General features: G+C 63.0%; 60 protein-coding genes, 1 tRNA gene and 1 riboswitch (2 of these 62 cut by a window edge). Of the genes, 54 read left to right on the top strand and 7 right to left on the bottom strand.

Annotated features, from left to right (window positions below; genetic code table 11):
- The 11 genes from HPY55_10820 to HPY55_10770 form a co-directional block, all read left to right on the top strand.
- Positions 1-624, top strand: the 3' portion of a protein-coding gene (locus HPY55_10820) for an N-acetyl-gamma-glutamyl-phosphate reductase (protein NPV71120.1). Its footprint begins 402 nt before the window's first position; 624 of the gene's 1,026 nt are visible here — the last part of the coding sequence; its start codon lies off the left edge, out of view; it ends in the stop codon at positions 622-624.
- A gap of 50 nt (positions 625-674) precedes the next feature.
- Entirely contained in the window at positions 675-1,505 is an 831-nt protein-coding gene (locus HPY55_10815) for a [LysW]-aminoadipate kinase (protein ID NPV71119.1), read from the top strand.
- The gene (locus HPY55_10810) at positions 1,502-2,674 is read left to right on the top strand and encodes an aspartate aminotransferase family protein (GenBank protein NPV71118.1); all 1,173 of its coding nucleotides are present in this window, start codon (positions 1,502-1,504) and stop codon (positions 2,672-2,674) included. The genes HPY55_10815 and HPY55_10810 overlap by 4 nt, the downstream gene beginning before the upstream one ends.
- Positions 2,675-2,699: 25 nt before the next feature.
- Complete coding sequence (locus HPY55_10805; protein NPV71117.1) at positions 2,700-3,713, top strand: [LysW]-lysine hydrolase; 1,014 nt, start codon at positions 2,700-2,702, stop codon at positions 3,711-3,713.
- A 191-nt stretch (positions 3,714-3,904) separates the two neighbouring features.
- A complete protein-coding gene (locus HPY55_10800) occupies positions 3,905-5,407 on the top strand; it encodes an aminotransferase class I/II-fold pyridoxal phosphate-dependent enzyme (GenBank protein NPV71116.1) in 1,503 nt (500 codons plus the stop codon).
- A 15-nt stretch (positions 5,408-5,422) separates the two neighbouring features.
- Complete coding sequence (locus HPY55_10795) at positions 5,423-6,061, top strand: dTMP kinase (protein NPV71115.1); 639 nt, start codon at positions 5,423-5,425, stop codon at positions 6,059-6,061.
- Positions 6,058-6,387: a hypothetical protein gene (locus HPY55_10790; GenBank protein NPV71114.1), complete on the top strand. Its 330-nt coding sequence runs from the start codon at positions 6,058-6,060 to the stop codon at positions 6,385-6,387. The genes HPY55_10795 and HPY55_10790 overlap by 4 nt, the downstream gene beginning before the upstream one ends.
- Before the next feature lie 4 nt (positions 6,388-6,391).
- On the top strand, positions 6,392-7,378 hold the full coding sequence (gene holB / locus HPY55_10785) for a DNA polymerase III subunit delta' (protein NPV71113.1): 987 nt from the start codon (positions 6,392-6,394) through the stop codon (positions 7,376-7,378).
- 42 nt (positions 7,379-7,420) lie between these two features.
- Positions 7,421-8,251, top strand: a complete 831-nt coding sequence (locus HPY55_10780) for a stage 0 sporulation family protein (protein ID NPV71112.1) — start codon at positions 7,421-7,423, stop codon at positions 8,249-8,251.
- Between the two features lie 118 nt (positions 8,252-8,369).
- Positions 8,370-9,287 carry a 16S rRNA (cytidine(1402)-2'-O)-methyltransferase gene (rsmI, locus tag HPY55_10775; GenBank protein NPV71111.1) on the top strand — a complete coding sequence of 306 codons (918 nt, stop codon included), beginning with the start codon at positions 8,370-8,372 and terminating at the stop codon, positions 9,285-9,287.
- A gap of 101 nt (positions 9,288-9,388) precedes the next feature.
- Entirely contained in the window at positions 9,389-10,987 is a 1,599-nt protein-coding gene (locus HPY55_10770; protein ID NPV71110.1) for a D-aminoacylase, read from the top strand.
- 146 nt (positions 10,988-11,133) lie between these two features.
- Here HPY55_10770 and HPY55_10765 read toward each other — a convergent pair whose 3' ends face one another.
- Positions 11,134-11,385, bottom strand: coding sequence for an AbrB/MazE/SpoVT family DNA-binding domain-containing protein (locus tag HPY55_10765; GenBank protein NPV71109.1), 252 nt, complete (start codon positions 11,383-11,385; stop codon positions 11,134-11,136).
- A gap of 481 nt (positions 11,386-11,866) precedes the next feature.
- Between HPY55_10765 and metG the strand changes: the two genes are divergently transcribed.
- The 11 genes from metG (at position 11,867) to HPY55_10710 (ending at position 24,219) form a co-directional block, all read left to right on the top strand.
- Positions 11,867-13,876 carry a methionine--tRNA ligase gene (metG, locus tag HPY55_10760; protein NPV71108.1) on the top strand — a complete coding sequence of 670 codons (2,010 nt, stop codon included), beginning with the start codon at positions 11,867-11,869 and terminating at the stop codon, positions 13,874-13,876.
- A gap of 25 nt (positions 13,877-13,901) precedes the next feature.
- Positions 13,902-14,675: a TatD family hydrolase gene (locus tag HPY55_10755; GenBank protein ID NPV71107.1), complete on the top strand. Its 774-nt coding sequence runs from the start codon at positions 13,902-13,904 to the stop codon at positions 14,673-14,675.
- Positions 14,676-14,738: 63 nt separating this feature from the next.
- Positions 14,739-15,824, top strand: a complete 1,086-nt coding sequence (locus tag HPY55_10750) for a DUF348 domain-containing protein (GenBank protein NPV71106.1) — start codon at positions 14,739-14,741, stop codon at positions 15,822-15,824.
- A 100-nt stretch (positions 15,825-15,924) separates the two neighbouring features.
- Positions 15,925-16,827, top strand: a complete 903-nt coding sequence (gene rsmA / locus HPY55_10745) for a 16S rRNA (adenine(1518)-N(6)/adenine(1519)-N(6))-dimethyltransferase RsmA (protein NPV71105.1) — start codon at positions 15,925-15,927, stop codon at positions 16,825-16,827.
- A 43-nt stretch (positions 16,828-16,870) separates the two neighbouring features.
- Entirely contained in the window at positions 16,871-17,341 is a 471-nt protein-coding gene (locus HPY55_10740) for a hypothetical protein (protein ID NPV71104.1), read from the top strand.
- Between the two features lie 95 nt (positions 17,342-17,436).
- Complete coding sequence (locus tag HPY55_10735) at positions 17,437-17,718, top strand: Veg protein (GenBank protein NPV71103.1); 282 nt, start codon at positions 17,437-17,439, stop codon at positions 17,716-17,718.
- A gap of 138 nt (positions 17,719-17,856) precedes the next feature.
- The gene (locus tag HPY55_10730) at positions 17,857-18,846 is read left to right on the top strand and encodes a hypothetical protein (GenBank protein NPV71102.1); all 990 of its coding nucleotides are present in this window, start codon (positions 17,857-17,859) and stop codon (positions 18,844-18,846) included.
- 112 nt (positions 18,847-18,958) lie between these two features.
- Positions 18,959-19,807, top strand: a complete 849-nt coding sequence (locus HPY55_10725; GenBank protein NPV71101.1) for a cyanophycinase — start codon at positions 18,959-18,961, stop codon at positions 19,805-19,807.
- Positions 19,808-19,859: 52 nt separating this feature from the next.
- Positions 19,860-22,523 (top strand): cyanophycin synthetase, encoded by a 2,664-nt coding sequence (gene cphA / locus HPY55_10720; GenBank protein ID NPV71100.1) that lies wholly within the window; start codon positions 19,860-19,862, stop codon positions 22,521-22,523.
- Between the two features lie 47 nt (positions 22,524-22,570).
- Positions 22,571-23,461 (top strand): 4-(cytidine 5'-diphospho)-2-C-methyl-D-erythritol kinase, encoded by an 891-nt coding sequence (gene ispE, locus HPY55_10715; GenBank protein ID NPV71099.1) that lies wholly within the window; start codon positions 22,571-22,573, stop codon positions 23,459-23,461.
- Positions 23,458-24,219 (top strand): NTP transferase domain-containing protein, encoded by a 762-nt coding sequence (locus HPY55_10710; protein NPV71098.1) that lies wholly within the window; start codon positions 23,458-23,460, stop codon positions 24,217-24,219. Before ispE ends, HPY55_10710 begins: the two co-directional genes overlap by 4 nt.
- A gap of 97 nt (positions 24,220-24,316) precedes the next feature.
- Here HPY55_10710 and HPY55_10705 read toward each other — a convergent pair whose 3' ends face one another.
- On the bottom strand, positions 24,317-25,204 hold the full coding sequence (locus HPY55_10705; GenBank protein NPV71097.1) for a hypothetical protein: 888 nt from the start codon (positions 25,202-25,204) through the stop codon (positions 24,317-24,319).
- A gap of 262 nt (positions 25,205-25,466) precedes the next feature.
- On the opposite strand from HPY55_10705, the gene purR reads away from it, so the two are divergent.
- The 15 genes from purR to yabQ all read left to right on the top strand — a co-directional run bounded on the left by purR (position 25,467) and on the right by yabQ (position 40,277).
- Positions 25,467-26,297 (top strand): pur operon repressor, encoded by an 831-nt coding sequence (gene purR, locus HPY55_10700; GenBank protein NPV71096.1) that lies wholly within the window; start codon positions 25,467-25,469, stop codon positions 26,295-26,297.
- An 89-nt stretch (positions 26,298-26,386) separates the two neighbouring features.
- Positions 26,387-27,760, top strand: a complete 1,374-nt coding sequence (gene glmU, locus HPY55_10695) for a bifunctional UDP-N-acetylglucosamine diphosphorylase/glucosamine-1-phosphate N-acetyltransferase GlmU (protein ID NPV71095.1) — start codon at positions 26,387-26,389, stop codon at positions 27,758-27,760.
- 17 nt (positions 27,761-27,777) lie between these two features.
- Entirely contained in the window at positions 27,778-28,728 is a 951-nt protein-coding gene (locus HPY55_10690; GenBank protein NPV71094.1) for a ribose-phosphate pyrophosphokinase, read from the top strand.
- Positions 28,697-29,425: a GNAT family N-acetyltransferase gene (locus tag HPY55_10685; protein ID NPV71093.1), complete on the top strand. Its 729-nt coding sequence runs from the start codon at positions 28,697-28,699 to the stop codon at positions 29,423-29,425. Before HPY55_10690 ends, HPY55_10685 begins: the two co-directional genes overlap by 32 nt.
- Positions 29,388-30,038, top strand: coding sequence for a 50S ribosomal protein L25 (locus HPY55_10680; GenBank protein ID NPV71092.1), 651 nt, complete (start codon positions 29,388-29,390; stop codon positions 30,036-30,038). Before HPY55_10685 ends, HPY55_10680 begins: the two co-directional genes overlap by 38 nt.
- Before the next feature lie 8 nt (positions 30,039-30,046).
- On the top strand, positions 30,047-30,604 hold the full coding sequence (locus HPY55_10675; GenBank protein NPV71091.1) for an aminoacyl-tRNA hydrolase: 558 nt from the start codon (positions 30,047-30,049) through the stop codon (positions 30,602-30,604).
- A gap of 62 nt (positions 30,605-30,666) precedes the next feature.
- A complete protein-coding gene (locus tag HPY55_10670) occupies positions 30,667-31,125 on the top strand; it encodes a hypothetical protein (GenBank protein NPV71090.1) in 459 nt (152 codons plus the stop codon).
- Positions 31,103-34,630: a transcription-repair coupling factor gene (gene mfd / locus HPY55_10665; GenBank protein NPV71089.1), complete on the top strand. Its 3,528-nt coding sequence runs from the start codon at positions 31,103-31,105 to the stop codon at positions 34,628-34,630. The genes HPY55_10670 and mfd overlap by 23 nt, the downstream gene beginning before the upstream one ends.
- A gap of 236 nt (positions 34,631-34,866) precedes the next feature.
- On the top strand, positions 34,867-35,430 hold the full coding sequence (gene spoVT, locus HPY55_10660; protein ID NPV71088.1) for a stage V sporulation protein T: 564 nt from the start codon (positions 34,867-34,869) through the stop codon (positions 35,428-35,430).
- A gap of 193 nt (positions 35,431-35,623) precedes the next feature.
- Positions 35,624-37,189 (top strand): polysaccharide biosynthesis protein, encoded by a 1,566-nt coding sequence (locus HPY55_10655; protein NPV71087.1) that lies wholly within the window; start codon positions 35,624-35,626, stop codon positions 37,187-37,189.
- Complete coding sequence (mazG, locus tag HPY55_10650; protein NPV71086.1) at positions 37,186-38,691, top strand: nucleoside triphosphate pyrophosphohydrolase; 1,506 nt, start codon at positions 37,186-37,188, stop codon at positions 38,689-38,691. The genes HPY55_10655 and mazG overlap by 4 nt, the downstream gene beginning before the upstream one ends.
- A gap of 74 nt (positions 38,692-38,765) precedes the next feature.
- Entirely contained in the window at positions 38,766-39,038 is a 273-nt protein-coding gene (locus HPY55_10645) for an HU family DNA-binding protein (protein NPV71085.1), read from the top strand.
- 112 nt (positions 39,039-39,150) lie between these two features.
- Positions 39,151-39,435, top strand: a complete 285-nt coding sequence (locus tag HPY55_10640; protein ID NPV71084.1) for an RNA-binding S4 domain-containing protein — start codon at positions 39,151-39,153, stop codon at positions 39,433-39,435.
- A 17-nt stretch (positions 39,436-39,452) separates the two neighbouring features.
- Positions 39,453-39,749 carry a sporulation protein YabP gene (yabP, locus tag HPY55_10635; GenBank protein NPV71083.1) on the top strand — a complete coding sequence of 99 codons (297 nt, stop codon included), beginning with the start codon at positions 39,453-39,455 and terminating at the stop codon, positions 39,747-39,749.
- Between the two features lie 15 nt (positions 39,750-39,764).
- Entirely contained in the window at positions 39,765-40,277 is a 513-nt protein-coding gene (gene yabQ, locus HPY55_10630) for a spore cortex biosynthesis protein YabQ (GenBank protein ID NPV71082.1), read from the top strand.
- 24 nt (positions 40,278-40,301) lie between these two features.
- Here the strand turns inward: yabQ and HPY55_10625 are convergent, their stop codons facing one another.
- Together HPY55_10625 and HPY55_10620 are read right to left on the bottom strand one after the other, a co-directional pair.
- Complete coding sequence (locus HPY55_10625; GenBank protein ID NPV71081.1) at positions 40,302-40,730, bottom strand: DUF86 domain-containing protein; 429 nt, start codon at positions 40,728-40,730, stop codon at positions 40,302-40,304.
- Positions 40,675-41,145 (bottom strand): nucleotidyltransferase domain-containing protein, encoded by a 471-nt coding sequence (locus tag HPY55_10620; protein ID NPV71080.1) that lies wholly within the window; start codon positions 41,143-41,145, stop codon positions 40,675-40,677. Before HPY55_10620 ends, HPY55_10625 begins: the two co-directional genes overlap by 56 nt.
- A gap of 420 nt (positions 41,146-41,565) precedes the next feature.
- A riboswitch (molybdenum cofactor riboswitch) is annotated at positions 41,566-41,700 on the top strand.
- Positions 41,701-41,814: 114 nt separating this feature from the next.
- On the opposite strand from HPY55_10620, the gene HPY55_10615 reads away from it, so the two are divergent.
- From HPY55_10615 to HPY55_10595, 5 genes are all read left to right on the top strand, one after another.
- Entirely contained in the window at positions 41,815-42,636 is an 822-nt protein-coding gene (locus HPY55_10615; GenBank protein NPV71079.1) for a solute-binding protein, read from the top strand.
- A 90-nt stretch (positions 42,637-42,726) separates the two neighbouring features.
- Positions 42,727-43,440, top strand: coding sequence for an ABC transporter permease (locus HPY55_10610; protein NPV71078.1), 714 nt, complete (start codon positions 42,727-42,729; stop codon positions 43,438-43,440).
- Positions 43,422-44,507: an ABC transporter ATP-binding protein gene (locus HPY55_10605; protein NPV71077.1), complete on the top strand. Its 1,086-nt coding sequence runs from the start codon at positions 43,422-43,424 to the stop codon at positions 44,505-44,507. The genes HPY55_10610 and HPY55_10605 overlap by 19 nt, the downstream gene beginning before the upstream one ends.
- Positions 44,508-44,740: 233 nt before the next feature.
- A complete protein-coding gene (locus HPY55_10600) occupies positions 44,741-44,992 on the top strand; it encodes a sigma-70 region 4 domain-containing protein (GenBank protein NPV71076.1) in 252 nt (83 codons plus the stop codon).
- A gap of 7 nt (positions 44,993-44,999) precedes the next feature.
- Positions 45,000-45,335, top strand: a complete 336-nt coding sequence (locus tag HPY55_10595) for a septum formation initiator family protein (protein ID NPV71075.1) — start codon at positions 45,000-45,002, stop codon at positions 45,333-45,335.
- Here the strand turns inward: HPY55_10595 and HPY55_10590 are convergent.
- Positions 45,232-46,569: a hypothetical protein gene (locus HPY55_10590; GenBank protein ID NPV71074.1), complete on the bottom strand. Its 1,338-nt coding sequence runs from the start codon at positions 46,567-46,569 to the stop codon at positions 45,232-45,234. The two genes, HPY55_10595 and HPY55_10590, sit on opposite strands and share 104 nt — an antisense overlap.
- 79 nt (positions 46,570-46,648) lie before the next feature.
- Positions 46,649-47,638 (bottom strand): tryptophan--tRNA ligase, encoded by a 990-nt coding sequence (gene trpS / locus HPY55_10585; protein ID NPV71073.1) that lies wholly within the window; start codon positions 47,636-47,638, stop codon positions 46,649-46,651.
- A 200-nt stretch (positions 47,639-47,838) separates the two neighbouring features.
- On the opposite strand from trpS, the gene HPY55_10580 reads away from it, so the two are divergent.
- The 12 genes from HPY55_10580 (at position 47,839) to HPY55_10525 (ending at position 55,752) form a co-directional block, all read left to right on the top strand.
- Positions 47,839-48,075 (top strand): hypothetical protein, encoded by a 237-nt coding sequence (locus HPY55_10580; GenBank protein ID NPV71072.1) that lies wholly within the window; start codon positions 47,839-47,841, stop codon positions 48,073-48,075.
- A gap of 114 nt (positions 48,076-48,189) precedes the next feature.
- The gene (locus tag HPY55_10575) at positions 48,190-48,897 is read left to right on the top strand and encodes a FadR family transcriptional regulator (protein NPV71071.1); all 708 of its coding nucleotides are present in this window, start codon (positions 48,190-48,192) and stop codon (positions 48,895-48,897) included.
- Between the two features lie 4 nt (positions 48,898-48,901).
- Complete coding sequence (locus HPY55_10570) at positions 48,902-49,228, top strand: (2Fe-2S)-binding protein (protein NPV71070.1); 327 nt, start codon at positions 48,902-48,904, stop codon at positions 49,226-49,228.
- Positions 49,225-50,307, top strand: a complete 1,083-nt coding sequence (locus HPY55_10565) for an FAD-dependent oxidoreductase (protein NPV71069.1) — start codon at positions 49,225-49,227, stop codon at positions 50,305-50,307. The genes HPY55_10570 and HPY55_10565 overlap by 4 nt, the downstream gene beginning before the upstream one ends.
- Positions 50,307-50,804: a 4Fe-4S binding protein gene (locus HPY55_10560; protein ID NPV71068.1), complete on the top strand. Its 498-nt coding sequence runs from the start codon at positions 50,307-50,309 to the stop codon at positions 50,802-50,804. Before HPY55_10565 ends, HPY55_10560 begins: the two co-directional genes overlap by 1 nt.
- Complete coding sequence (locus HPY55_10555; GenBank protein ID NPV71067.1) at positions 50,804-51,082, top strand: (2Fe-2S)-binding protein; 279 nt, start codon at positions 50,804-50,806, stop codon at positions 51,080-51,082. The genes HPY55_10560 and HPY55_10555 overlap by 1 nt, the downstream gene beginning before the upstream one ends.
- Positions 51,075-52,223: an FAD-binding oxidoreductase gene (locus HPY55_10550; protein NPV71066.1), complete on the top strand. Its 1,149-nt coding sequence runs from the start codon at positions 51,075-51,077 to the stop codon at positions 52,221-52,223. The genes HPY55_10555 and HPY55_10550 overlap by 8 nt, the downstream gene beginning before the upstream one ends.
- 124 nt (positions 52,224-52,347) lie before the next feature.
- Positions 52,348-52,749, top strand: coding sequence for a 4Fe-4S binding protein (locus tag HPY55_10545; GenBank protein ID NPV71065.1), 402 nt, complete (start codon positions 52,348-52,350; stop codon positions 52,747-52,749).
- Entirely contained in the window at positions 52,746-54,593 is a 1,848-nt protein-coding gene (locus HPY55_10540) for an aldehyde ferredoxin oxidoreductase family protein (GenBank protein ID NPV71064.1), read from the top strand. Before HPY55_10545 ends, HPY55_10540 begins: the two co-directional genes overlap by 4 nt.
- A gap of 82 nt (positions 54,594-54,675) precedes the next feature.
- Positions 54,676-54,918 (top strand): hypothetical protein, encoded by a 243-nt coding sequence (locus tag HPY55_10535; GenBank protein ID NPV71063.1) that lies wholly within the window; start codon positions 54,676-54,678, stop codon positions 54,916-54,918.
- 190 nt (positions 54,919-55,108) lie between these two features.
- On the top strand, positions 55,109-55,498 hold the full coding sequence (locus tag HPY55_10530) for a S1 RNA-binding domain-containing protein (GenBank protein NPV71062.1): 390 nt from the start codon (positions 55,109-55,111) through the stop codon (positions 55,496-55,498).
- Between the two features lie 166 nt (positions 55,499-55,664).
- Positions 55,665-55,752, top strand: a tRNA-Leu gene (locus HPY55_10525).
- Positions 55,753-55,818: 66 nt separating this feature from the next.
- Here HPY55_10525 and HPY55_10520 read toward each other — a convergent pair.
- Positions 55,819-56,821, bottom strand: the 3' portion of a protein-coding gene (locus tag HPY55_10520) for a HAMP domain-containing protein (protein ID NPV71061.1). It continues 857 nt past the right edge of the window; the window shows 1,003 of its 1,860 coding nt (coding positions 858-1,860); the start codon falls outside the window, past its right edge; its stop codon occupies positions 55,819-55,821.

Raw genomic sequence — 56,821 nt, 5'->3', positions numbered from 1 at the left:
ATCCGGGGAGCCACGCTGGTGTGTGGGGCAGGATGCTTCGCTACGGCGACCATCCTGGCGTTAAGGCCCATATTCAAGCATGGTCTCGCCAGGGACGACGCTGCGATCGTCGATGGGAAACTCGCGTCGTCCGGTGGCGGCAGGGAGCCGGGAATAACCTCGCACCATCCGGAGCGTTCGGGCGGGATCCGCCCTCACGAGCCCACGATGCACAGGCACACGGCCGAGGTCGTGCAGGAGGCCGGCGTGAACCGGGTCCACCTCACCACGACCTCGGTCGACGCAGTGCGCGGGATTCTGGTGACGTGCCACGTCTTCGTGAGGGATGGGGTGACCGAGAAGGACGTGTGGCGCGCTTACCGCCAGGAATACGGAGAGGAGCCGTTCGTCCGGATCGTCAAGGAGCGCCATGGCCCTTACAGGTACCCGGATCCGAGGATACTCGCCGGTTCGAACTTCTGCGACATCGGGTTCGAGCTCGATCCCGGCTCGAACCGGCTCGTAATAATGTCCGCCATCGACAACCTGGTGAAAGGGGCGGCGGGCAACGGTGTGCAGGCCATGAACCTGATGTTCGGGTTCGACGAGACGGAAGGGCTCGGGTTTCCCGGCCTGCATCCATAGGAATCGCGCTATCCGCGCGGACCCACACTTGGTTTGAAGAGGAGAACCCAATGTCACCCTCAGACGACCACGGCGTTGATCTCGTCGTGAAGATCGGTGGAGCGCGGGGCATCTCGTTCGAGGGCCTCGCGGAGGACATCGCCGCGATGCTCCGCGAAGGCCGGAGAATCGTGGTCGTGCACGGGGGCTCCAGCGAAGCCACGGACCTTGGGTCGCGTCTCGGGATGACCCCCGAGTTCATCACGTCACCCTCAGGCAACGTGAGCAGGCGCAGCGATCGCAGGACCATCGAGGTGCTGATGATGGCCTGCGCCGGCAAGATCAACAAGACGCTTGTCGAGGCGCTCCAGGCACGGGGTGTGAACGCCCTCGGTATCACGGGGCTTGACGGGCGCCTGCTGGCCGGTTCTCGGAAGAAGGCGGTCAGGAGCGTCCACGACGGAAAGGTCGTGGTGATAAGGGACGACTTCGGAGGCAAGGTCGAAGAGGTCAATGCGGGCCTTCTCCGGCTGCTCCTCGACGCCGGGTACGTTCCCGCGATCGGACCCCTCGCGTTGGGTCGAGAGGGCGAGGCTCTCAACGTGGACGCGGACCGCGTCGCGGCGGCGGTGGCCTCGGCCGCGCAGGCGAAGACCCTGATAATCCTGTCCAACGTGCCAGGCCTTCTCAAGGACCCCCGCGACCCGTCCACGCTCATACGCAGGATTCCCAGGGGATCAATCGGGGAGTACGGACAGTACGCCGCCGGCCGGATGAAGAAGAAGGTCCTGGCGGCGCGCGAGGCGTTGTCGGGTGGGGTCGAACGGGTCGTCATATCGGATGCGCGCTCGCGCGAACCACTTAAAGGGGCGCTTGCGGGCGAGGGGACGGTGATCGAATGAGCGAGGCGGTCATTGAAGCCGAGAACAAGTACGCGACGGGCCTTCACAAGAAGCGCGACCTCGTGCTGGTCCGGGGGTCGGGCGCCAGGGTGTGGGATTCAACGGGAAAGGAGTACGTCGACTGCAACGCCGGACACGGGGTCGCCCTGGTGGGCCACTGCAACAGGCGAGTGGTCGAAGCCATCCAGGCCCAGGCGGAGAGACTCGTGACTTGCCCCGAGACGTTCTACAACGACGCGCGCGCCGGCCTGCTCTCGACGCTGGCGGAGGCCGTCCCCGCGGGTCTTGCCAGGTTCTTCCTCTGCAATTCGGGGACGGAGGCGGTCGAGGCCGCCATCAAGTTCGCGAGGCTTTCCACGGGCAGGAAGGAAATCGTCGCCACGATGCGGGGATTCCACGGGCGCAGTATGGGCGCCCTGAGCGCCACGTGGGAACCCAAGTACCGCAAACCATTCGAGCCGCTCGTCCCGGGGTTCCACCACGTGCCGTTCGGTTTGCCAGAGACGATCGTGGAGGCAGTGACGGAGGACACCGCCGCGGTCATACTCGAGGTGGTCCAGGGGGAAGGCGGGGTACACGTCGCTCCACCGGGGTACCTCGAGGGCGTCGAGGAGGCCTGCCGCCGTAAGGGCGCGCTTCTCATCATCGACGAGGTACAGACCGGGTTCGGCAGGACGGGGCGGATGTTCGCGTGCGAACACTTCGACGTTGACCCCGATATCCTGTGTATGTCGAAGGCGATGGGAGGCGGGGTTCCGGTGGCCGCCGTCGCGCTGGGCTCCAGGGTTGGGCCTCTGCCCGTGGGGGTCCATGGGAATACCTTCGGGGGCAATCCCCTGGTATGCGCCGCCGCCAGCGCCGCCATTGAGTTCATCGAGGAGAACGACCTCCCCGGGAGGGCTATCGCGCTGGGCGCGCGGTTCAAGGCCAGGCTCGAATCCATCAAGTCGCCGCTGATACGAGAGGTGCGCGGCCTCGGCCTGATGGTCGGCGTCGAACTGAGGCAGAAGAACGGTCCTTACCTCGATGCGCTGGTCAAGGCCGGCGTGCTTGCGCTTCCCGCGGGGGGAACAGTCATCCGGTTCCTTCCGCCACTGGTAATAGAGCCGGAAGACCTCGAATTCGCCGCCCGCGCGCTCGAGGGGGTGCTATCGAATCCTCCCGAGTGATGAAGAGACAGGCCTTCTCAAGGCGATGTGCGAGACCTACAGCCCGTCGGGCTGCGAGGCCGCGGTCGCGGAATACCTTGTCGAAACGATGAAGTCATACGGCTGGAGATCTTACGTCGACGAGGCGGGCAACGCCGTCGGCGAAGCGGGTGAAGGCCCCAGGACTCTCTTGTTCCTCGGCCACATCGACACGGCGCCGGGGTTCATCCCCGTGAGGATCGAGGACGGCGTGCTCCACGGACGAGGGTCGGTCGATGCCAAGGGAAGTCTGGCGGCGTTCATATCGGCTCTCGCGCGCGTAACCGCTCGCGCCAGCCGGCTGCCGGGTCGCGTGGTGGTCGTCGGCGCCGTGGAGGAAGAGACCGATTCGTCCCGCGGCGCGCGGCACGCGCGGGCTGCCTTCTCGCCGGACTGGTGCGTAATCGGCGAGCCGAGCGGCGCTCACTCGGTTACGCTCGGGTACAAGGGGCGGCTTTCGGCCGCTGTCGTGGTGGACGGCTCCGTCTCGCACTCGGCGTCCGGCAGGTCGACTGCAGCGGAGAACGCGGTCGGCGTGTGGACCCGGATAAGGGAATATTGCCGCGCGCATTCGCCCGGGGACAGCGCATTCAGTAGATTCGACGTCAGCCTGAGGGACATACACTGCGAGACCGACGGGTTCCAGGAAACGTGCCGGTTGGCGCTGGTGTTCAGACTTCCTCCGGGCGCCGAGCCGTCCGCGTTTTCGACCGCGCTGTCCTCCGAATTCCCTGAAGCGCGATACTCGTTCTCCGGGGGAGTCCCCGCCTATCGCGCGGACAAGAATAATCCGCTGGCCAGGGCGTTTGTCGGCGCGGTCCGCGCCGTGGGAGGCACTCCGGCGTTCAAGCTCAAGACGGGGACGTCCGACATGAATGTCGTCGGGCATTCGTGGTCGTGCCCCATCGTGGCGTACGGTCCGGGTGACTCCTCGCTCGACCACACGCCATGCGAACGCCTTCCGCTGGAGGAATACGCGACCGCCATCGAAGTGTGCGCCAGGGTTATCGAATCCCTGTGATTCGCGCTCGCCCCTCGACGAACCAACGTCACGCCGGGCACCACCGCACGACTCACCCTGGGATACCCGTCGACATCCTGTTGACAATTCTGGGGATAAACGGAAGAAATGTGGATAACTTACTCCGGGTGCTTCCGTAGAACAAAGGAACGGCCTCCTGAACCGTCGAAATCGGCATCCGGGTGGTGCAGTTGAGGTTACCCCTTGATCAGAACAGGTCCCCTATCGTTGAAGCCTTACGTCACCACGTCCGCCGCGGGTACCAGCGTTTTCACGTACCCGGGCACAAGGGCTGGCGAAAAGCGCCGCCTGGTCTTCGCATGTTGTCGGGTGATGCTGTCGCCGCGATGGACCTCACCGAAGTAGGCGATCTCGATGACCTTCAACGACCCGAGGGTGTCATCGGGGAGGCGCAGGCGCTTGCGGCTGCCGCGTTCGGAGCGGATGAATCATTTTTCCTCGTCAACGGGGTCACCGCCGGTATTCACGCCTCGATCGCGGCGTGCGCATCCGGTGGGAGAGTGCTGGTACCCCGCAACGCCCACCGGTCTGTTGTCGGAGCCCTGATACTGGCCGGCGCGGAGCCCGTGTGGGTGATGCCGGAATACGACTCCTCCACGGGTGTGGCCGGCGGGGTCGCGGCCGCGGAAGTCGAGGCACGGATCGCCTCGGGTCCTCCGGTTTCGGCGGGTGTCCTCGTCCACCCCACGTACCACGGCATAACCGGCGATACCTCGGAGGTAGTCCAGTTACTACACGCGCGTGGTGTGCCCGTCATTGCCGACGAAGCCCACGGCGCGCACTTCTACTTCGGCAGGGGGTTCCCCGCGACGGCGCTCGCGTGCGGTTCGGACGCCGGTATCGCGGGGTGTCACAAGACCGCGGGGGCCTTCACGCAGGGGGCGGTGCTCAACGTGCGGGGCCGGCTTGTCGACGTCGAGAGGCTCCGCGCCTGGCTGCGGGTCGTGCAGACCACCAGCCCCTCGTACATCCTGATGGCGTCGATCGATTCGGCGCGGCAACTGATGGCCACGCGCGGGCGCGAACACCTGAGTGAGGCGCTGGACCTGGCTGAGGATGCCCGCAGGCGGATCTCCGAGAGGACGGCGTTCACGTGCCCGGGGGACGAGTGGACTGGGAGGCCCGGCTTCCGCGGGCTGGACCGGGCGAAACTCACGGTGATCACGGGCGGGGCCGGATTGGACGGGCGAACCGTCGCCCGCACGCTGCAGGACGAGCACGGGATAATGGTGGAGTTCGCGCAACCCCAGGGCATCCTGGCGATAGTCACGTACGCTGATGACCCGGCAGGGGTGCGACGGTTAGTGGCGGCCCTCGAGGTGATCTCGCGGCGCGCGCCGCGCGGGAACGGCGGGATCGTCCAACCGGAGTTGCCCCGGATTCCGGCGCAGGCGATGCCCCCGAGGCGGGCGTTCCTTTCCCGTTCGCAATGGACGGACCTGGAAACCGCCAGGGGGAGGGTGGCGGCGGATATCGTCGCCGTGTACCCGCCCGGCATTCCAGTGCTATGCCCCGGCGAAATAGTCGAGGACCGGGTTGTGGAGTACGTCAGGCAGTCGTGTCTTGGTGGCTACCACGTGCACGGGGTTGCGCGGTGCGGCGAAAGTGGGAGCGACGAGAACTGCGGGGGCCGCGGTTATAGGATAATGGTCAGGGTCGTGTGCGATTCCTGAAAGGAGCGGTTAAGGTTGAAGGGGCCCCTCTTCGTGACGTTCGAGGGAATAGACGGTTCGGGCAAGAGCAGCCAGATCAGGTGGCTCTGCAGGCGGCTCAGGGAGATGGGCGTGGAGGTTGTCGTGACGCGGGAGCCTGGCGGGACCAGGCTCGGCGAATCGATCCGGTCCATCTTGCTCGACCCGGCCAGCGGGGGGATGTCTCTCGAGACCGAGGTGCTCCTGTATTCGGCGTCCCGCGCGCAGCACGTCGCCGATGTCATAAGGCCGGCGCTGGGGGCGGGTAAAGTCGTAATATGCGAGCGCTACGTGGACTCGACAATCGCATACCAGTGCTTCGGGGGAGGGTGCGACCCGGAGGCGATAACCACCATCAACAGGTTCGCCACCGGGGGCCTGATGCCAGACCTGACCCTGCTCCTCGACGTTGACCCCGGAACCGGCACAAAAAGGCGGTCGTGCCGCGCGCCGGACAGGATCGAAGGAAGAGCAGGCGAATACCACCAGAAAGTCCGCGAGGGATACCTCGCCATTGCGAGGCGCGAGCCCGGCCGCGTCAAGGTCGTGGACGCCTCGCTCGACATCAGGGTCGTCGGGGAGGAGATACTGGGGATCGTCAGGCGCGTTCTCACTACGAAGGGGATGGGCGCATGAAACTGATAATCGCCGTCGTTCAGGACAAGGACGTGGGCCGGCTGGTCGAACAGCTGGTCAAGAGGGGATACCAGTCCACGAAACTTGCGAGCACCGGGGGGTTTCTAAAGGAAGGCAACACCACGCTGCTCATCGGCACCCAGGACGACAGGGTGGACGAGGCGATCCACGTCATCGAGGCCACCTGCCACTCGAGGAAGCAGCTCGTAAGCCCAGTGACGCCGCCGTCCGGCCCCGCGGAGGCGTACATCCCGTACCCGGTGGAAGTCCGCGTGGGCGGCGCGACCGTGTTCGTCCTGGACGTGGAGCAGTTCAAGAAGGTGTAACGAGGTGGCCCTCAACCGCGTTTGCGGCCAGGCCGTGGCCAGGTCGCTCTTGAATGGAATAGTGAGGTCGGGGAAGGTGGCGCACGCCTACCTTTTCTGCGGTCCCGACGGCACGGGAAAGAGCCTTGCGGCGCGGGAGTTCGTCAAGGCTGTGAACTGCGAAAAAGGCGAAAGCCCGGGTGACGCCTGCGACACGTGCAGCAGTTGCGCGAGGATCGAATCGGGCAACCACCCCGACTTGATAGTGATCGAGACGGACGGGCAGTCCATCAAGATAGACCAGGCGAGGGCGGCGCTGAAACACATCGCTTACAGGCCGCTCGAGGCGAGATCGAAGGCGGTCATTATCAAGCGGGCGGACCTGATGACCGCGGAGGCGGCGAACTGCCTGCTGAAAGGGCTCGAGGAGCCGCCTGGGTACTGCGTGTTCGTGCTGACCGCCCCGGGAGCGGCGTCAGTCTTGCCCACGGTGGCGTCTCGCTGCCAGGTCGTCCCGTTTTCGGCGTGCACGGTGGAAGAGGTGCGGTCGTACCTCGAGTACCGCCACCCGGGCGAGGAGTCGAGGTGCCGCGCCGCGGCGTTCTGGAGCGGAGGGGTACCGGGCAAGGGGGACCTGTTCTTCGACGAGGGGTTCCTCAAGGTGAGGGATGCCGCCCGCGCGGCGCTGGAGAATATGAAGACGCTCGACGTGATCGGGTTCGCCGGCGAGATCGGCAAGGACGGGGCGCCGTTATTCCTGGAATGCCTCGAATCGCTCATGCGTGACATGCTCGTGCTTGGTTGCGGAGCGCCGGAATCGCTCCTCGCCAACCCCGACCTTCGCGAGGATCTCGGCCGCACCCTGGAGACCTGGACACCCGGTGGGACGGCCCGGGCGTTCGACCAGGTCACGCGCACCCGGGCGGCGGTCGAGGCCAACGCCGCCAGGAGGCTCGCGCTGGAGGTCATGCTGCTGAAGTTGCAGGCGGACGTGCTTGGCGGCTATAATTGATGGATAGACTGCGTATGTATCCGCGGGTCCAGAGGTGGTCGTGTGGCGAGAGTTGTTGGGGTGAGATTCAAGAGAACCGGCAAGATATACTATTTTGACCCCGGCGACCTGCAGATTCAGCCGGGGTCGCACGTGATAGTCGAGACCGCCCGCGGCATCGAGTTCGGGGAGGTCGTCGTGGGCACCAAGGAAGTGGCCGACTCGCAGATCGTCGCCCCGTTGAAGAAGGTCGTCAGGCAGGCGACGGGCGCCGATGCCCAGCAGGTCAGGGAGAATGAAAAGAAGGAGAAGGAGGCGTTCGACGCCTGCAAGTCCAAAATCGCCGGCCACGGCCTCGACATGGACCTGGTCGACGTGGAGTACACCTTCGATACCTCCAAGATCATCTTCTACTTCACCGCCGACGGGAGAGTGGACTTCCGCGAGCTGGTGAAGGACCTGGCCGGACATTTCAAGACCAGGATAGAGCTGAGGCAGATCGGCGTAAGAGACGAGACCAAGCTCCTCGGCGGGATCGGTCCGTGCGGGCGGCCCGCCTGCTGCTGCACATTCCTCGGGGAATTCCAGCCGGTCTCGATCAAGATGGCCAAGGAGCAGAACCTCTCCTTGAACCCAACCAAGATATCGGGGCTGTGCGGCAGGTTGATGTGCTGCCTCCGGTTTGAGTGCGAGCATTACGAGGATGCGAAGGCCGGCCTTCCGGAGATAGGTTCCCGCGTCACCACCGTCGAGGGGGAGGGCAAGATCGTATCGGTCAACGTCCTCAAGAACTCGGTGACAGTCGAGATCGACTCGAAGGCCATGGAGTTTCCGGTGGAAGAGGTAGAGGTCAAGAAGCAGGATGCCGGATCAGGTGGTCCTCAAGCCGGGTGAACGCATGGACGATCTCGGGCGGGGCGGGCTGAAGATAATTCAGGACTGCTCCGCGTATTCGTTTGGGCTCGATGCGGTACTCCTCGCGAGTTCTCCCCCGAGATGAGGATGATCTACGATGAGCGTCGGTAGCGGTGTGCTGTACCTCGTGGGGACCCCGATAGGCAACCTCGAAGACATGACCCCCCGCGCCGTGCGGGTGCTCGGGGAGGTTGACGTCATCGCCGCCGAGGATACGCGCCGCACCATGGCCCTGTGCAACCATTTCGGCATCCGCAAGAGGGTCATATCCTATCACGAGCACAACAAGGAGACCTCGGGCGAGCGGATCGTGTCGATGATCCTGTCGGGCGCCGCGGTCGCGCTGGTATCCGACGCGGGAATGCCGGGGTTCTCCGACCCCGGATGCGAGCTCGTGGACCGGTGCCACGACGCCGGGATAAAGGTGGTCCCCGTACCGGGTCCCAACGCGGCGGTGACGGCGCTGGTCTGTTCGGGCTTCCGCGCGCAGGGATTCGTGTTCGAGGGGTTTCTCCCGCGCCAGAGACGGCGCAGGCTCGAGGCACTCGAGCGATACGGCCGGGACCCGCGGGCAGTCGTGGTGTACGAGTCGCCCCAGCGGGTCGCCGCGACATTAAACGACATAGCCACGGCGCTCGGCGACCGCCAGCTCGTCGTGGCGCGCGAACTCACGAAGCTGCACGAGGAGATAATCCGGGCCCGGGCCGGCGAGGCTGCGTCGAGGGTCGGAACATCCCCCATTGGGGAATTCGTCATCGTTATCGAGGGCTCGCGGGCGCTTTCCGCGCTGGACGGCGCCGTCAGGCGCCGGGGCCTTCGCAGCGGCGCGGTGGAACCCCCCGGCGACGCCGCGGGGGCTGGCGGTGACGGCATCGTGGTGGACCCCGCGCGGGCGGTGCGGGAGCTCGAGAAGGCCGGGGTTCCGAAGATGGAAGCGATCAAGGCCCTGGCGAAAGCCGCGGGGATCCCGAAGCGGGAGTTATACGCCATGCTGCAACGGGACACGGGTAAATAGCCCTGCCCCCGCGTGAGGGTGTCGCCGCGGTTGTAAGGTGCGGAGGAACAGGAGGAACGGAGTCGATGCCTGAACCGGACCTGGTGATATCCGGCGGGTTGGTGTATGACGGGACGGGCCGGCCCCCGTTTCGAGCCGACGTGTTGGTTGCCCGGGGCAAGATCGCCGCGATCAGACCTGCTCGCGTCGAGAGCTCCGCGGCCTCTGACTCCTGTGAGCCCGGCGGGTCGTACCCGGCCCCGGGCAGGATAAATGCAGCCGGGCTCGCCGTGTGCCCCGGATTCATCGATATTCACTCCCACTCGGACAAGAGCCTGCTCATTAACCCGCTCGCGGAGAGCAAGGTCAGACAGGGCGTAACCACCGAGGTGATCGGCAACTGCGGCTATTCCCTGGCCCCGCTGACAGACAGGAACCGCGGGGCAATGCTGGGTGAATTCGAAAGGCATTCGCTTGACGCGGGATGGGCGACTCCCGGGGAGTACCTCGCCGCGCTGGAGGTGGCCGGGATCTCCGTAAACGTCCTGGCGCTCGTGGGCCACGGCGCGGTGCGGTCGGCCGTCATGGGTTACGAAATGAGACGACCTTCGGAATCCGAGATGGAATCGATGAAAGCCCTTGTCCGCCAGGCGCTGGACGAGGGGTTTGTGGGGATATCCTCGGGGCTGATATACCCGCCGGGGGCGTACGCGACCACCGGCGAGCTGGTCGAACTCGCGCGAGAAGCGGCCCGCCACGGCGGGTTCTACGCTTCGCACATCAGGGGTGAGAGGGAGCAGGTCGTCGACGCGGTCGCCGAGGCGATCGAGATAGGGCGCTCGTCGGGGGCCGCCGTCCAGATTTCCCACCACAAGGCGGCGGGCAGACCGAACTGGGGGAAGGTCTCCGAAACGCTGGCGATGATCGAGAGGGCGAGGAACGAGGGGCTGGACGTCACCGCGGACCAGTACCCGTACACCGCATCGGCTACTTCGCTGTCGGCCGTGTTACCTGGCTGGGTTCACGCGGGCGGCCGCGAGGCAGCGCTCGCCCGGCTCCGTGACCCCGCGGTCAGGGCCAGGATCGAGGCCGAGGTCGAGGCCCGCGAGGGCGCGATGCGGGGCTGGGACGAGATCTGCATCACTGCGGTCTCGAGCGAGGGTAACAGAGACCTCGTCGGGCGGTTCATCACCGGGATAGCCGGGGAGAGAGGGCAGAGCCCGGCCGTCGCAGTCGTGTCCGTCCTTCTCGAGGAGCGCATGAGCGCCGACATGATCAGGTTCAGCATCAGCGAGGAAGGCGTCCGCGAGGTCATGAAGCGGCCGTTCGTGATGGTGGGGAGCGACGGGACGGCCCTCGCGCCGTACGGCCCCCTCAGCCGCGACCGCCCCCACCCGAGGAGCTACGGTACGTTCCCAAGGGTACTCGGGCGGTATGCCGTGCGCGAGCGCGTCATACCGCTGGAGGAGGCGATCCGAAAGATGACGTCTCTTCCGGCCGCCAGGTTGGGGCTGCGACACCGCGGCCTGATCCGCGAGGGGTACGCCGCCGACGTGGTTGTGTTCGACCCCGCGGCGGTGATCGACACCGCAACGTTCGAGCATCCCGCGTCATACCCGGAAGGCATTGAGTACGTGGTCGTCAACGGGAAGGTGACCGTTGCTCGAGGATCGCACCTCGGGGAGCGGAACGGGATGGTGCTAGGGCATTCCGGTAGGTGAAACGGGGTTACCGGTCGGGGCTCGGCTTCAAACAGCGTGACTGAGGATGGCGTGGCCGCGGGCGGCACGGCGGAAGACGCCTCGACAAACCGGAAGGGGAGGATTTCTCCTCCCCCTCTGCGTCCGGAGGCCGGAGCAACACTCGTTCAGACGACCTTGGACGACATTTGCGCCAGGCAGCCCTTGCAGACGTTCTTCCCCTTAAAATGCTCGACGTTCTGCGCGTTTCCACAAAACACGCAGGCGGGCTCGTACTTACGGAGGATAATCTTGTCGCCGTCCACGTAGATTTCGAGTGAATCTTTTTCCTCAATGTCCAGCGTCCGCCGAAGTTCGATGGGGATCACCACGCGCCCGAGCTCGTCTACTTTCCGCACGATCCCGGTGGACTTCATCATGAGATGTCACCTCTTTTCTACACGTTTCGACAACCTGACAAGAACATACCAGAAAACCCAATAACAGTCAACCAGATTGGCAGAAAATCTTGGAAAAACCGTTCGACAAATGGAGGGGCTTGTTCCGCCTGGTGGGACTCACCTGCTCAGCTTGACATCGCCAGTCGCGTTCGCTATATTCAGCATTAACTGGATTACTTCCAGCGATGAGGGGGAAGAGTAGGTCGCGAGCCACGCGGTAGAGAGCCGGATCAGGTGAAAGCCGGCGCGAGGGCGGACGGCCGAACATGGCCCCCGAGCTCCAACCTTAAAAGCGCCGGCGGCGCGCAGTAGGGTCGGACGGACGGCAGCCGTTAGAATGCCGGGGTGCCGGCGGGCACTCGCCGAGGCGGCGGTAGCGATACCGGCGCGAACAAGGGTGGTACCACGAGATCCCTCGTCCCTGTAGGACGGGGGCATTTCTTTTGAGGGGGAAATACTCATGAGTCCGGCAGGTAAGAACAAACCGTCGTTCTTCATCACAACTCCGATTTACTACCCGAGCGACAGGCTGCACATCGGCCACGCGTACACGACTGTCGCGGCCGACGCGATCGCGAGGTTCAAACGGCTCCAGGGGTATGATGTGTTCTTTTTGACCGGGACTGACGAACACGGCCAGAAAATCCAGAGGCGCGCGCAGGCGGCCGGGAAGACGCCCCAGGAATTCGTCGACAACATCGTGGCCGGCATCAGGGAGCTGTGGTCGACCCTGAAGATAAGCTACGACGATTTCATCAGGACGACCGAGAAGCGCCACGAACTCGCCGTTCAGGAAGTATTCAGGCGAATCGAAGCGAAGGGGGACATATACAAGTCGCAGTACGAGGGCTGGTATTGCGCCGACTGCGAGGCCTACTACACCGAAGCCCAGTACAAAGGGTCTGAGGGCGGCAAGTGCCCCGACCACGACAAGCCTCTCGAAAGGCTCCGCGAGGAAAGCTACTTCTTCCGCATGTCCAAGTACGCGGGGCGCCTGCTGAAGTACATCGAGGACAACCCCGATTTCATCCAGCCGGCTTCCCGCCGGAACGAAATGGTGAGCTTCATCAAGAGCGGGCTCGAGGACCTGTGTGTGAGCAGGACCACGTTCGACTGGGGCATACTGCTCCCGGACGACCCCAGGCACGTGGTCTACGTCTGGTTCGACGCGCTCACGAACTACATCACGGCGGCGGGATTCCCCGCCAGCCCTGAGAGGTTCGCGAAGTACTGGCCCGCCGACGTGCACCTGGTCGGCAAGGAGATAGTAAGGTTTCACACTATAATCTGGCCCATCATGCTGATGGCCCTGGACCTGCCGCTCCCGAAGAAGGTGTTCGGTCACGGCTGGCTCGTGCTCGAGGGAGGCAAGATGTCGAAGTCCAGGGGCAACGTCATCGACCCCGTGACCCTCGTAAACAAGTACGGCCTGGACGCGATAAGGCATTTCCTCCTGAGGGAGATACCGTTCGGCGCCGACGGCGTGTACTCCGAGGACGCGCTGGTCGCCAGGATAAACTCCGACCTCGCCAACGATCTGGGCAACCTTCTTTACAGGACCCTGGTCATGGCGGAGAAGTTCTTCGGGGGGAAGTTCCCCGGGCCAGGTGAGGAGACGCCGCTGGACGCCGAGCTCCGGACGCTCGCGGGCAGCGTCGTGCGGGATATGGAGCAATCAATGGAGCGGCTCGAGATCTCGGGAGCGATAGCAAACCTGTGGCGACTGGTATCCCGCGCAAACAAGTACATCGACGAGGTGGCGCCGTGGGCCTTGATGAGACAGGGCCAGACCGGCAGGGCTGCCACGGCCATTTACTACCTCGGCGAATGCCTGCGGATACTGGGCGTGGCGCTGACCCCGTATCTCGTCGACACGCCGGAGAGGATATGGACCCAGCTGGGAGTGGAGGGCTCGCCGAGGGAGGGCCTGTTCCGTGAGCTCACCGAGTGGGGAGGTCTCAAGCCAGGCACCGTGACGCGCCGGGGCAGCCCGCTATTCCCGAGGATCGACCCCGAGACCAGGGCGCCTGTAGACGCTACGAAGAAGAGCGCGGCCTCCATCACCTCCGCCGGTGGGAACGCCCCCGCGCAAGCGGCGGCGACAGGCTTCTCACCGCAGGCGGGCTCCGCCGGAGCCGCCAGCGCGGAGGAAGTCACTATTGACGCGTTCAAGAGGATGGACTTCCGGGTCGCGAGGGTGGTATCCGCCGAAAAGGTGCCCGGAGCCGACAAGCTCCTGAGGCTCTCGATAGACCTGGGCGATGCCACGCGGGAAATAGTATCCGGCATAGCCGCCCAGTACCGGCCCGAAGACCTGATAGGCAAACAAATAATTGTACTGGCGAACCTGAAACCGGCCAGGATAAGGGGTATCGAGTCGAAGGGGATGCTCCTGGCGGCCTCCAGCGACGAGGACCTCGTGCTGCTTACGACCGACTCAGACATTCCGCCCGGTAGCAGGATATCCTGACAGGAGAGGGGCCGGTGGTGTACCAGTGCTCATAGACTCGCACGCTCATCTCGATATGCCCGACTTCGACCGTGACAGGGATGAGGTCGTGGAACGCGCGGCTGCCGCGGGTGTGGCCATCATAGTGAACGTCGGGTTCAACAGGGCCTCGTCCCAGCGCGCCATGGACCTGGCGGGGCGGTACCCGGGCGTCTACTTCGCGGCGGGGGTACACCCGCACGATGCGAAGGAGTTCGTCCCGGCCGACCTGGCAAGATACCGCTCGATGCTCTCGGACCCGAAGGCGGTCGCAGTGGGGGAAATCGGCCTCGACTTCTACAGGGACCTGTCGCCACGGCCGGTACAGCGCGAGGTGTTCCGCGTATTTCTCCGGCTCGCGATAGATTTGGGAAAACCAATCATCGTCCACGACCGCGACGCGCACGACGAAGTGGTGGCCATCCTGAAGGAGGAGGGCGCGGCCAGGGTGGGTGGCGTGATGCACTGCTTCTCCGGAGACTGGCCTATGGCGAGAGAGTGCCTGAAGATGGGGTTCCTGGTATCATTCGCCGGACCTGTTACGTATCCTAACGCAAGACGGCTCGGCGAGGTGGCGAGGCTGGCCCCGAAGGACACGATCATGGTTGAGACGGACTGCCCCTACCTGACGCCCCAGGCGTTCAGGGGGAAGAGGAACGAGCCTTCGTTCGTGGTCAAGGTGGCCGAGGAACTCGGGAGACTCAGGGGCATTCCGTTCAATAGAATCGCGGAACTCACCTCATCGAATACGCGAAGGGTGTTCGGCATCCCCCCGTCGTGAATAGGCCGGCGACTGCTGGGTATAATAGCTGGCAAAAGCTGCATCTTTCCTCAGCAGGTGCCTGTGAAGGAAGGTGAAGCCGGCCTGTCGAATTCTCTCATCCCATACCTGGGGGGTGCTAATCTGTCTAAGGCTGGTATCAGGGTGAGGACGCTGGTTAAAAACATGGCTGACAAGAGAATCGGCGCCGCGATAGCGGCCGCCGCCGTTGTAGCGCTCATTTCGGGTGTCGCGCTGAATTCGCTGAACGCAGGCGCTTCCGTGACCGTTGTGGCCGACGGGCGCGCTGTGCAGGTCAACCGGCGCGGAGTGCCGGTCGCCGGGATACTTTCGGATGCTGGTGTCCGGCTCGAGCCGGGCGATGTGGTGTCGCCCGACCTCTCGTCCCTGGCGAGGCCAGGCTCGGTCATCATCGTGAACCGTTCGTTACCGGTGAAGGTGATGGTCGACGGGAATTCTGTTGACGTGCGCGTGGCGGGGACGCTGGTGAGGGATGCCCTCGCGGAATCCGGTGTTGAGTTGTCCCTCGGGGATCTCGTGAACCCGCCGCCCGACACCGAAGTGGTCTCCGGGATGACGATATCCGTGACGCGTCTGACCGAGGAGATCGTGACGAAGAAAGTAGCGATACCGTTCCAGACGGAGCGCCACGAGGACTCGAGCCTCGAAATAGGCATATCGAAAGTGGTTCAGCAGGGCCGCAACGGCCTGAAGGAGGTAGTCGTGCGGCTCCTGAAGCGGGGCGGCAAGGTGGTAAGTACGGCCACGATCAGCGAGAAGATGGTCCAGCGACCGGTCCCCCAGGTGATCGCCATGGGGTCGAGCGGCGTAGTCTCGCGCGGTGGCCACAGCATAAGGTTCAAGAAGGCGCTCGAGGTCGTGGCGACCGCGTACACACCGGGCCCCGAGAGCACCGGCGCCTCGGCGGACGGGTACACGTCCACCGGCCTGCGCGCCGGCTTCGGGATAGTGGCGGTCGACCCCCGCGTGATACCGCTCGGGTCGAGGCTTTACGTCGACGGCTACGGGTTCGCCGTGGCGGGCGACGTGGGAGGGGCAATCAAGGGTTCGAGGATCGATGTCTGCTTCGAATCGAAGATGGAAGCCCTGCGCTGGGGCAGGAAAAGAACCAAGGTCTACGTCCTCTGAGGACCGCAGTGTGAACTCGTCTCCGGCGACCGGCACGGGCGGGGGGGTTAATCCACCGCCCGTTTTGCTTTCCGGTGGGCCATCCGCCGGCGGAAGCCCGGTGAAGCTCACGTCACCGTCGGTCGTCGCGGAGGTGCTAAGGCGACACGGTCTCTCGCTCAAGCGTTCTCTCGGTCAGAACTTCCTGGTGGACGAGAACATCCTCGCAAAGGTCATCTCGGCCGTCGACCCTCGCGAGTCCGACTGTGTCGTCGAGTTCGGACCCGGGATAGGGACCCTCACTGTGGCGCTCGCCCCACTGTGCCGCCGCGTCGTCGCCATCGAGCTGGACAGGAGCCTCATACCCGTGGCCGAGGCGCACACGGCACACTTCGGCAACGTGACCGTGTTCCGCGCCGACGCCGCGAAGATCGACCTCAAGGCGGCCATGGAACGAGTTGAACCGGCCACGACTGCCGCCGCAGGCGGGGGCGCGGCCCGCCCGTGGAAGGTCGTCTCAAACCTGCCCTACTATGCCACGTCCCCGATAATCGTGAACGTCCTGTTCTCCGGGGCGCCGGTCAACCGCCTCGTGTTCATGGTCCAGAAGGAAGTCGCGAGGCGGATCGTCGCAGGGCCCGGCGACGAAGCGTACGGCGCGTTCTCGGTGGCCTGCCAGTACTGGACGACGCCCCGCGTGTACTCGAGCGTCCCGCGGGCCGCGTTCATGCCCGCCCCTGAGGTCGACTCGGCCATAGTGGTCATGGACGTGCGCGAGGAACCGCCCGCCGGCGTGGCCGACCAGGCATTTTTCTTCAAGGTGGTCAGAGCGTCGTTCGGCCAGCGTCGTAAGACGCTTGCCGCGGCGCTGCGCGGCCTGTTCGGGCGCGATTCCGTGCGGGGGGCACTGGAGAGCGCGGGGATCGAACCGGCGCGCAGGGCGGAGACGCTCTCGATTCCGGAGTTCGCCGAACTCGCACGGGCGCTGGGCGCGGAGTTTGCAAAAGGAAAAACACAGTGCTAGACTTGTTTAAGGTCAGATGTGGTCAAAAGGGGGTGAGGTCTCGATGATGTTCGTCAGTCCTACCAAGGGGAGCATGAGTTTCGACGCGATGTTCAAGGACATCGTCGGCTACGTGTCCGAGTCGCCGAAGGACAACTACAAGCTGATAATCGGGACCGACTCCCACAGCCGCGACGAGGTGTGTTTCGTCACTGCGGTAATAATCCACCGCATCGGCAAGGGCGGCCGTTACTACTACCACCGGTCCAAGGACCGGAAGATGGCATCGCTCAGGCAGCGCATATTCTACGAGGCCGCACTCAGCCTGGGCGTGGCGAGCCGGCTGTACGAGAAGATGGCGCAGAACGGCCACTCCAACCTGAATATCGAGATTCACCTCGACATAGGCAAGAACGGCGAGACCAAGGACCTGATCCGCGAGATCGTCGGCATGGTCGCGGGAAGCGGTTTCGACGCCAAGATCAAGCCGAACTCGTACGGGGCCTCGAAGGTAGCGGACAAGTACAGCAAGTAAGTCAAAATTCAGCCAATTGCCAAAAGTCCCCCGGCGTGGTATAATAGTTGACATAAGGGGGGCGTCTTTTTTGTCCCCTGAAAGGGCGTGAGCGTATGGCTTCAAAGGGTGTGCTGGGCGACATACGCAGTGGGCTCGAGGGCCACGTAGGCAAGCGCATCACTGTGAAGACGATGAAGAGCCGCCGCAGGGTCCAGATGGATGAGGGGATCCTGGAGCGCACGTACCCGAACATATTCGTCGTTAAGGTTAACGCTTCACCCGTCCCGAGGCGAGTGTCGTATACGTATTCGGACGTCCTCACGAGGACGGTCAGGATTCAGGTTGAAGGCGAGAATAACGAGTTCAGCGTTTCTGCCCTGAGCAAGACGGCATAAGGCTCCAAACCCGCGCCCCTCTCGCACAGCGAGGGGGCTTTTCTTTTTCCCGCTCCTTGCGGCGCAACGGCACTCCGGTTTGCATAACATGTTACCGGAGAAGTAGGGGAAGGGAGGAGAAGGCGGGTGCAGAGGCTGATGAGCGTACTGAAAAGCCGCAAATACGGTCTCCTCCATCTGGACAACGTGGTCGGCGTGGGAATCGGCAACAAGGAAGTCCGCGGGAACTCCACCGGAGAGACCTCTGTCACGGTCCTGGTCAAGAAGAAACTCCCCAGTTCGAATGTACCGGTGGCTCACTGCATCCCGAAGCAGATCAACAGGGTGGCGACGGACGTCATTGAGGTAGGTGAGATAATGCTGCTCGACCGGACCGAGAAGGTGCGGCCGGCCGTGCCGGGCAGCAGCATCGGCCACCCTAAGGTAACGGCGGGCACGTTCGGAGCCGTCGTCAGGGATAGAAAGACGGGAAAGCCCCTCATCCTGTCAAACAACCACGTGCTGGCCAACATCACGGACGGCAGGGACGGTCGCGCGCGCGTTGGAGACCCCATACTCCAGCCCGGGCGGTATGACGGCGGCCAGGCAGAGGATGTAGTCGCTTACCTCGAGAGATTCGTGCCGATATGCAGGGTCTCGAGCAGGGCAACGTGCCCTCTGGCGCTGGCGGCGGAGGGTGTCGCAAACATGATGCTTCGCGCGGTCCAACCGTCGTACGAGATGCAATTCGTCCGGAAGTCCAGCAGGGAGAACCTTGTTGACGCGGCAGTTGCCCGCCCGGTCTCCGAGGACATGATCAAGGCGGACATAATGGAAGTGGGGGCGGTCAGCGCATATCGTGACGTCGAGATCGGCATGAAGGTGAAGAAAAGCGGCCGGACCACCGGATTGACCACGGGGGTCGTCAAGGTCATAAGTACGACGCTCAAAATCTCCCTTGGAGAGGTTGGCGAGGCTTACTTCGTGGATCAGATAGTCACCTCGGCCATGGGGCAACCCGGCGACAGCGGCTCGCTGGTAGTCACCGAGGACGGCGCGGCGGTGGGCCTCCTGGGGGCCGGTTCAGACCGCGCGACGATCTGCAGCCGCATAACGAACGTCATGGAGCTGCTCGACATCGTGATTTAGCCAGGCATATCGCGGACCTCACGCCACACGTGGCTGGAAGCGGGCTGTCGCTTCCAGTTTGCTTTTCCGCACGTCGGGGACACTCATTGAAGGCCGATATGTGGAGGGAGTTATGGGTCGTAAGGTCCGGGGGAATCTGGTGATCATCGGTGGTGCGGAGGACAAGGACGACGATATGGAGATACTGCGTCTCGTGGTGCGGCTGGCGGGAGGAAACGAGGCAAGGATGGCGATCATGACTGTCGCGTCCGTGGATCAGGAGGCCACCGGCCGGGAGTATCGGGAGATATTCCTCAGGCTGGGGGTAAAGTCAGTCGAAGTCCTGCACGTAGAGACGCGGAGCGATGCGGCGAGGCCGGGGAACGCCGCCACGCTGGCGGAATCGACGGGCGTGTTTTTTACCGGGGGCGACCAGCTGCGGATAACGAGCCTTCTCGGCGGGACCCGAGTGTATGAAGCATTGCAGCGCGCGTACGAGCAGGGCGTAGTCATAGCGGGGACGAGCGCTGGCGCGTCCGCCATGAGTGACACCATGATAATCGAGGGCGAGGGCGATGAAACCCCACTGAACTTCGCCGTACGCATGGCCCCGGGCATGGGCCTCCTGGAAGAGGTTGTCGTGGACCAGCATTTCGCCCAGCGCGGCCGCACAGGCAGGCTCATGCTCGCGGTGGCGCAGAACCCGTACATACTTGGCGTCGGGATAGACGAGGACACGGCTATCATCGTCGACCCCGAAGCCAGGTTCAGGGTTGCCGGGTCAGGCACCGTAACCGTAATCGACGGGAAGCGCCTGGCCCACTCCAGTGTGTCCGAGCAAGACCTGTATAAACCGGTGGCAGTGCTGGGCGCCGTGGTACACACCCTGGCGCCCGGATACGGATTCGACCTTTCGCGTCGCGAGCCGCTTTTCCCCCGCGAGGTCGAGGAAACGCCTTCCAGTGACGGGGGCGTTCGATGAATACGGACGGCCGGGTTTGCACAGCCTAGTCTTCGATTGTGGGGGATTGTCGATGAGGTTGGTGGACATCAGGGTCGTGGAAGGGCCCAACGTCCACAGCAGGAGCCCCGTGGTCGAGATGCTGATAGACCTCGGGAAGTTCGACGACGTTCTGACGAGCGAGATTCTGGAGTTCACCGCCAGGATCCTCAGACTGGTCCCAGGCCTTGCGGAGCACTACTGTTCGGTGGGACGCCCGGGCGGTTTCGTCGAGAGGCTTAGAGAGGGCACTTTACTGGGCCACGTGATCGAGCATGTGGCCCTCGAACTTCAAGCGCTTGCGGGTGCGTCCGTGTTCTACGGGAAAACCCGGGCGACCTCTCGCAAGGGCGTCTACAGGATAGTGTTCGAGTCAAGCGAGGCCGGCGCCGCAATCCAGGCGGGGCGGGCTGCTGTCAGGCTGGTACAGTGCGTGGCGTCCGGCGCCCCTTGCGACGCGTCACGGACGGTCGAAAGGATAAGGCGCCTCATACTCTCGGGGGGTCTCGGGCCGAGCACCCGCGCGATAGCCGACGCCGCCAGGCGCAGCGGCATCCCCGTCATGAGGCTCGACAACTCCAGCCTGGTGCAGCTCGGCTACGGAGTGCACCAGAGGCGCGTCGAGGCCACCGTCACGGACCTCACGTCCTGCGTCGCCGTGGACGTTGCCAAGGACAAGAACCTCGCCAACAGCATCCTCCGTTCCAGCGGAATTCCGGTGCCTGCGGGGGATGTGGCGGTCACCGAGGCGGAGGCGCGAAGGCTTGCGTCCGATCTCGGCTACCCGGTCGTCGTCAAACCGGTCGACGGCAATCAGGGCAAGGGGGTATCGCTGAATCTTACGAGCGAGCGCGAGCTGCTCGACGCGTACCGGTTTGCGAAGAAGTACAGCAAGAGGGTGCTGATCGAGAAGTTCGTGACGGGGCGGCACTACCGTGTTCTCGTGGTGGGCGGCAGGGTGGTCGCCGCGTCGGAGAGGATACCCGCGCACGTCGTGGGGGACGGGATTCACAGTGTCCGCCGGCTCGTCGAGATCGCCAACTCCGACCCCCGCAGGGGCGAGTCACACGAGAAACCCCTGACCAAGATCAGGGTCGATCGCATAGTGGTGAACACGCTGGCCCGCCGGGGGCTGAGCCTCGAGCACGTCCCCGAGCCGGGGGAGATAGTATACCTCCGCGACAACTCCAATCTCAGCACGGGCGGGATAGCCATCGACGTCACCGACGAGGTCCACCCCGACACCGCGAGGACCGTCGCCCGCGCGGCCGCCATAATCGGCCTGGACGTGGCCGGCATCGACGTGGTCATGAACTCGATCTACGAGCCCCTGGGCCACGAAAACGGGGCGGTCATCGAGGTCAACGCGGGGCCCGGTATCCGGATGCACCACTACCCCTCGCATGGGCGCGCGCGTGACGCCGGCGAGGCGATCGTGCGCCACCTCTTCCCGCCCGGCAGCAGGTCCCGCATCCCGCTGGCGGCAGTCACCGGCACGAACGGTAAGACCACGGTGACGCGGATGATATCGCACGTCCTGACGCAGCACGGCCTGGTCACCGGCATGACGACGACGGACGGCGTGTTCATCGCCGGGTATAAGGTCCTGGGAGGCGATACGGCCGGACCGCGGAGCGCGCGGGCAGTGCTGATGGACCCGCGCGTCGAGGCGGCCGTGTTCGAGACCGCGCGGGGTGGGATCCTGAAGTGGGGGCTCGGCTTCGACCAGTGCGACGTGGCCGTAGTGACCAACGTCACGGACGATCACCTTGGACAGGGCGGGATCGACAACCTTGAGGATCTGAGCCGCGTGAAGTCGGTGGTGCTGGACGCGGTGAAGCCGGATGGCTTCGCCGTGCTGAACGCGGACGATCCCGTCGTGCTGAACATGATCGAGCGCTGCAGGCGGAGGATCATATTTTTCACCCTCTCCAACGACAACCTGCTTGTAAAGAGGCACCTGTCCGCCGGGGGAAGCGCGGTAATACTGAAACGCGGGATGATATGCGTAGTCACCGGCGATTCGGAGCGGAAGGTCGTCCAGGCACGGTGCGTGCCCGTGTGTCTCCGCGGTAGAGCCAGGCACAACATAGAGAACACCCTGGCCGCGACCGCCGCCTGTGTGGCGCTGGGGGTCCCCCTCGCAACCATACGCGATGCCCTCAAGTACTTCGGGAGCGACTCCGAGAACCCGGGGCGCCTCGACTTCTTCAGCGTCGGCGACGTCAGGGTGCTGGTCGATTACGGCCACAACGCGGCGGCGCTTCAGCGGACGATCGAGACCCTGAAGGCGATAAGGCAGCGGGGCAGATTGATCGGCGTGGTGACTTCGCCCGGCGACAGGCGGGATGAGGCCGTAATCAACCTCGGCCGGGTGGCCGCGAGGGGATTCGATTTCATCGTCCTGAAAGAGGACTCCGACCTGCGGGGCCGGAAGCCCGGGGAGATCGCGTCGCTCCTCGGGAGGGGTATCGTCGAAGCAGGGCGGAACCTCGATGATGTGGAAATCGTCCTGGACGAGGGGGAGGCGGTACGGCACGCGATCAGAATGGCCCGCCCGGGGGATCTTGTCGCGGTCTTCTACGAGAAGTACAATGTTGTACTGGGCGCCCTCGAAGACTTGCGCGCTGAAGCGATATCCATTCAGGGAGTAGAGGGCCAGGCCCTGCCCACCGGAACCGTGCCTGAGCAGGTATAGGGAGGTGTTGGTGGGGCCGCGTGGAATAGTCCCCCAGGGGTGCCGCAGTGGATCAGATAACCGTCAAGGGGCACGCTAAAATCAATTTGACTCTCAGGATTCTCTCCCTGAGAGGTGACGGCTACCACGAGGTTCGAAGCATCATGCAAAAGATCGACCTCTGCGACGATGTCGTCCTCACAGACCGCCTGGACGGTCTGATCACCGTCACCTGCGACAACCCCGACATCCCCCAGAACCCCAAGAACGGTTCCTACAACATCGCCGCAAGGGCGGCGGAACTCCTCAAGCAACGGTTCGCCCCGGACAGGGGCGCGGACATCTTCATCAGGAAGCGCATCCCCGTGGCCGCGGGACTCGGCGGGGGTAGCTCGGACGCGGCGGCGTGCATCACCGGCCTCGCGAGGTTGTGGGGCCTCGACATTACGACGGAGGAAATGCTCCAGGTAGGGGCCGAGATCGGCTCGGATGTCCCATTCGCGCTTTCGCCCCAGACGGCATTCGTGCACGGAAGGGGCGAGAAGGTCCGCGTGATCACACCCGCGCCGCCGTTCTGGATGACGCTCGTCAAGCCGGCGCCGTCCCTCCTTGCCGCCGAGGCGTACGCGGAGTTCGACAACGGCGGCGGCAGTGACGGCGGCGACGAGCGGCTGGTGCTCGACGGTATCATAAGCCAGGACGTGGAGAGGATGGCCTTCGGAATGGGCAATGCCCTGCAGGGGCCGGTCGAACGGCTGGTGCCTGAGGTCGGGAGCATCATCGACAGGCTGAAGAGGTTTTCGCCGCTATGCGCTATCGTTTCGGGGAGCGGGCCCACGGTTGTTGCCATTACCAGGGACAGGGAGCACGCTGCCGAGATGCTCTCGGGATTCGAGGGCGAGCGCGGCATAGAACATACGATGGTCGTCCGGTCGCTTCACGGGGGGGCGAGCATATGAGCCTCGACGCGGTGGTACTCGCCGGCAGGGTAAACGAGGGGAGGCTGAAAGGCGCGTCTGCCGAAGAGTGGGAGGCGCTCATTGACATCGCCGGGGAGCCGATGTTGCAGTACGTGATCGACGCCCTCGAGGGGGCCTCTTCTGTCAGCGGCATCGTGGTCGTCGGTCCCGGGGACGTCCTCGGCAAGCGGATTCGCAGCAGCCGAACACGGTATGTGCAGCAGGGCGGGGGTATGCTCGACAACCTGTCGAGGGGCTTTGAAGCCCTTCCCGGCCGGGACAAGGCGCTTGTGTGCACGTGCGACATCCCGCTAATCACCCCGCAAGTCGTCGACGGCTTCATTTCCGAGTGCTCGGTGGAGGACGCCGACTTCTACTACCCGATTGTGAGCCAGGAGGTGGCCGAGGAGCGATTCCCGGGCGTCAAGCGCACGTACGCGGCCACGGCGGATGGGACGTTCACCGGGGGCAACATGTTCGTAGCCAGGCTCGGCTCCGCCGGGAAACTCAGGAACACCCTCGAGTTCCTTGTCGAGAACAGGAAGAAGCCGCTCAGGATGGCCGCCGTTCTCGGCGTCTCGTTCACAATTAAGCTCCTGTTCAAGAGGCTTACCGTCCGCGAGGCCGAGGACAAGGTGCTGAAGCTGTACGGCATAAGGGCAAAGGCCGTGTTCACGGCTTTCCCGGAAATCGGGATCGACGTGGACAAGCCGTCGGATCTGGAACTGGCGCGGTCTATGCTGGGAGGCCGGGGATGACGCCTGGAGTCAGCCCTGTTAACCGGGGACCGGTGCACTGAGAGCAGGTGAATTGAGGGCATGACGAATCGAGCGGCGGGGAAAAACCCCGCCGCCTCTAGATTCGTGGGACAGTGACTGTGATTGTGGCGTATGACGCCCCGAGGTATGACTTGGCCCGAATGGTGTAGTCACCCGCCGGAAGATCGATGCTGCGCTCGCCCCCGCCCCTGTATAGCCCAGCGAACCCCCCAGGCGACTCCACCGTGAAGTAGAGCCCCTCCTGATGGTACTGCCTGTTCACAGTCTCCAGCGAGTTGTACGACACCGTTATGGTCGTGGGCTTTGAGATGGAGAACTCGATCGTGTTTGGGTCCAGCGACCCCCACCCGAAGCGTCCTGTCAGCGTGTATACATCAGGTTGAGGCGCAATGGGCGGCGGATCAGGCTGCGGATCTGGCTGCGGGGCGGGGTCGCCCGGCCCGCCCGGATCTGGCTGTGGGTCTGTTCCCGGCGGCGGTTCCGGCCGGGGGTCCTGGTCGACCGGGCCCGTCGTAAAGGAAGTCCTCCAAAGCGGGGCCTTCCTGAAGCGCACCGTTATTGAGTGAACTGCGGATGGCTTCCAGCCGCTACGGGGAAGGTAACTGATCTCAACACGTTGGTCCGTGGGGCGACTACGGCGGCCGGCGCTCCGCGGCGCGGCGGCGACTGAAGGCGGGACCACCTGCGTTTTTCCGTCGCAGGCGTCCTCGAGCGTTATGGCGCCGTTTTTGACGAGATGTACGAGGGCGTTCGCGCCGTGAGACGGGACGGTTAGCGCCAGCACGAGGGGGCGGTCCGGTTTCACGCCGTTTTCCCCCGCACGGATGCTGGCCTCGAAGGCCAGGCGCGGAATGGGGATGCTGTGGCGCAGTGAGTTTTCGCGCGATGGGTGACGCGGGATGCACGGGGACACGTTCGCGATGAGCGTACACGCGAGTAACGGAACCAGCAGGACGCTCGGCAAGGCTGACCACTCTCCTGTGAGTAGCCCCGGCCCAATCGACCCCCCGTACGGATCATTCTACTGGAAGCGAACTGGCAACTCAAGTGACCCGGGCCTCAACTTTTCGACATTCATTCGCCGCGCGGGGCCGGGCGACCAGGGGCAGACCGGTTAATCGTTGAAGGTTTCGCGTCCGCGGTGTGGAAACAATTCCTGAAAAGGTGAATGAAGCAATTAGCCACAACGGCGAACGTTCGGGATCCCAACCGGGGGAGTGAGGTTAATGGCCAGGGCCCACAGGGGTGAGAGGATAGCCTTCATCGTGAAATCCCTGATCGAGCGGCCTTCCGCCGTGCTGTCGCTGTCCACCTTCGCGGACCGCTTCGGGGCAGCCAAGTCGACGATAAGCGAAGACCTCGCGATTGTCAGGCGGGGCATTGAAGACGCCGGCGCCGGAAGGATAGTCACCATGGCCGGCGCCGCGGGAGGCGTCAAGTACGTCCCCAGCAGGCCGGTGGCGGACATCCGGCGCATCGCTCTCTCCGTGTGCGGAATGTTGTCTTCGCCCGATAGAATACTACCCGGTGGATTCCTGTACATGACCGACCTCATCAACTCTCCCGTACTGGCCTGGGAGATCGGCGAGGTGTTCGCCACGAAGTTCGCCGGCGAGGGTATCGACTACGTGGTGACCATGGAGACCCGCGGCATCCCGATCGCGCTCATGACCGCGCGGGCGATGGACCTCCCGCTGGTCGTATGCCGCAGGGACAGTGGAGTCACCGAAGGGTCGTCCGTGGGCATCAACTACGTGTCGGGGTCGACCAGGAGTATCCAGACCATGTCGCTGCCCAAAAGGGCGCTTCAGCCGGGCTCGAAGGCGCTCGTGATTGACGACTTTATGAAGGCGGGCGGGACGGCGAAGGGCATTGCCGACCTCCTGGGTGAATTCGACGTCACCGTAGCCGGTACGTGCGTGGTCGTGGCCACGTCGGAGCCCGGTAAGAAGCTGGTGGATGAGTTCCTGGCGCTCGCCGTGCTGGAAGCGGTGGACGAGACGGAGAGGCGCGTCAAAATCGGCCCCGCCGGCTGGGTGCCGGAGGAGGGTCGCTAGAATGGCCAGGATTACCGGACTTCCCAGGGCTTCTCGTTACAGGAAATCGATCCGCCCTGTGGTATAATACCAACGGAGGTGCGCCATTAATGCGCGAGGTTGCCGCGATCATACTCGCGGCGGGCCTGGGGACCAGGATGAAGTCCTCCCTGGTGAAGACCATGCACCCGCTCAGGGGCAGGCCCATGATAACTTACGCAGTCGACGCCGCGAAGGACATAGATCCGGCGCGGCTTGTCGTTGTAGTGGGGCACCAGGCCGACAGGGTCAAGAGGGCGCTGGGGGACGGAATCGAGTACGCGCTCCAGGCGGAGCAGCGGGGCACGGGCCACGCCGTGATGCAGGCCGCCCCAATTCTCCAGGGTTTCGACGGTGACGTCGTCGTCCTTTACGGGGACATGCCCTTGCTCCCCCCGGCTCTGGTAGCAAGGCTCGCGGACGCTCACGACGACGCCGGTAACGGCGCGACAGTGCTCACAGCGGTCTTCGGCGACCCCTCCGGTTACGGCCGCATCATCCGCGACGAGAACGGCGGCTTCCTGAGGATCGTCGAACACCGCGAGTGCACTCCGGACGAGCTGCGGATCTGCGAGATCAACACCGGCGTATACTGCTTCAAGGCCGGGCCGCTGTTCGAGGCGCTCGGGCGCATACGCCCCGACAACTCGCAGGGGGAGTATTACCTGACAGACGTCCTGGAGATTATCGTCGCGGCGGGCTTCCGGGTCGGCACGGTGCAAGCGGACGACCCCCTCGAGGTAATGGGGATCAACGACCGCAAGCAGTTGGCGCTGGCCGAGGCCGTACTCAAGGAGAGGCGGCTCGACGCGCTCATGCTCTCGGGTGTCACCATCCAGGACCCCGCCTCGGTGTTCATCGACGACTACGCCCGGATCGGCCCGGACACCGTCATCAAGCCGTTCACCTTCGTGGAGGGGCGAACGGCGATAGGTTGTGGGTGCACGATCGGGCCCTCGGCGAGGCTTGTCGATACCTCGGTAGGGGACGGGTGCGTCATCGAGTTCTCGGTGGTGGAGGGGAGCACGCTTGAGGACGAAGTCAGGGTTGGGCCGTTCAGCCACGTAAGACCGGGCACTACGCTGAAGTTGGGGGCCAGGGTCGGAAACTTCGCCGAGGTCAAGAACTCCGTCATCGGCAGTGGCTCCAAGGTCCCGCATCATAGCTACGTGGGCGACGCGGACATCGGCTCGGGGGTCAACATGGGGGCCGGCTGCGTGACCGTCAACTACGACGGTAAACGCAAGCACAGGACCGTGATAGAGGACGGCGCCTTCATCGGGTGCAACGCCAACCTCGTGGCTCCGGTGAAGGTGGGAAGCAATGCGTACGTCGCCGCCGGATCCACCGTCAACCAGGAGGTCCCGGAGGGGGCCCTGGCGATCGCCCGCGCGCGTCAGGAGAACAAGCGGGACTGGGCCAGGCGTAAGGCGGGAAAAGCGTAAAGGGAGGAAGAGCGCGCATGAGTGAAGGGAACGGCAACAAGCTGAAGATAATCGCAGGCAGCAGCGCGCCTGATCTCGCCGCCGAAATCGCGCGGCATCTCGACCTTCCGCTCGGTAAGATAGAGCTTGGCAGGTTCGCCAATGGGGAAACACGCGTCATCATCAACGAGAACGTCCGGGGTTGCGACATTTTCGTCATCCAGTCCACGTGCTCGCCCGTGAACGACAACCTCATGCAGCTCCTCATCATAATGGACGCCCTGCTCAGGGCTTCGGCCAGGCGCATCACCGCCGTGATTCCTTTTTATGGATACGCGCGGCAGGACCGCAAGACGAGGGGCCGCGAACCGATTACCGCAAAGCTGGTCGCCAACCTCATAACCACCGCGGGTGCCGGAAGAGTCCTCACAATGGACCTTCACTCGGGCCAGATACAGGGGTTCTTCGATATCCCCGTCGACCACCTGTCGGCGATCCCCATACTCTCGGAGTACTTCTCCAACAGGGGACTTGAGGACATCGTCATCGTCTCGCCGGACGTGGGGAGCATGTCGCGCGCGAGGGACATGGCGCATAAACTGCGGGCGCCTATCGCGATCGTGGACAAGCGCAGGCCGGAGCCGAACGTGGCCGAGGTTATGAACATAATTGGAAAGGTAAAGGGAAAGACTGCCATCATCATAGACGACATGATAGACACCGCCGGAAGCATCGTCCAGGCCGCGGAAGCCATACTGGGGAAGAGCGCCCGCGAGGTGTACGCGTGCTGTACCCACCCCGTGCTGTCCCACCCAGCAATCGAGCGGATAGAGAAGAGCCCGATCAAGGAAGTCATCGTGACCAACACGATCCCGCTCGGGAAGGGCGACGCCGGCGGGAAAATCAAGGTCCTGTCCGTAGCGAGGCTCCTCGGGGAGGCGATCTCGAGGATACACGATGACCTGTCTGTATCGGAGTTGTTCGACTAACCGTGTGTCCCGGGAAGCCGCCATGTTCGAGTACGGCCCGGTGCTGGAAAGCGACCTCCCGCAGGTCGCGGATGTTTTCGCCGAGTCTTTCCGCGACAGCGTCACCCACATGTTCGGGGACGTTGTCCCTCTCAAGGCTATAGAGGACCTATTCCGCGCCTGCCTCGATTCCGAACCGGGCTGTTTCCACGTGGCCAGGGACGAGAGCAGGGTAGCGGGTTATATATTCGCCCCATCGAGTACTTTAAGACTGTGGAAGATAGCGCTCCTGCGCGGGCACGTGCTAAGATGGATCGGCCGGTGGATCCGTGGGGAGTATGGTTTCAGGATGAGGCCGGTCGGGGCGCTGATGGCTGACAAGGTTGGATTCATGTCGTCCGCGCTCACGGGCGGCCCGTACGTGGATGCGCGCATACTCTCGGTAGCAGTGAGTCCGCAGTATCGCGGGAGGGGACTCGGGAGCGCTCTCGTGCAGGCCGGGCTGGATTACCTGGAAAGGCGCGGGGTCTTCAGGGTGAGGCTCGAGGTCAGGCCGGCAAACACGCCCGCGGTGGCGATGTACACGTCGTTCGGTTTCGTCGAGGCGGGCTTTACCAGCGATAGTCAGGGGAAATGGATGATCATGATCAGGGAATCACGGCGTCCGAGGAGGATCGAATATGGAACAGGTGGAGATCAGCGCGGTATTGAGGGGTAGCGGAAAGGGCGTGGCCAGGAGGCTCAGGGCTCAGGGGAAGCTTCCGGCGGTAATCTACGGAAAGAGCACCGAAAGCACACCGCTGGTGTTTGACAGGAAGACGTTCGAGAAAGCGGCGCGCGGGGACAGGAACGTCCTTTTGAAGGTGCGTATTGAGGGGCCCGGCGGCGTCGTCACGAAGAACGCCATGATCCAGGAGATCCAGGAGGACCCCGTGAAGTACACGCCTCTTCACGTCGACCTCCGCGAGGTCAACCTGGAGGAGAAGATCAAGCTCAGGGTATCCATCCACCTGGTGGGCGAGGAAGAGCTGCAGGCGAAGGGCGCCATTCTGCAGCACCAGATGCGCGAGGTCGAGGTGGAGTGCCTCCCGGCCGCGGTGCCCGACCGCATCACCGTGCACGTCGGCGACCTCAATCCCGGCGACCACGTGACGGCGGGTGACCTCAAGATCCCGGAGAACGTGAAGCTCCTCGAAGAGCCGGACGAGCTCGTGATATCGGTGCTCGCGCCGAGGGCCGAGGAGGAAGTCGAGGCTCCGGAGGCCGCGCCTGAAGGAGCCGAGCCCGAGGTAATCAAGAAGGGCAAGGACGAGGAAGCGAAAGAGGAGTAGGGTCGAGTATGCTCATCACCGGCCTTGGCAACCCGGGACCGGCTTACCGGTTTACCAGACACAACCTGGGTTTCCGCGTGGCCGACCTGATAGCGGAAAGGCTTTCGATTTCGTTGAACCGGACATGCTGGCAGGGCGTGTCCGGTTCTGGAATGATCCGGGGACAGCGCATTACCATATTGAAACCCCTGACTTACATGAACCTGAGCGGGCAGAGTGTCCGGAGGGCACTGGAGGCCATGGGGGAAGGGCCGGCCGACCTTCTCGTGCTCCACGACGACATGGATCTCGAGTTTGGGCGCCTGAGGATCAGGCTGAGGGGTTCATCCGGGGGCCACAGGGGCGTGCAATCGATCATCGACTCCCTGGGCACGGAGGAGTTCCCGCGGCTCAAGCTGGGCGTCGGGAGGCCGCCGGAGGGTATCGATCCCGTAGACTACGTACTTACGCCATTCAGTGTGGCGGAGGAGGAGGCGATGGCGGCCTTGCTGGACGCGGCCGTCGGCGCTGTGGCCGCCATCATTGACCTGGGTTACGAGGCGGCGATATCGAGGCACAATTCGTAGCGCGGTTGAACGGCGTTCCCGTCGACGGCATACGGGTCTCCCGTCGCTCGAATAATAGCCTCATGCAGGCAGGTATGTATTCCAGCACGCAAGCGGGCGCCCTGCTGGGCGCCCTGCGCAGCCTCCTCCCCGCGGTCGCCGTTTCCGTCGCTCTTGCGTTTTCGGTCAATCGCGCTTTGTCGAAGTCCGTGGGTGAGGCGCGGGCAGCGCTCGCAGCGCCGTTTACCGAGGAGATTGTCAAAACGGTCCCCGCGGTACTACTGGGTTCCCCGGTCGTCCCGGCGCACATCCTGTTCGGACTTGCAGAGTCGGTCTACGATTTATGGCGCTCCCCCCGTCGCGGAGGGGCTGCGGCCCTGGCGAGCGTGCTTGGACACGCCGCGTTCGGTGGGGCGACCGCTTTCGCCTGGAGGACGGCGGGGTCGCTTCCGGCTGGGATCGGAGCGGGAATCGCCCTCCACTTTCTTTGGAACTTGCTGGTTACCGGAGGAATGGGTAGTGCCCCTGAGGGGAATCGTTAGGACGCTGCGGGACCACGAGGGATTCGCCTCCCTGATCAGCGGCCTGGAGGAGGGCTGGAATCTCCAGTCTATCACGGGAGTATCCGGCTCGAGCAGGTCACTGGTGCCCGCGGCAATCCGCGAACTCACAAAACGCCCCGTCTTCGTGGTTACGTCCAACATAGTCGAGGCCGAGAGATTCGTCGAGGAATGCGAATCCTGGCTCGGCGCGGGTGAGGCCTGCCTGTTCCCTCCGCTCGAGGCGCTCCCGTTCGAGATAGTGGCGCGCAGCGGTGAGATGGAAGCCGGGAGGGTCTCCGTCCTGGAGCGGCTCGCCACGGGTGGGCGGCCCATAATTGTCGCGCCCATCACCGCCCTGCACAGGCTGGTCGTCCCGCCCGGGGTGATACGCGACGCCTGTCTTACGGTAAGGGCCGGCGACGAAGCCGGGCTGGAAACGATCTCGGCGGCTCTCGCCCGCGCGGGTTACGAGAGACTTAACATAGTCGAGGGCCGCGGCCAGTACGCGGTCCGCGGCGGGATCGTCGACGTGTTCCCTCCGTCGCGGGAATCCCCCGTGAGGCTGGAGTTCTTTGGGGACGAATTGCAGTCCATCCGCGAATTTGACCCAATATCCCAGAAGTCGTCCCACGCGATTACCTCGCTCATCATCGGGCCGGCGCGGGAATTCCTCGTCGGCGAAGACAGGATCGGGGAAGGGCTGGCGCGGATACGGGCCGAGCTCGAGTCGTCGGTAAAGAAGCTCGAGGCGGCCGGGCACAGGTCGTCCGCGAACAGGCTCAAGACAAAGGTGCGGTTCCACCTCGAATGCATTTCCGAGGCTCGCTTTTTCGAGGGCGTCGAGAACTACCTCCCGTACTTCTACCCGGAGACGGCCAGCCTTCTCGACCACGTCCCGCGAGACTCCGTCGTGATCCTCGACGATTATCCGAGGCTCCGCGAATCGTCCGAGCAGACGGAGAAGGATGCCCGCGACGCGTATTCCTCGAGGTTGTCGCAGGGGGCGCTGCTTCCCGCCGAGGCCCTCGCCTATGAATCCTTCGAGCGAGTGATGGAGCGAGTATTCAGTTTCCAGGTGGTACACTTGTCGGTGCTCCCAAGATTGATAGAGGGCAGAGATGCCCGTAACCTGGCGCAGTTCGGCGCCCGGCCCGCCCCATCGTTCCACGGGCAATGGAATTCTCTCATTCAGGAGTTGAAGGGCCGGAAAACCGCCGGGGCGGCGGTCGCGTGCGTGGTAGCGAACGCGGACCGCGTCCGCGCGCTGTCGGCGACGCTGAAGGTGGAGGGCGTCGAGGTCGTCACCGCAGAGTCACTCGACCGCGAACCGCGCGAGGGACAGGTAATCGTGACGACCGGCGCTGTGTCGGAGGGAATGGAGATACCCGCGTTGAGGCTGACGGTTCTCGGCGACGGGGAGATATACGGGAAGACGAAGCGGAAGCGGACGAGCGCGCAGCCCAGGGAGAGGCTTACGGGCATATTCGAGGACCTGAAGGTCGGGGATTACGTGGTTCACGTCAACCACGGGATCGGCAGGTATCTCGGGGTCAAGACCCTCGAAATCGAGGGGGCGCAGAAGGACTACTTCTTCATCAAGTACGCTGGAGCGGATGCGCTCTACGTCCCCACGGACCAGTCCGATCTGATCCACAAGTACATCGGGGGCGAAGGACAGGAACCCAGACTTAACAAGCTCGGCGGCACGGAGTGGTCGCGCGTCAAGAACCGTGTCAGGGAGTCCGTGCGGGAACTGGCCAGAGACCTCCTGCACCTTTACGCAATCAGACAGGCGTCGAAGGGATTCCAGTTCTCCCCCGACACATCGTGGCAGCGCGAGTTCGAGGACGCCTTCAAATACGAGGAGACCCCCGATCAGAGGCAGGCCACGGAGGAAATCAAGGGGGACATGGAAGGGCCACGGGCGATGGACCGCCTCCTCGTGGGCGACGTGGGGTACGGCAAGACCGAGGTCGCTATGCGGGCGGCCTTCAAGGCGGTCAACGACTCCAAACAGGTAGCGGTGCTCGTGCCGACGACCATCCTGGCCCAACAGCACTTCAACACGTTCCGCGAAAGGTTCGAGGACTACCCGATCCGCGTGGAGGTTCTCAGCAGGTTCAGGTCGCCGAAGGAACAGGACCAGGTGGTCAAGGACCTGCGGCTCGGTACCGTGGACATCGTCATCGGCACGCACCGGCTTCTGCAGGACGACATAGCATTCAACAACCTGGGCCTCCTCGTGGTAGACGAGGAACACCGGTTCGGGGTTGCACACAAGGAGAAGATAAAGAGGCTGAAGCAAACGGTAGACGTCCTCACGCTCACCGCCACCCCGATACCCCGGACTCTGCACATGGCGCTCACCGGGTTCCGCGACATGAGCGTGATCGAGACACCGCCCGAGGACCGGTTCCCGGTGCAGACGTTCGTGGTCGAGCAGAGCGATGACCTCGTCAGGGCGGCTGTCGCGCGCGAGCTGCACAGGGGAGGCCAGGTGTACTACGTGCACAACCGCGTCCAGACCATCGAGCGCGTGGCGTCGCGGCTGAGGGCGCTCGTACCGGACGCGAGGATAGCCGTCGCACACGGGCAGATACGAGAGGACCGGCTCGAAAAGACGATGCTCGCGTTCCTCGACGGCGAGTACGACATCCTGCTATGCACGACCATCATCGAGTCCGGGCTCGACATCGCCAACGTCAACACCCTGATAGTCGAGGACGCCGACCACCTCGGGCTGGCGCAGCTCTACCAGCTCCGGGGCAGGGTCGGGCGGTCGAACAGGCTCGCGTACGCGTATTTCATGTATCGCAGGGACAAAGTGCTCCAGGAGCAGGCCGAAAAGAGGCTGGAGGCGATACGCGAGTTCACCGAGTTCGGCTCCGGCTTCAAGATCGCGATGAGGGACCTCGAGATCCGCGGGGCCGGCAACATTCTCGGCGCTGAGCAGCACGGATTCATCGCCTCGGTGGGATTCGACATGTACTGCAGGCTGCTCGAGCAGGCCGTGCGCGAGCTGAAGGGCGAGGAGCTCAGGGAGCCGCCGGCTGTAAGCATCGAGGTGCTCGCCGACGCGTACCTACCCGATTCGTATGTTCCCGACTCGCGGCAGAAGGTGGACCTGTACAAGAAGATCGCCGCGATAAGGGAGACCGGGGACGCCGAGGTCGTGGCTGAAGAGATGAAGGACAGATTCGGCCCCATCCCGCCGCCGGCGGCGAACCTCCTGACCGTCGCACGCGTGAAGATCCTGGCGGCACGCGCGGGCATAACCGCGATCTCCCAGGGCAAGGACAGGATCGAGTTCAGGATCGGCAACCCGGGCCTCTTTCCCGCCGACAGGGCGCACGCCCTGGTCAGGCAATACCGCGGAAGGATGATGATGCCAGGGCGCGGGTTGATATCCATGAAGGTGGACGGCGCGGGCAGGACGGCGCTTCTCCTGGCGACGGAGTCATTCCTCGAGGCGCTCGCCCCGGTGGCATCCGGCGCAGATCAGTAGCGCGTCGCCGGACCGTGGTCCGGCGCGAGCGCCGTGGACCGCGGCTCGCGACGCCGCGTCACCGTCGTTTCGATTATGTCCAGACCAGCAACCGTGGGAGCCGCAGTCTGCCTGAGGTGAGATGGGCAGACGCGGCATTTCTATCCAATTGGCAAAAATGAATAAAAGTAGTAACCCTCTTATATACTATGATTGAACAAGCAGCCGTTTAGCCGCCTGTCGAAGGAGGGGTGATAATGAAAGCAACCGGGATTGTCCGGAGGATCGACGACCTCGGCCGCGTGGTCATTCCCAAGGAAATAAGGCGGACTCTCCGGATCAGGGAAGGGGATCCGCTGGAGATATTCGTGGACAGGGACGGAGAAGTAATCCTCAAGAAATACTCGCCGATAGGTGAACTCGGCGATTTCGCGAAGGAGTACGCCGACTCCCTCTACGAGGCGACGGGCCATATCGCCATGATCGCCGATCGCGATAACATAATCGCAGTCTCTGGCGCTCCGAAGAAGGAGTTTCTTAACAAGGCAATCGGCCCGGCAGTTGAACGGGTCATGGAAGAGCGCAAGGCCGTGATGATTACCAAGCCCGGGGACCACAAGTACTGCAGCGAGTGCCTGACGGCCGACGAAGAGACCGGGTGTAAATTCACAGCCGAGGTCATAGCCCCCATCATCGCGGAGGGGGACCCTATAGGCGCAGTCGTCATCTGTTCGCGCGAACCTGACGTCCAGATGAGCGACCTCGAACTGAAACTCGCGGAGACCGCGGCGGGATTCCTTGCCAAGCAGATGGAGCAGTAGAACCGTCGACAGGCCCGGCTGGCAGCGATAGACGCAACGAGGTGGCGAACGAGAGCGTTCGCTGCCTTTTCATTTCGGGGCCGCCGCGGCGCTCGCGACGGGTTCCGGTCTCGCGGTGTATAATATAGGCTGAATTGGCCGGAAAGGGGAGACCGGTGGGTTGAGGCGGGAGACGTTCTTGGGAGGCGCCTTCATGCTTGCGCTGGCGGGGGTCGTCAGCAAGCTACTCGGGGCGCTGTACAGGATCCCCCTGTATCCCCTGCTCGGCGCGGAGGGCATGGGCCTGTTCCAGATGGCGTACCCCATCTATGCCCTCATCCTCGTCCTCTCGACAACCGGTATCAACATCGCGGTCTCCAAGCTGGTGGCCGAACGCGTTGCGCGCGGCGACGGCCGCGGGGTGTGGAGTGTATTCAGGACGTCCCTGATACTGCTTGCCGCGCTCGGCCTGTTTTTCTCTGCGGCCCTGTTCACCGGCGCCGGTTACATCGCGACCACCGTCACGCGCGACCCGCGCGCGTACCTCTCAATAGCGGCGATCGCGCCCGCCATATTATTCGTGGCCGTCATGTCCGCATACAGGGGACTTTTCCAGGGGATGCAGATGATGACGCCGACGGCCGTGTCCCAGATAGTCGAGCAGATCGTCCGGGTGGGAACGATGATGGCGCTCGCCTACGTGCTCCTCCCCGGCGGCGTCGAGTACGCGGCCGCCGGCGCCAGCTTCGGCGCCGTGACGGGGGCCGTCGCGGGACTGATCTACCTGTTATTCGTGTTCAACAGGGGCCGGCGCGAGGTATTTTCTCTCCCCACGGTCTCGGGGCTGGGATACGACGCGTTTGAGACAGCCAGGCAGATCATTGCGATGGCAATCCCCGTGTCCATCGCAAGCGGCGTCCTCGGCATAATCCAGCTCGTGGACATGGCTGTGGTCCCCGCGAGGCTGCAGGCGAGCGGCATCGCCCCGGAGCTGGCCACGTCGCTCTACGGACAGCTCTCGGGTGGGGCACTTCCGCTGATGAACTTGCCAACGATATTCACGGCCGCGCTGCAGGTGAGCCTCGTGCCCAGCGTGTCCGAGGCAGCCGCGATAGGCGACGGGCTGCTGATCACAACAAGGTCGCGCACCGCCCTCCGGATGACGTTCATCCTGATGCTCCCCGCCATGGCCGGCCTATATCTCCTGGCGAGGCCCATTCCGGCGCTTTTATACGGGGACCCCGAGGTCGGGACGTCTCTGTCCGCGCTGGCATCCGGAGTGCTGTTTCTCGCAGTCCAGCAGGTGACATCCGGCATCCTCCAGGGCATGGGGCTGATGTCGGTGCCGGTGCGCAACCTCCTCTGGGGGGCCGCCGTCAAGTTTGGGCTGACGTGGGCGCTGACCAGCATACCGGCTCTCGGGATAAAGGGGGCCGCATACGGCACGTCCGCGGGGTTCCTGGTGGCGGCCGTGCTGAACATGTTCACGCTCGTCTCCATCCTGGGACACGACATCGTCGATGTCCCGGGGATGTTCGTCAAGCCCGGGATATCCACGGCGGTCATGGGCGTAACCGTGGTGGCGCTACACCGCTGGCTGGCGATACTTTCCGGTCGAGAATCGGTCGCCACCCTCCTCGCCATCTTTGCGGGGATTACCACGTATATCGTTACGCTGATACTCACAGGCGGTATGACCTCGCGGGATTTCGAGATAATCCCCCGTGTGGGATCATCCATGGCGGAGTTCCTCGTTCGATTGGGGCTGATTGGCAAGTGAACTGTCTCAGACTGGTCGGGCTCGGGCCGGGCGCCGAGTGGCAGCTACCCGGGCGAAACCTTGAAGCACTGCAGGGTTCGAGGAGGGTTTTTCTTCGCACCTCCGTACACCCTTCGGTTGTGACGCTCGATCGCCGTGGCATACGCTATACAACCTTCGACCGGCTTTACGAGGAGAGCGCGACGTTCGACGAGGTGTATTCGAGTATAACGCAGGTCGTCCTGGATGAGGCAGCCTCGGGGGGCGTCGTGGCGTACGCTGTGCCCGGTCACCCGTTCTTCGGGGAGGCCACGGTAGCCCGCATCGTCCGCAGCGCAAAGGAACGGGGTATCCGCTACGAAGTATACCCCGCCATGAGTTTCCTCGACGTGGTCTGTGCCACGCTGGAAATCGATCCCCTGTCGGGCCTCGAGATCGTCGACGGCTGCGCAATCGACGACAACCCGCCGAGCGGCGTGAGGGACGTCGTGGTTTCACAGATCTACAACAGGAAAACGGCCTCGGACGTCAAGCTCGCCCTCATGACCAGGTACCCCGACGAGCACGAGGTGGCTTTGGTCTACTCTGCCGGCGTGGCGGGCGAGGAGAGGGTTTCGCGGATACCGCTCTACGATCTCGACAGGATCGCGTCGGACCACCTTACGACTCTGTATGTTCCGCGGCTGTCGTCGGAGAAGGCGAGCAACGACCCCGCTGAAAGGGTCTCACGCTGGCCTCTTGACCCCATCGTCGGCGTGATCGCGCGCCTTCGTGGGCCGGATGGGTGCCCCTGGGACAGGGAACAGACGCACGAGAGCCTCCGGCAGTACGTAATCGAAGAGGCGTACGAGGTCGTGGACGCCGTCAATCAGGGCGATACGAATAAACTCTGTGAGGAATTGGGAGACTTACTGCTGCAAGTCGTGCTGCACTCCCGCATCGCCGAAGAGGGCGGGGCATTCGACGTCAACCGCGTTGTGGATGTGGTTACCAGGAAAATGATCAGGCGCCACGCCCACGTGTTCGGCGGTAAGAAGGCCGCTTCCAGCGATGAGGTCGTGGACCGGTGGGACGCCATTAAGCGAAGCGAGCGCGGCGAGCGTGAGGAGCGCGGCGAGCCCGTCGAAGGCGGGCAAATAGCGCCGCCCAAGGGGCAGCCGGCCCTGATGAGAGCGTACGAGGTCCAGAGAGCGGCGGCCAGGGTCGGGTTTGACTGGGAGAGGGTCGAGGATGTACTCGGAAAAGTGCAGGAGGAGGTCGGTGAACTGATCTCTGCGGTCGAATCGCGGGTCTCCGACCGGGTAGAGGATGAAATCGGCGACGTCCTGTTCAGTGTGGTTAATGCATGCCGGTTCCTTGGGATAAACCCCGAGGTTGCGCTGTCGGGTACTGTGAAGAAGTTCATCAACAGGTTCGGGTACATCGAGGCCGCTGCAGCCCGGATGGGGAAGGACCTGATCGAGATGACGCTTAAGGAGATGGACGCCCTCTGGGAGGAATCCAAGAGCCGGGCAGGCTCTTGAGGAGGAAAAACCTACCGGAACGACGAACTACGGGCCACTGTGTGTGTTTTCAGGTATGACGGGGAGGGATTTGATTGAACAAGGCGGAACTCGTATCAGCCGTTGCCGAGAAAACCGGGATCACCAAGAAAGACACCGAGAAGGTAATCAATTCGACCGTCGACGCAATCCAGGAGGCCCTGTCCAAGAACGACAAGGTTTCTCTGGTGGGGTTCGGAACTTTTGAAGTGAGGCAGCGGGCGGCCCGCAAGGGGCGCAACCCCAAGACCGGCGAAGAGATCAGCATTGAGGCTACCAAAGTCCCGGTTTTCAGGGCGGGCAAGGCGCTTAAGGATACGATAAAGTAGCGAAGTATTGAGGAATCAGGTTCGCGAAGACTCGCTGAGACGGACCTGATTCTGCTTTTGGGAAGAGATTTACGCTTCGGCCGGTGAGCCGCACGTGGGAGAGAGCGGAGCCGTGAGGGTAGACAAGTATCTCAAGGTCAGCAGGTTGATAAAGCGCAGGACAGTCGCCCAGGAAGCCTGCTCGGCGGGGCGCGTGCTGGTCAACGGGCGTCAGGCCAAACCAGGCACGGAGGTTGAGCCCGGGGATTCGATCACCGTCGAGTTCGGCAACAGGACGCTGGAAGTGGAGGTGCTCGACGCAAGGGAGACTGCCTGTGTCAGCCAGGCGGGCCAGATGTACCGCGTGAAGGGAGAGACAAGGCACGGCATATCCTCCTCAGACGAGCATACGTATTAGGCGAGGGGGAATCGCCGATGGACGACAGGGATTTCGACCTTGCCAAGGACCACGAGATACACGTCGTCAACCGAGAGAAGATCACCATACGAGGTGTGCTCCGCGTTGAGAGCTTCGACGACCAGGAAATAGTCATGGACACGGACTACGGCGCGCTTACGGTGCGCGGCGAGGAGCTCACGATCAAGCAACTCGACGTGGACGACGGGAGTTTCTCGGTGGATGGGCTGGTGCACGGATTCCAGTATTCGCCGGACGTCGGGTCGCGGAGCAAGCGGAAAGGGAAAGGGATTCTGGAGCGGCTTTTCAGATAGGCGCGGGGTCGCGACGTGGAATCCCTCGACATCGAGATCTACAGGATGTCCGTGATGCTCCTGGCCGGCGTGGCGGCCGGGCTGCTCTTCGACATATACCGCATCTTCAGGTGGGTAACCTCACCGCGGGGCATCGTCGTGTATCTCGAGGACGCTATCTTCTGGCTAGTCCTGACCCCACTCCTCGTGTTCGCCCTCATCGTCTCCAACTGGGTTAACCTCAGGCTCTACGCCTTCGTGGGATTCGCCCTCGGTTTCGCGGTGTACCTGGTTTTCGGAAGCCCCGCCGTCGTGCTTGCACTCAAGTTCGTCGCGACCTGCCTTATCCAGTTGGTGCGCGCCGTGCGGCAGGCTGCCCGCCGGGCGTGCGCGGCCTGCCGGTCGTTCGCCAGGCGCGTGGCGCGACGGCTGAAGGGCCTGCGCAAGCCGGCGGCTCGCGCGGCGCGGAAGGCGGTAGGCCGGCTGCGGCCGGTCGGCAGAAGACTTCGAGGGGCGGCACTTCGTCTGCTGCGGCTCGGAAAGAAGTGATTGTGGCGAAATGCCGGCTCCAGACTACTCCTTTTTTTGCGCTTCGATATAATGCACGACTGCTTCTACGAAGCCCCTGATGTCTGAGATACGATTAAGAGACTCATGCATTCTGCGCGGGTCCAGTGTTAGATAGCCGTGTACAAGGACGTTCCGGAACCCAGCCATCCTGGCGAGGCTCTCGGAGAGGGTGTCGTCGATAACCCCAAGGCTGCCCAGGGAGACAAACACATCCCTGTAGCTTTCGGGCGAGGGGCCTCCCATTGAGGCCAGGAGGTGGGTTCCCAGGTCTATACAGCACTGGATGGCAACCTCAAGGTTCCTTTCAACCTGGTCCCTGATGGAGGCATCTTCCACCAGCGTTTTGACGCTGGTGTTTGAAAGAGAGTATAGCCTTTCAAGTCGTCTCTCGAGCTCCTGGAGCAAGCTGAGAACGGTCTTCTCGTCTACCACCAAAGGAGCCCTCCTTAACCCGCTTAGCAGTGTAGCGCCAGAAAAGGTCTCGCATGAATCCTCTATCCAAGTAGTCCAGGACGATCCGGACCCAAAAACGTTGTCGCTGCAGTTCGTCCCTGCAGAACAGGAGTTTGCCGTCGCGAATCACCGAATACGCGAGCTCGGGCGAGGCATCATTCAAGGGCACAACGTCAACGTTGGAGGTTCGCAGAATGGATGACAGCCTGGCCGCAATGTCAAGGGCCCTGTAAAACCGCTGATCAGCAGGAACCCGGGGGTCCAGGTAAACCGCAAAATCCAGGTCGCTCAGGGATCCTGCGGTGCCCCTGGCGACAGAGCCGAAAAGGTAGCAGAATAGTATGTCATCGTCGCGACCGAGCATTTCGACGATTGCAGGAACTTTGTTGAGCACCCTTTGGACGGGACTGGCGGACTGCTCTCTGGTCGTCGCATTCGACCTCCGGCGCGCAAATTGGATGTGCTGTCCTGCTGAACCAATTCTATTGTGGTTGAGCGAATTCCACAATATGCGCGTGCGGTGCCCTGCAGGGTTCCTACGCCGCTACTCTGATGAGAAGCGACCTCACCGCGCCCCCAACTCTCCCGACAATCAGACATCGATATAGGGAAATTCTTCCGGCCCCCTGATGTGAGCAAGGCCGTCAGGCCCTTTCTTCCTTGTCCTAGTACTACTGCGTTACGTTCTGCGTGGGAGTGGGCCAAGGAAATCACGAAGTCTGAGGCGATGCAGTTCGTTAAGCCGATCATTGCGAGCGTTGACTCGACGTTCGGCATCGATTACAATACGTGACAGAGACAACCTCATAGAGGGCACGGAATGACTATCCGAGTCAAAGCCCCTACAGCGCCGGTGTGCTCTTGGCCGGCGCCAGGGGGCGCGACTGACAGGGCGCCGCCGGAAACGGTGTCGCCTCCCGCGTTTGGAAAGGAAGTCAGCATGGATTGACGGGCTGAGGCCACCATGGCGGGAAGGATGGTGGCCTTTGTGTTGTACGCGGGGTCGCGCGGGCCGCCTGCACCGGGGAGTCCGGCCTGCCCTAATAAAGGAGTGGGACGAACGATGAGGTCGCGTACGAGTGCCGTGATCACCTTTGCCCTCCTGGGTACCATTCTGACGGTAGCGGGCTGCGGCAAACCAGTCGAGAGAAAGCCGCTTGTGCTCGCCACCACCACCAGCACCGCAGACACAGGCCTTCTGGATGTGCTCAACCCCGCCTTTGAGAAGAAGTTCCCTTACACGGTCAAGACCATCGCCGTGGGCACCGGGGAAGCGCTCAAGCTCGGCGAGAAGAAAGAGGCCGATGTCCTCCTGGTTCACGCCCGCAAGAGCGAGGACAAGTTCATGGCGGACGGGTTCGGGACGAGGCGCCTCGACGTGATGTACAACGACTTCGTCCTGGTCGGGTCGAAAGACGACCCCGCGAAGATAAGGGGCCTCAAGGAAGCCAAAGCGGCACTCGCCGCCATCGCCGGCTCGAATAGCACGTTCATCACGCGCGGCGACAATTCGGGAACACATCAGAAAGAGAAGCAGCTCTGGGAGGCGGCGGGGATCAAGCCCGAGGGCGCCTGGTACGTTTCGACGGGCCAGGGAATGGGCGCCAGCCTGAAGATAGCCAGCGAAAAGAAGGGCTATACCCTTTCCGACCGTGGCACCTACCTCGCGACGAAAGGCCTGGACCTGGAGATCCTGGTCGAGAAGGATCCGGCGCTCCTCAACCCGTATGGTGTAATCGAGGTGAAGGGCGCGAAGAACACCGATGGCGCCAAGGCCTACGCCGGCTTCATCACCTCGGCCGAGGGTCAGAAGATAATCGCGGATTACGGAAAGGATAAGTTCGGGCAGCCGTTGTTCTTCCCGTCGGCTTCCCAGGGCAAGTAGCAGCGAGAATGACGAGCGCCGGGCCGGCGGCTGCGGGGCAACCGCCCCGGAGGCCGCCGGCCCCACCGGTGTGGGCCGGGAGGTCATTAGTTGGCATCCATCCTGGAATCAATCGTCGAGGCAATCAGGCTGCTCATTAGCCTCGACCCCGAGGTCGTGGGGATTGCGTGGCTGTCCCTCAGGGTTTCGGGGGCGGCTACCTGCGTTTCCATCCTGCTCGGAGTCCCGGCGGGCGTGCTCCTGGCCCTCAACGATTTCCCGGGGAGGCGGCTCGTGATCGGCCTCGTGAACACGGGGATGGGGTTGCCCCCGGTTGTCGTGGGTCTCATCGTCTCGATGCTGTTCTGGCGCAGCGGCCCGTTCGGGCAATTCGAGATGATGTACACGCCCGGCGTTATGATCATAGCCCAGGTGTGCATTGCGCTGCCCATCGTTACGGGGCTCTCGCTCGCCGCCATACAACAGCTCAATCCAAGGCTCAGGCTGCAATCCCTCGCGCTCGGCGCGAGCAAGATCCAATCGATGATGCTGCTCGTCAGGGAGTCCAGGCTTCCGATGCTCGCAGCGATCATGGCCGGCTTCGGCGGCGTGATATCCGAGGTCGGCGCTGTGATGATGGTGGGCGGGAATATCAAGGGGCAAACCCGGGTGCTCACCACCGCCATGGTGCTGGAGAGCAGGATGGGGCATTTCGAAATGGCTCTCGCGCTGGGCATCCTTCTTCTCGGACTGTCTTTCGGAGTAAACGCCGTACTGACAAATCTCCAGCAGAAAGGGGCGAGGAGATGGACCGGCCGCTCATAGAGACGGTGGACCTCGCCCGCGACTACGACGGGCGTACCGTGGTAGACGTCGACCACCTTGGGATTGCGGAAGGCGACGTGTTGGGGCTGCTCGGCAGGAACGGCTCGGGCAAGAGCACGCTTCTGCGGCTGCTTTGCCTCCTGGAAGAGCCGTCCCGCGGGGATGTGCTGTTCGCAGGCCGCCGTCTTGACACAGAGGCCGAAAGGCTCTCTCAGCGGCGAAAGATGGCCATGGTGTTTCAGGAGCCGCTGCTCTTCAGCGGGACGGTCCGGTTCAACATCTCCTATGGGCTGAGTGTGAGGGGGGCCGGAGCGGCGGAGGTTCGCTCGCGGTGCGAACGAACGCTCGAGATCCTGGGGATAACCCATCTCGCCGGCCGCAACGTCGACACCCTGTCAGGGGGCGAGGCGCAGAGGGTCAGCCTCGCGCGGGCCCTCGTCACCGGCCCCGAGGTGCTCTTCCTGGATGAACCCATGGCAAATCTCGATGCCCCAACCAGGCAATCGTTCAAGCGCGATCTCGCCAGGGTGCTGTCGGACCTCGGCGTGACGGCCGTCTACGTGACGCACGACATCAGCGAGGCGCTGTACCTGTGCAACAGGGTCGCGGTGATGAGTTCCGGGCGCATAGTCCAGGACTCTACCCCCACGGAAGTGTGGAACCGTCCCGCCACAGCCGAGGCCGCCTCGCTCGTCGGCATCGAGACCCTCATCCCCGGGTTCGTAATTGGACGCAACGGCAGCGGCAGTCTCGTTTCGGTAAGCGAGACGGCGAATAGGGCTACCCTGATCTCGGACAGGCCCGCTCCCGAGGGCGCAAGAGTCTGCGTGTGCATAAGGCCCGAGAACGTGGTCTGTTCGCGGGAACCGGTGGAGGGCGCCGCCAACCGGTTCTCAGCCGGGATCACGGACATCGAACCGCTTGCGACCGGCGCCAGGCTGACCCTCGATTGTGGTTTCATCCTCGTGGCGCACGTTGGACCGCGCGCCGTCCAGTCACTGGCACTCCATCGCGGCGGCCGCGTGCACGTAGGCTTCTCCGCGTCCGACGCCCACCTGATCGTCTAGGCCACGCCCACCTCTCTCCTCAGCCACTCTGCGGGTGCAGTACCCGCCTGCGGCGCCATCGCGTGCCTGTCTTCCTCCATTTGCCCCGGTTTCGGGGACCCTCCGTTGACAAAAAGGAGGAAAACTCACCCGCGCCACGAAACATATAGATCCCGTACGAAAATTGTCCACATACTGTGTAAAACTTGTGGATAACATCGTGTGGAATCGGGCACGGAGACCGGTGGTTTCCCTTGCAGGTTGAGATCAGGGGCGCTGAAAGGCTGAGTTTCAGAGAACGGCAGGTCGTTGTCCTTAAGGAGATGGGGTACTCTTCGGAGGAGATCTCCGCTCGCCTCGGCATTGCGGCTGGGACCGTGGCGACCCTGTACAACCGCGCGAAGACGAAGGGGTACCAACTCGTGATAGTTATCTCAGGCGACCCGCTGGCGCTGTTCGGCGACGAGGCCGGGCTCGACGAGAGGCCGGGAGCGAAGGAGGGCTGAGGACGGGTTGTACGCTTCAAGAGACCTGAGGGACCTCATGACCTCAACGGCGAAACTCGAGCGTAAGAGACCCAGGCGAAAGCGGACTAACAAGCTGGTCGTTATCGCCGTAGTACTCGCGCTGCTCTATGCCTTTGCCAACCAGGAACTGCGCCTCTGGTCCGTCAGGGCGCAGGAAAGGCGCATCGAGGACGAGATCCGCGCTCAGGAGATAAAGAGCCAGATCCTCAAGGAACAGATCAAGGCGCTTCAGACCGACGAGTATATCGAGAAGGTAGCGCGGGAGCAGCTGGGGTGGATAAAGAAGGGGGAGATCCAGTACCTCCCCGAGCAGCGCCACTAGAGGGCTCGTCGACGAGCCCGCCGCCTGGCCCGTCGCCCTGCCTTTCGCCCTGCGAACCACCCCGGCTCAAGGCCACCATCCTGTCCACCACGGCGATGTACATCGCCGATTCGAGGCAATACCATGGCTGCGGGCCGCCGTTCTCAACGAACTGGCTCGTCGAACTGCGGATGAACTCCAGCGCCCTGCCGTAATCCCCCATGACCGTCGCCGCCCAGGCGACCATTCCCCAGGGAAAGCCGGGCCTCCTCTCGACGTCCGGCCAGTAGGGGAAACTCCGGTTGAACTTCTCGTACAGCATCCTCGCCCTCGCGGATGATGGCGAGATGAGCCCGTTGACGACCGGGTAAAGCTGCGACACCGCGTCAGGATACCATTTGCGCCACGCCGGCATGGAAGCGTGGTCCACGCGGTCTATCCTCCAGGCGTATGCCCCGGTTTTCTCGTCCCACATGCGGTATTCGACGGCGGCGGCGACCCGCGCTGCCCTGTCGTGGTACCAGCCGGCCGCTTCCTTCTCGCCGATGGAATCGAGAACGACGGCCCAGTCCTCCAGCCCCCTGAACGCCTCGGCGTTATCCATCAGGTACTTCGTGGAGTCTCTCGGCTTGACCCGCACCAGCCCGTCCTTGTCCTGCAGGGAGATGATCACCTGGGCGACGACGTCGATCCGGTTCATCCTGCGCCTCGCGAACTCGCTATCACCGGTTGCCTCGACGTACCTCCGGATCAGCGTCAGGAAAGTGGCCGCATAGCTGTCGGCCGAGTCGTAGTTTCGGGTGGAGATGAGGTCCTGCCCGTGCACCCTGTAGTCGTATATCGTCCCGTACATGCCCCACCTGTCCGGCATGTTCAGGCTGGCGAGGTACCAGTCGACGTACATCGCGACGACGGTGGGCACGCGATTCACCAGGGCGAGCATGGAGAGGTTCGAGAAATACGGTATAACCCGCTGCCTGTCGGGCGTGAGGGCGAGCGCCCCGCTCGGGTGGGCGGACAGGAGCAGCCATCGAAGCTCCGTGTTCAACGCGGGAGCCAGTTCCCCAACCCCCTCGAGGCTCACGGAAGGATAGGGCGACAGCCGGGCGGTCGAGATCCTCACTGCCGAGGTCGCGAATAGCGCGACCAGGACAAGGGCGACCAGCCGGATGCTGGCCGGCCGTGTGAGGCGCGGAGCCTGGACAATGGGCGCGGTAGCGCCGGCATCGGAGTATGGGCTGGCAACGTGGCGCAAGAAAGGAAAACCTCCCCGCGAACGCCGGTAGCACAAACCGTATTCGGGGAGGTTCTATATTGGACTACAAAAGACCTGCTCAGAGCACCAAGCCGATTCGTTCTTTGGCAAGGTTCAGCGTACGGCTCGCGATGGCCCTGGCCTTGGCCGCTCCCTCATTCAGGATCCTGTCGATCTCACCGGATTCGGAAACCTGCCTGAAGCGTTCCTGGAACGGCCGCAGGTGCTCGGCGACAACCGCCCCGAGGTCCTTCTTGAGGTCGCTGTACCCTTTGCCGGCATACCTCTCTTCCAGGACCTGCACCGGTTCGGCCGAGCACAGTGAATAAATACTCAGCAGGTTACTTATCGCCGGCTTCTCGGCCGGGTCGTACCTGATCTCTCTCCCCGAGTCGGTGACCGCGCGGGAGACTTTCTTCCGTATCAGGTCCGGCGGGTCCAGGAGGCCGATGTAGCTGTCGGGGTTGGCGTTGCTCTTGCTCATCTTCGATTTCGGGTTGTCCAGGGACATGATCCTGGCGCCTACCTCCGGGATATGCGGCTCGGGCAGGGCGAACGTGGCGCCGAAGCGCTTGTTGAACCGTTCCGCGATATCTCGCGTGAGCTCGACGTGTTGCTTCTGGTCGGCCCCGACCGGCACCACGTCGGTCTGGTAGAGGAGGATATCGGCGGCCATCAGCACGGGGTAGGTGAACAGGCCCGCCGTGACCGATTCCTTCCCTTCGGATTTCTCCTTGAACTGGGTCATCCGCCCCAGCTCGCCGAACGTTGTGACGCACGACAGGAGCCAGCTGAGCTCCGCGTGCTCGTGCACGTGGGACTGCACGAACAGTATCACCCTGGCGGGGTCCAGTCCCACCGCGACGAGTGTGGCAGTGGTGTCGAGTATCCTGCGCCTCAGTTCCTCGGGGTCGATCGGCACCGTCAGGGCGTGAAGGTCGACCACGCAATACACGCAATCGTGAGTATCCTGGAGCCTGGCCCAGTGTTTCATCGCGCCGAGGTAGTTTCCCAGTGTGAGAATACCGCTCGGTTGTATGCCCGAGAACACCCGCTTCTTCTGGTTCATCGCCGACCCCCTCCAACGCCTCAAACCCCGTTACTGGCAGGGTCCTGTTGCCTATTCTACTACCCGGAATCCGTGTCAGTCAAAGTAGAACACCGGAGTGCCCCACCCCGTATTTGTCGCAGGCATCACTACCCATACCTGCGACGCGTGTTGCGCCTCGAAGGGCCCGACCTCAAGGGAAGGCTCCTTGGTTTATAATCATGGGAATTACCTTTACCACGGGTGAGATCAAAGCCGTGTGCAGGAGACTGGGCCTGTCCGCGAAACGCAAAGGAGGCTTTATCTGGGAAGGGGTAGGCCATGACGGCAAGTACAGGCGCACCACGATCCACGAACACAGCGACGGTGAGCCGCCCAGGACCGGGACTGCCGCCGCGATTGCCCGGCAGCTCCTGTTCGATGACCTTGCTGACATGAAGGACTTCTCCCTCAATTAGAAGCGCCCATTCTGACAGGGCAGGAGTTTTCCATCGCGTTGTAGAATGCTTCAAGTGGGCTGCTGGGTTGTCCTGTTGTGATTCTCTTAAACGATTCCAGGCAGGTAGGGTGCGATGCCGTTTTTCAGAGTGGAAAAACAGAGGCTCTACCAGTCGGTCGTCGAACAGCTGGTGGAGTTCGTCAAAAACGGGGGAGTAAGCCCCGGCCAGCGGTTTCCGTCGGAGCGCGAGCTCGAGAAACAGCTTGGAGTCAGCAGGGGGATACTCCGCGAAGCGTTCCGCGTGCTCGAGGTGAGGGGCCTGATCGAGAGCAGGCCCGGAGGCGGCCGGTTCCTTCGAGAGGTGACGCCCCCTGTTCTGTTCCAGGATGGGACCACGCTGTATGCGCTGGAGAAATCCGTGCTCCTCGACATTGCGGAGGCCAGAATGGCGCTGGAGGTCACAGTGGCCCGGCTCGCCGCCCAGCGCGCCACCGAAGAGGACATCGGCAACATGTCCCAGGTCATTGAGTCATTCTACAGCGCCAGCGACCCCGAACCCGGTGAGGACAGGGACCTCGACTTCCACCTTTCAATCGCGCGGGCGACGCACAACTTCGTGCTCCACGAACTCGTCAAGATGCAGATGAACCTCCTCAGGGAGTACCACCAGCAGGCGCATCTCAACCGGCAGAAATGGGAAGCGCTTTGCGCCGAGCACAAGCGAATCCTCCAGGCGATAGCGAGCCGTGACGCGGAGGCGGCGGCCGGGGCGATGGACGAGCACCTGCGCGGGCTCAGGGAAGCGATCGTGCAGGCGGGTGAAAGTAACGGCGAGGGGTGAGAGCTTGAGGATCAAGGACCATCCGATTCTGACGTTTCCGGAACGGAAGAAGGTGACGATCTACTACGAGGGCAAGCCCATCGACGCCTACGAGGGCGAGCCCATAGCCGCCGCGCTCCACGCGGCCGGCGTGAGGGTGCTCCGGCTGAGCGCCGAGATGCACAGGCCCAGGGGATTCTTCTGCGCCATAGGCAACTGCTCGTCGTGTCTTATGGAGGTGGATGGCATACCCAACGTGCGGGTGTGTGTGGAGAAAGTCCGCGACGGGATGCGGGTGACGCAGCAAAAAGGCAAGGGCGTCCTGCCGCCGGTGGGTGGTGTGAAGAAATGAGGCAGACGGAGATTGCGGTGATCGGCGCGGGACCGGCGGGGCTTTGCGCGGCGCTCGCGGCGGCGTCGTGCGGCGCCCAGGTTACGCTCATCGACCGGGAGGACAGGCTCGGCGGGCAGCTCATCAAGCAGACCCACAAGTTTTTCGGGTCGCAGAAGCAGTCCGCGGGCACGAGGGGCATCGTGATCGGGCGTGACCTCGGAGAGAAGGTGATGAGCCACCCGAAGATCGACGTCATGCTCGAGTGCACGGCCCTCGGGTATTATCCAGACAACATCATAACCCTCGAACAGAACGAGAGGTTCCTGAAGCTCAAGACACAACGCCTCGTCGTCGTGACCGGGGCCTCCGAGAAGATGCTGGCGTTTCCGAACAACGACCTGCCCGGCATATACGGGGCCGGCGCTGTTCAAACCCTCATGAACGTGCACGGGATCGAGCCCGGCAAGTGCGTGCTCATGGTCGGGGCCGGCAACATCGGCCTGATCGTGAGCTACCAGCTCATGCAGGCGGGGGTGAAAGTCGCGGCCGTGGTCGAGGCCTTGCCCAGGATAGGCGGGTACGCGGTGCACGCCTCGAAGATCCGCAGGATGGGGGTGCCGATACTCGCCTCCCATTCGGTGAAAGAGGCGCACGGCAAGGAGTTCCTCGAGGGCGCGACCATATGGAAGCTCGGCCCTGACTGGAAGGGCATTGCGGGGACCGAGAGGTACATCGAATGCGACGTGATGTGCCTCGCAGTCGGACTGTCGCCACTCACGGAGCTACTGTGGATGGCGGGCTGCAAGATGAAATACGTTTCCGAACTGGGTGGCCACGTGGCGCTGCACGACGAGAACCTTGAGACCACCGTCAAGGGGATCTTCGTCGCGGGGGATGCGGGAGGGGTCGAGGAGGCGTCGAGCGCGATGGTCGGCGGGCGACTTGCCGGTTACGCGGCTGCCGCCACGCTAGGATACTGCCCTGACTACGAGCAGAAGAAGGCGCAGGCACAGCGCGAACTTGATGAGCTTCGCGCGGGCCCGACGGGTGAGAAGATCAGGAAGGGTTTGTCGGCTCTGAAGGGGGTGGCGTCGTAATGCTCGAGGAAACCGGGGTCCCCACCAGGGTGGACCTCTCAAAGACGTTACCGCCCGAGGAGAGGCGGAAGAAAGGGCCGTACGCGGTGTTCGAGTGCTTCCAGGAGATCCCCTGCGACCCGTGCTATGCCGCGTGCAAGCAGGGAGCCGTCCAGCCGTTCGAGGACATAAACGACCTCCCGATAGTGGACCAGGAGAAATGCAATGGCTGCGGGATATGCGTCGCGTCGTGCCCGGGCCTGGCGGTGTTCGTTGTTGATGAAACATTCTCCACCGACGAAGCGCTGGTGAAGTTGCCGTACGAGTTCGTCCCGCTCCCCAGTCAAGGGGAGACGGTGACGTGTCACGACCGCGAGGGCCGCGAGATCTGCCAGGGGCGGGTTTTGCGCGTCGTGAAAGGCAAGGACAATACGGCCACACCGGTTGTGTGGGTGGCGTTCCCGAAGGCGTTCTGCCACGACGTCAGGCACATAACGCTCGGAAGGGGGGCCGCCTGATGGACGAGGAAAAGGTCATAATCTGCAGGTGTGAGGACGTAACCCTGAAGAAGGTGCGCGAGCTGCTCGACCAGGGCCTTCACACTATGGATGAGATAAAGCGAATATGTCGCTGTGGAATGGGGCCCTGCCAGGGTAAGACGTGCAGGCCGCTCCTGGCCCAGGAGATCGCCAGATACCTCGGCAAGGACGTTGGGTCTGTGGAGTTGCCCACATTCAGGCCGCCCACCAAGCCGGTGAAGCTTGGTGTGATCGCCAGGGGTGAAGACGGTGAGTAGTACTGCCAAGGTAGCGGTCATCGGTGGCGGAGTCATCGGTTGTGCGATCGCGTATAACCTGGCGAAACAGGGCTGTACGGATGTGGTCGTGTTCGACAAGGGCTACCTCGCCGGCGGTTCCACGGGCCGGTGCGGCGCCGGCGTGCGGTGCCAGTGGGGCACCGAGATGAACTGCCGCCTCGCGCTCGAGAGCATCAACATGTTCGAACACCTCAACGAGGAGCTCGGCTACGAGTACGACATCGAATTCAAGCAGAAAGGATATTTAATTCTGGCCCATACCGAAAAGGAATGGGAGCAGTTCAAGAAGAACGTTAAACTGCAGAACAGCCTCGGTATCCCATCGAAGCTGCTTAGCCCCGAAGAGGCGAGGGAGACTGTGCCGCACCTCCGCACGGACGGGATGCTGGGTGCGACGTATTGTACCAAGGACGGCCACTGCAACCCGCACCACACCACGTGGGCATACGCTCGCGCGGCTAAGCGCCTCGGCGTCAAGGTGCGGAGTTTCGTGGAGGTCAAGGACGTCAGGGTGAAGAACGGTAGGGTGACACGGGTCATCACGACCGGCGGGGATTACGACGTCGAGGCGGTGGTCAACGCCGCGGGCGCGTGGGCCAAGCCGGTCGGCGAGATGGTCGGGGTCGACATCCCGGTTTATCCGGAGAGGCACCACATACTCGTCACCGAACCGTGTTCGATGATCCAGGACCCGATGGTCATGTCGTTCTCGAAACACATCTACTGCCAGCAGACCCCTCATGGGAGCTTCGTGATGGGGTACGGCGACCCGAATGAGCGCAAGGACTACGACGTCGGACATACATGGCAGTTCCTCGAGACGATGGTGGACACCGTCCTTCCGGTCCTCCCCATCCTCGGTGAGCTCCGCCTCGTGAGGCAGTGGTCGGGCCTTTACGAGATTAGCCCGGACGCCCAGCCGATTCTCGGCGAGACGCCTCAGGTCGACGGGTTTTACATGGCGGTAGGGTTCTCGGGTCACGGATTCATGCTGGCGCCGGTGGTCGGCAAGCTCCTGGCCGAGACGATCCTCGACAAGCCTACCAGCCTCGACATCAGCATGCTGGACCTGGGCAGGTTCGAGCGGGGCGAGATGATCCGCGAGCCGTCGGTAGTGTAGAAGCGCGTTGTGGAGCTGTTGTAGAGCGAAGGTTGTCCGGCGTGGTTACCCGGCCACGCTTACATTCACCGCCTGCCCGGCGTTAGGCCAGGCAGCCGATTCTCTCACAGTGGAGGTGGAGGGCTTGAAGATCGGCGTCAACAACGACCTGTGTTCGGGGTGCCGCGTCTGCGAACTGGTCTGTGCGCTGAGGAACTTCAATGAAAACAATCCCAAGAAGGGCATGGTGCGGATCAAGGGGCATTTCCCGGCCCCCGGGAAGTACGAGATCCAGTACTGCAATCAGTGTGGCGAATGCTTCAACGTCTGTCCCGTGGGAGCGATCAAGGAGGAGGACGGGCACTACAGGGTGGAACCCGACGAGTGCACCGGATGCCTGCTGTGCGTCGAGACCTGCCCCAGGCACGTGATGTTCACCCATGCCGACTTCCCAGCGCCGTTCAAGTGCGTCCTGTGCGGCGACTGCCTGAGGCATTGTCCCACTAATGCGTTGTTTGACGCGGATGGGGAGGTGCCCAAGAGATGAGTGGCAAGCTTTACGGCTACGGGGGGACAATCCTCCGCGTGAATCTCGGCACCGGCCAGGTCAAGAAGGAGCCGACCCCGGAGAAGATGGCTCGCGAATACCTCGGCGGCAGGGGATTCGTGGCGAAGATCCTCTGGGACGAGGTAAAGCCGGGCGCCGATCCGCTCGGGCCCGATAACAAAGTCGTGATGGCGTCCGGGCCACTGGCGGGCATTTTCCTCCCGTCGTCAGGGAAGCTCGAATTCGGCGCGAAGTCGCCGGCAAGCGGTGGGTACGGCGACAGCAACGTCGGTGGTCACCTGGCCCCCGAGCTCAAGTACGCCGGCTACGACGCCGTCATTATCGAGGGTATCGCCGCGAAACCGTCGATGCTTGTCATAGAGGACGACAAGGTCGAACTGCGCGATGCCTCCAGGTACTGGGGCAAGGGCTGCATCGAGACCGAGACGATGCTGAAGAAGGATCTCGGCGAGGAGTTCCAGATCGCGACGATCGGACCCGCCGCTGAGAAGCTCGTGAAATACGCGATCATCTCGCACGACTTCGGCCGCCAGGCGGGTCGAGCCGGAGTTGGCACGGTGGTTGGGTCCAAGAAGCTCAAGGCCATCGCGGTCAAGGGGACGAAGGGGATACCGCTCGCAGACCCGGTCAAAGTTTTCGAAAAGGGTAAGGCCATGTTCGCGAGCTGCTTCTCGAAACCCGGGTTCAAGGATTGGACCCCGCAGGGAACAGCCGGCGTGACCGACTGGGTTAACGAGGTTGGCTCGTTCCCGACGAAGAACTTCTGGACCGGATACTTCGAGGGTCACAAGAGCATCAACGGGCAGGCAATTCTGGACAATATCCTCATCACTCACAAGGGCTGTTTCAACTGCCCGACTCCTTGCGGGAAATATTCCAAGGCGAAGACCACGAAAGGTGAAGTCTACGTTGAAGGCCCCGAGTACGAGACAATTGGTATGATGGGGGGGAACCTCCTCGTCGGTAAGATCGAGGAGGTTGCACACCTCAACTATGTGGCCGACGAGCTCGGGATCGACACCATCTCCGGCGGCAGTGTCCTGGCGTTCGCGCTGGAGTGCTTCGAGAAAGGGATCATCACGGAGGAGATGGCCGGTCGGAAGCTCGAGTGGGGTGACGTTGACGCCGGAATCTATCTGCTCGAGAAAATCGCGAAACGCGAGGGCATCGGCGACCTCCTCGCAGAGGGCACCAGGGAGGCGGCGAAGAGACTCGGCAAGGGCTCCGAGAAGTTTGCCATCCAGGTGAAGGGACTCGAAGTGAGCGCGTATGAACCGCGGTATGCCCCGGCGATGGCGCTTGCGTTTATGACCGCCGACGTCGGCGCGCACCACAACAGGGCGTGGGCCATCACCTACGACGTGCAGGTCGGCCGCGATAAGCTGGAGGGCAAGGCCAAGAGGGTCATCGAGCTCCAGCATATCAGGCCGCTTTTCGACACCCTCGGGCTGTGCAGGCTGCCTTGGGTGGAGATCGGGTTCGAGCTCGATAACTACGCCCAGATCTTCCCGATCGTGACCGGCATGAACTACACCTGGGAAGAGCTCCTCGGAATAAGCGAGAGGATCTGGAACCTGACCAGGTCGTACAGCATCCGGGAGATCAAAGGATTCGGCAGGGCGTACGACTACCCGCCCCCCAGGTGGTACGAGGAGAAGGTTCCGACCGGCCCCGCTCAGGGTAAGGGCCTGACGCTGGACACGGTAAACTGGCTCCTCGACGACTATTACAGCCTGAGGGGCTGGGACAAGAACGGCATCCCGACCGGAGCGAAGCTGCGGGAGCTGGGCCTGGACTACGTGGCTCAGACTCTGGGGCTGTAGGCTCGCGTTGGGCAGGCTGTTGCCGGCCGCGGACCAACTGAGGGACGGCTGTAGCCGGTGACCCCGGAGGGTGGTTGAGAACATGGGTGTCAAGAAGGTGACCCTGCTGGTGCACGGCCACGGTCGCGAGTTCTTCCCGGGGGGGAAGGAGCGGGTGGAGGTCGAGGTTGATGCCAGCGCGTCGATAAACCAGATACTCGACCAGATCGGAGTGAACCGGAGCCTCGTGATGTACGCGTTCTCCGGCGGAACCCGCCGTGATAGGGATTATGTCCCCGCCGATGGCGAGGAGATGGTTGTGATATCGCCACCGTCCGGGGGATAGTCTAGCACCTCAGGCTGCGGAGTTGTCCCAATGGCCCCCGTGTTTCGGCACGGGGGCTTCGCTTATCGTGACCGATCGCGGCCGCCGGCTGCCGTAATGCCTCCGGTGCTGCTCCTTGACACTAAATAGGGGGTAACTTATAATAGTCGTTGCCAGTCAAAGATTTGGGGATAGGAGGAGTCGCAGTCTCATGACAATTGAAGTAGGCAGCATCGTCGAAGGAGTGGTGACTGGCATAACCCACTTCGGCGCATTTGTGACGCTGCCCAACGGCAAAACTGGGCTGGTTCACATTTCGGAAGTTGCGGACGCTTTTGTAAGGGATATCAATGATTACCTCAAGCAGAACGACCACGTTAAGGTGAAGGTTCTTTCCCTCGACGAGAAAGGTAAGATCGGGCTTTCCATTAAACAGGCGTCGCCCAATTACAGGCCCAGAACCGCGCCTCGCCGCGACAGAGCCTCGTTTGAAGACAAGCTTAACAGGTTTATGAAGGACAGCGATGAGCGGCTTTCCGATCTCAAGAAGAACACCGACTCCAAGCGTGGCGGGAGGGGACGCCGCGGGGACTTCATTTAGAGGTTTTGGTAACCGGATTGATTTCTGACAACGGAGTCATGGTATATTTGTTGCAGCACATTTGACTGCGTCATTGACTACGTCTTTGAGCGCAGTCGTTTCATAAGATGGCGCAATTGTAGTACACTTGGTGTAGAACGAGCGGTACGATCCAAACCGAACACGTGCCGGGGTGTCGGAACAGGTAGACGATGGGGACTTAAAATCCTCTGGGACATGCGCCCGTGCGGGTTCGATTCCCGCCCCCGGCACCATATGAAATGTAGCGCGGAGCGTCGGCCCCGCGCTTTGTCGTCCATCCACGGAGACAGGCGAGCGGCCTACAACTCGAATGCCGCCACAATCTCTTTGAGTCCCTGGGCCATCGACGCGAGCGACTGAGCCGAATTCGCCATCTCCTCAATGGAGGCGTTCACCTCTTCCGCCGAAGCGGATACCTCCTCCACTGCTGCAGCATTTTTCTCGGCCCCCTTCGATATCGCGTCCGCTGAACTCAGCACCTGCGAACTCGATGCCGACATCTCTTCTGTTGCGGCCGTCGCTTCCTCAACCACCGAAGCACTCGAGTCCACGGCCGCCATTGCGGCCTTGCCGGCATCCTGTACCTCGCCCAGCGACTCCCTGATCCTCTCGAACTCCACGCCGGCGTTCTCCACTGCACTTACTATCTTCCCGAGGATCTCACGGGCTTCCGACGCCAGTTTGAACCCTTCCTGTACCGCCTCCGCCCCAACCCCAACCGACCTCACGGAGGCGTCCGTGCTCTTCCGTATGTCGGAGATCAAGCCGGCTATCTCCTTGGTCGACTTACTCGACCTCTCGGCCAGTCTCCTTACCTCGTCCGCAACCACCGCAAAGCCTCTGCCGTGCTCTCCCGCCCTCGCCGCCTCTATCGCGGCGTTCAACGCGAGGAGGTTCGTCTGGTCGGCTATGTCGCTGATCACCTGCACGATCTCGACTATCCGCTGCGAGTGCTCCGCCAGGCCGTTGATGTTTGAACGGATGTCGTCGCTCGTCTTCGATATCGTCTCCATTCCAGCCACGGTCTTCTCTATGGCCTGTCTGCCCGTCTGCGCGCATTCCCTCGCGGTCTCAGCCGCCACGGCTACCTGCTCTGACGCCGACCCGATCCGCTCGACCGCCTTCACCATTCCGTCTACGCTTCTCGTGGCATCCGAGAGGCTCTTCGACTGGCTCTGAGCCCCCTGAGCGACCTGGTCGATGGCGCTGCTGAGTTGCGACAGCACCTTGCCCGTCTCGCGGGCGCCATCGGCCTGGGCGTTCGTCTCCTTCGCCACCTGCTGTATCGACGCCGACACCTGC

The sequence above is a fragment of the Bacillota bacterium genome, from assembly GCA_013178305.1.
GTDB lineage: Bacteria > Bacillota > Sulfobacillia > JABLXB01 > JABLXB01 > JABLXB01.
This window is presented reverse-complemented; position numbering and strand designations above follow the sequence as displayed.

Excerpts from the sequence above, each read along its gene's own strand:
- HPY55_10815 (NPV71119.1), top strand. The coding sequence starts at position 675 with ATGTCACCCTCAGACGACCACGGCGTTGATCTCGTCGTGAAGATCGGT.
- HPY55_10810 (NPV71118.1), top strand. The coding sequence starts at position 1,502 with ATGAGCGAGGCGGTCATTGAAGCCGAGAACAAGTACGCGACGGGCCTT.
- HPY55_10805 (NPV71117.1), top strand. The coding sequence starts at position 2,700 with ATGTGCGAGACCTACAGCCCGTCGGGCTGCGAGGCCGCGGTCGCGGAA.
- HPY55_10790 (NPV71114.1), top strand. The coding sequence starts at position 6,058 with ATGAAACTGATAATCGCCGTCGTTCAGGACAAGGACGTGGGCCGGCTG.
- rsmI (NPV71111.1), top strand. The coding sequence starts at position 8,370 with ATGAGCGTCGGTAGCGGTGTGCTGTACCTCGTGGGGACCCCGATAGGC.
- HPY55_10765 (NPV71109.1), bottom strand. The coding sequence starts at position 11,385 with ATGATGAAGTCCACCGGGATCGTGCGGAAAGTAGACGAGCTCGGGCGC.
- metG (NPV71108.1), top strand. The coding sequence starts at position 11,867 with ATGAGTCCGGCAGGTAAGAACAAACCGTCGTTCTTCATCACAACTCCG.
- HPY55_10740 (NPV71104.1), top strand. The coding sequence starts at position 16,871 with ATGATGTTCGTCAGTCCTACCAAGGGGAGCATGAGTTTCGACGCGATG.
- HPY55_10735 (NPV71103.1), top strand. The coding sequence starts at position 17,437 with ATGGCTTCAAAGGGTGTGCTGGGCGACATACGCAGTGGGCTCGAGGGC.
- HPY55_10730 (NPV71102.1), top strand. The coding sequence starts at position 17,857 with ATGAGCGTACTGAAAAGCCGCAAATACGGTCTCCTCCATCTGGACAAC.
- HPY55_10725 (NPV71101.1), top strand. The coding sequence starts at position 18,959 with ATGGGTCGTAAGGTCCGGGGGAATCTGGTGATCATCGGTGGTGCGGAG.
- cphA (NPV71100.1), top strand. The coding sequence starts at position 19,860 with ATGAGGTTGGTGGACATCAGGGTCGTGGAAGGGCCCAACGTCCACAGC.
- HPY55_10710 (NPV71098.1), top strand. The coding sequence starts at position 23,458 with ATGAGCCTCGACGCGGTGGTACTCGCCGGCAGGGTAAACGAGGGGAGG.
- purR (NPV71096.1), top strand. The coding sequence starts at position 25,467 with ATGGCCAGGGCCCACAGGGGTGAGAGGATAGCCTTCATCGTGAAATCC.
- glmU (NPV71095.1), top strand. The coding sequence starts at position 26,387 with ATGCGCGAGGTTGCCGCGATCATACTCGCGGCGGGCCTGGGGACCAGG.
- HPY55_10690 (NPV71094.1), top strand. The coding sequence starts at position 27,778 with ATGAGTGAAGGGAACGGCAACAAGCTGAAGATAATCGCAGGCAGCAGC.
- HPY55_10685 (NPV71093.1), top strand. The coding sequence starts at position 28,697 with ATGACCTGTCTGTATCGGAGTTGTTCGACTAACCGTGTGTCCCGGGAA.
- HPY55_10680 (NPV71092.1), top strand. The coding sequence starts at position 29,388 with ATGGAACAGGTGGAGATCAGCGCGGTATTGAGGGGTAGCGGAAAGGGC.
- HPY55_10675 (NPV71091.1), top strand. The coding sequence starts at position 30,047 with ATGCTCATCACCGGCCTTGGCAACCCGGGACCGGCTTACCGGTTTACC.
- HPY55_10670 (NPV71090.1), top strand. The coding sequence starts at position 30,667 with ATGCAGGCAGGTATGTATTCCAGCACGCAAGCGGGCGCCCTGCTGGGC.
- spoVT (NPV71088.1), top strand. The coding sequence starts at position 34,867 with ATGAAAGCAACCGGGATTGTCCGGAGGATCGACGACCTCGGCCGCGTG.
- HPY55_10655 (NPV71087.1), top strand. The coding sequence starts at position 35,624 with ATGCTTGCGCTGGCGGGGGTCGTCAGCAAGCTACTCGGGGCGCTGTAC.
- yabP (NPV71083.1), top strand. The coding sequence starts at position 39,453 with ATGGACGACAGGGATTTCGACCTTGCCAAGGACCACGAGATACACGTC.
- HPY55_10615 (NPV71079.1), top strand. The coding sequence starts at position 41,815 with ATGAGGTCGCGTACGAGTGCCGTGATCACCTTTGCCCTCCTGGGTACC.
- HPY55_10605 (NPV71077.1), top strand. The coding sequence starts at position 43,422 with ATGGACCGGCCGCTCATAGAGACGGTGGACCTCGCCCGCGACTACGAC.
- trpS (NPV71073.1), bottom strand. The coding sequence starts at position 47,638 with ATGAACCAGAAGAAGCGGGTGTTCTCGGGCATACAACCGAGCGGTATT.
- HPY55_10580 (NPV71072.1), top strand. The coding sequence starts at position 47,839 with ATGGGAATTACCTTTACCACGGGTGAGATCAAAGCCGTGTGCAGGAGA.
- HPY55_10575 (NPV71071.1), top strand. The coding sequence starts at position 48,190 with ATGCCGTTTTTCAGAGTGGAAAAACAGAGGCTCTACCAGTCGGTCGTC.
- HPY55_10565 (NPV71069.1), top strand. The coding sequence starts at position 49,225 with ATGAGGCAGACGGAGATTGCGGTGATCGGCGCGGGACCGGCGGGGCTT.
- HPY55_10560 (NPV71068.1), top strand. The coding sequence starts at position 50,307 with ATGCTCGAGGAAACCGGGGTCCCCACCAGGGTGGACCTCTCAAAGACG.
- HPY55_10555 (NPV71067.1), top strand. The coding sequence starts at position 50,804 with ATGGACGAGGAAAAGGTCATAATCTGCAGGTGTGAGGACGTAACCCTG.
- HPY55_10540 (NPV71064.1), top strand. The coding sequence starts at position 52,746 with ATGAGTGGCAAGCTTTACGGCTACGGGGGGACAATCCTCCGCGTGAAT.
- HPY55_10535 (NPV71063.1), top strand. The coding sequence starts at position 54,676 with ATGGGTGTCAAGAAGGTGACCCTGCTGGTGCACGGCCACGGTCGCGAG.
- HPY55_10530 (NPV71062.1), top strand. The coding sequence starts at position 55,109 with ATGACAATTGAAGTAGGCAGCATCGTCGAAGGAGTGGTGACTGGCATA.